The sequence below is a fragment of the Nocardioides sp. YIM 152315 genome (assembly GCF_029210375.1).
In the GTDB taxonomy this organism is placed as follows: Bacteria; Actinomycetota; Actinomycetes; order Propionibacteriales; family Nocardioidaceae; genus Nocardioides.
Genome location: NZ_JARGER010000040.1, coordinates 55,738 through 112,357 on the forward strand (window position 1 = coordinate 55,738; position 56,620 = coordinate 112,357).

The window sequence follows — 56,620 nt, forward strand, 5'->3', positions numbered from 1 at the left end:
CCTCGCGGTAGGCCGCGAGAGCGAAGTCCACCGCCTCGATCTGGTCGGCCATGGCGCTCCTCCGTCCCGTCCGCCGTCCGTGCACGCCATCGGTGCTTCCAGAGTGGCAGACGGCGCGGGAGCGGCCAACCCCCTTTCGGCGGGCGTGCCCGAGACGACCCATGCCAAGGGCCCGCACGCTGCGCGACGCCCAGCATCCACGCCGGCTGCGTTGCGGTCGCTCGCAGGACGGGCAAGTACGACGCCGCTCCCGCGCCTGGCCAGCGCGGCGCCGAGCGCCGCTCGCCGGCACGACCCCTTGGAACAACTCGTCTAGGGTTCGGGGCATGCGCACGCACGTCGTCGACCACCCGCTCGTCGCCCACAAGCTCACCCACCTGCGCGACGAGGGCACCGACTCGCCGACCTTCCGTCGGCTCGCGGACGAGCTGGTGACGCTGCTCGCCTACGAGGCGACCCGCGACGTCCGGGTCTCCCCCTACGACATCGTGACCCCGGTGGCGCCGACGACCGGCGTCTCGCTGGCGACCCCGAAGCCGCTGGTGGTGCCGATCCTGCGCGCGGGTCTCGGGATGCTCGACGGGATGATGCGGCTGCTGCCGACGGCCGAGGTCGGCTTCCTCGGCATGATCCGCAACGAGGAGACGCTGCAGGCCTCGACGTACGCCGAGCGGCTGCCGGAGGACCTCTCGGGGCGCCAGTGCTACGTGCTCGACCCGATGCTGGCGACCGGCGGCACGCTCGCCGCGGCGATCCGGTTCCTGACCGACCGGGGCGCCAACGACATCACCGCGATCTGCCTGCTCGCGGCGCCGGAGGGCTGCGCCCGGCTCGAGCACGAGCTCGACGGCCTCGACGTGCCCGTCACCGTCGTGACCGCGGCCCTCGACGAGCGGCTCAACGAGAAGGGCTACATCGTCCCCGGGCTCGGCGACGCGGGGGACCGCCTGTACGGCGTCGCCGGCTGACCGTGCACCGGCCGCGCGTTTAGCGCGGCCACCGGGTGCTCATGATCACGCCATGAGCACTCTCGGGGGCCACGCTCGCCCGTCTCGCCACGTCGTACTCACCGCCGCAGCCACGCTGGTCGTGCCGCTGGCGATCGCCTGGAGCGTCGCCCCGGCCGGAGCCGCGCCCGGGGACGTGCTCTGCCAGGGCAAGAAGTCCGACAAGATCGCCACGGCCGCCGGCCAGACCATCACCGGCACCGACCAGCGCGACGTGCTGTCCGCCAACGGGTTCACGGGCGTCCAGATCGTCGGCCTCGACGGCGACGACGTCCTCTGCGGGAGCCCGTCCGGCTCCGCCGCGGCGCCGGCCGTGGTGCGCGGTGGCCCGGGGGCCGACGCGATCGAGGCGGGCCCGGGTGTCCGCATCCACGGCGGCGCCGGCAATGACGCAATCACCGGGGCGTCGGCGGTGATCCACGGCGACGCGGGCAACGACCAGGTGCACGCCGCCGGCGGTGGCGGCACCTTCGCCTACGGCGACGAGGGCAACGACAGCCTCGACTCCACGGGCGGCGACGACCAGCACCTCTTCGGCAACGAGGGCGACGACCAGCTCTCTGCTCCCGGCGGCAGCGGGCACGTGCTGACCCCGGGCGCCGGCAACGACGTGGTCTCCGGCCCCCCGACCGCCACCCTCGACTACAACGGCCACGAGCCGGTCACGTTCGACGTCGCCGCGGGGACGGCGATCGGCCAGGGCTCCGACACCTTCTCCGGGCTGCGCCGCTTCGACGGCGGCACCGGTGCCGACGTCTTCCTCGGCACCGGCGACGTCGAGTACTACAGCAGCGTCGACGCGATCGGTGCCGGCACACCCGGTGTCGACGCGGTGTGGACCGCCGGCGGCGACGACCACGTCACCGTGTCGTTCGGGGACGTCCACGCGGGCGCGGGCGCCGACTACGTGCGCATCCTCGGCGGCGCCGCGGCCGGCAACTCCGGCAAGGACACGCTGATCGCGTCCTACCAGGGCACGCTCGAAGGCGGCTCCGGCAAGGACCTGCTGCGTGGGGAGGTCGACCTCACCGCCAACCTGATCCCGGTCGGCGGGTTCGTGTTCCGCGGTGGGGAGGGCAGGGACCGGATCCGGCTCCCCTACCCGACCCTCGCGGCGGGCGCCGTCACCGCCTGCGGCGCGCTGCCGACCTGCACCAGCACCGCCAAGGGCGGCCCCGGGGTCGACCTGCTCGACCTGCGCTCGGTGCACGGCCGGACGAAGGTGAACCTCGCCGGGCGCGGGAAGGTCTCCTACCGGTTCGGCCGGTCCACGGCGAGGGACTTCGAGCGCGTGCAGGGCTCGCGCGGCACGGACCGGATCCGGGGCAACGCCGCGGCGAACCGGATCGACGGGAACGGCGGCGCCGACCGGATCTGGGGCCGCGCCGGACGCGACGTGCTGATCGGCGGTGCGGGCCGGGACCGGCTCGTCGGCGGCCCGGGTCACGACATCACCAACGGCGGGCCCGGTCGTGACGAGTGTCGGGGTGGCGCGCGGCGCCGCTGCTGAGCGCTCAGCCGCCCGGGAAGATCTGCACCGTGCCGGTGGCGATCAGGACCAGCAGCACGAGCACCAGGACGCCGAGGACGGCGTAGACCCACTCCTTGTTGACGCGGGTCTCGTCGGATTCGGGCGCCTCGTAGCGGTGCCCGTCGTCGCGGGCGAGGCGCTCCTCGTCTTCGTCGGTCATGCCACTCCAACGACCGACCTGCCCGGACGTCCCGCCGGGTCGCGTCACAGGGACTTGACTGCGCTGAGCAGCTTGCCCAGGGAGTCCTTCGCGTCGCCGAAGAGCAGCGTGGTCTTGGGGTCGAAGAGCAGCTCGTTCTCGATGCCGGCGAAGCCCGGGCGCATGGACCGCTTCATGAAGACGATCTGCCGGGCCTCGTCGGCGTTGAGGATCGGCATGCCGTAGATCGGGGCGCCCGGCGTGGTCTTCGCGGCCGGGTTGACGACGTCGTTGGCGCCGACCACGAGGACGACGTCGGTGGTCTTGAAGTCCCCGTTGATGTGGTCCATCTCGACGAGCTGCTCGTAGGGCACCTGCGCCTCGGCGAGCAGCACGTTCATGTGGCCGGGCATCCGACCCGCCACCGGGTGGATCGCGTAGTCGACCTTGGTGCCCCGGTCGCCGAGCACGTCGACCAGCTCGCGCAGCGTGTGCTGCGCCTGGGCGACCGCGAGACCGTAGCCGGGGACGATGATGACCCGGTCGGCGTACCCCAGCAGGATCGCGACGTCCTCGGGGCCGGCGGACTTCACCGGCCGGTCGGACGCCTCGCCGGCACCGAGCGTCGAACCGCCCTTGAGCGCACCGAAGAGGATGTTGGAGACCGATCGGCCCATCGCCTTGGCCATCAGCAGCGTCAGGTACGTGCCGGACGCGCCGACGAGCGTGCCCGCGACGAGCAGCACGACGTTGGAGAGCACGTAGCCGCCGGCCGCGACGGTCAGGCCGGTGAAGGCGTTGAGCAGCGAGATCACGATCGGCACGTCGGCGCCACCGACCGGCAGCACCAGCAGTACGCCGACCAGGAGCCCCAGGAGCGCGAGCACCACGCCGATCGTCACGGCCGGGCCGGTGACGGTGAGGACGCCGAGCACGATCGAGGCGACGCCGGCTCCGCCGAACACGATCGGCAGCCCGGGGAAGACCACCGGGCGCGACGTCATCAGCTCCTGCAGCTTGGCGAAGGTGATGATCGAGCCCGAGAAGGACACCGAGCCGACCAGGATCGTGAACGCCGTGGCGGCGAAGGTGAACCAGCCGACCGACTCCTCGTGCGGCACCATCTCCTGGAGCTCGAGCAGCGCGACCAGCGCGGCCGCGCCCCCTCCCACTCCGTTGAAGAGCGCCACCATCTGCGGCATCTGCGTCATCTGGACCTTGCGGGCACCGACGACGCCTCCGAGCGTGCCGACCGCGATCGCCGCGACGATCAGCGGCACGTGGTCGAGGTCGAGGTAGATGAAGGGCACCACGACCGCCACCACGGCCGCACCGGCACCGATGAGGTTGCCGGCGCGCGCCGTCCTCGGGCCGGAGAGCCCCTTGAGCGCGAGGATGAAGCAGACCGCGCAGGCGAGGTAGACCAGCTGCACCCAGGTCGGCATCAGGCGGCCTCTCCGTTCGACCGGGCATCGGGCGCTGGCCTCTTCTTGCGCACGAACATCTGCAGCATCCGGTCGGTCACCACGAAGCCGCCGACCATGTTGACCGCGGCCAGCACGATCGCGACCAGCCCGACGACGAGCGCTGCGTCGTTGTCGGTCGTGCCGGTCACCAGCACGGCGCCGAGCAGGATGATGCCGTGGATGGCGTTGGCGCCGGACATCAGCGGCGTGTGCAGCGTCGAGGAGACCTTCGAGATCACCTCGATGCCGACGAACACGCTGAGCACGAAGATCGTCAGCCAGACGACGGCCTCGTCCATGTCACTCTCCTTCGATCGCGAGACGGGTGGGCTCGTGCCGGATGACGCCGTCGTGCGTGACGCAGGACCCGACGACGATCTCGTCGTCGAAGTCCGGCGCGAAGCCGCCCACTCCGTCATCCGAGGCGGTCATCAGCTGCACGAGGTTGACGACGTTCTGGGCGTAGAGCTTCGAGGCCGGGCCCGGCATCTGCGACGGCACGTTGCTGCCGCCCCACACCTGCGCGTTGCCGATGCGCACGACCTCGCCGGGCACCGCACCCTCGACGTTGCCGCCGGTCTCGGCGGCCAGGTCGACCACGACCGACCCGGGCGACATCTGCTCGACCATCGCGGCGGTCACCAGCAGCGGCGCCTGACGTCCCGGAACTGCAGCGGTCGTGATCAGCGCGTCCGCGGCCGCGACGTACGGCGCGAGTCGTTCCATCTGCAGCGCCGCACGCTCCTCGGTCATCTCCCGGGCGTAGCCACCCGCCCCTTCGAGCGTGTCGAGCTCGAGGTCGATCGCCTGGGCGCCCATCGACCGGATCTCCTCGGCCGCGGCCGCGCGCACGTCGTAGGCCTTGACGACCGCACCGAGGCGCTTGGCCGTCGCGATCGCCTGGAGGCCCGCGACGCCCGCGCCGAGCACCACCACCTCCGCGGGCGGGACCGTGCCGGCGGCCGTCATGTTCAGGGGGAAGAAGCGGCGCAGCATCCCCGCCGCGACGATCGCGCAGCGGTACCCCGAGACCAACGCCTGCGACGACAGCGCGTCCATCGACTGCGCCCGCGAGATGCGCGGCACCAGCTCCATCGCGAACGACGTGGCGCCGGCGTCGCGCAGCGCCCTGACGACCTCGGGCTCCTGGCCCGTCGGGAGGAACGAGATCGTGGCGGCGCCGTCGCCGAGCCGCCGGATCTGGTCGACGCGCAGCGGCTGCACCGACACGACCACGTCGGCCCGGTCGACGGCGGCGCCCTCGACCGCGGCACCGGCCGCGACGTACTCGTCGTCGGGGATCAGCGCGCGCAGACCCACGTCGGGCTCGACGAGCACCTCGTAGCCCAGGCCGGTCAGCTTGCCGACGAGCTCGGGGACCATCGCCACCCGTGCCTCGCCCTCGCGGGTCTCTCTCGCCACAGCGATCTTCACGCGTCGCAACCTAGGGCAGATCGCCGACGCCGAACAGGGCCGTGTGAGGCGTCACACCCCGGTCGCGAGCTCGAACTCGCCGATCTCCTCGTAGCGCGGACGCCCGCGCGGGCCCTCCCCGAGGTACGACGCGACCAGGGTCACCCGGTCCGCGACCCAGCGCGGTCCGGCGTACCCGTCGAGCAGTCGGACCCAGTTGCTGACCTCGGTCGGGTGGCCGATGCGGGCGACGGTCAGGTGCGGACGGAAGCGCTGGCCGCCGACCTCGACACCGGCCCGGTTGGCGGCCGCCCTGCAGCCGGTGGCCAGCCGGTCGAGCTGGGTGCGGCCGGTCTCGTCGAGGTCGAGGCCGGCCCACAGCACCCGCGCGCGCCCCGCGTTCGGGAAGGCGCCGCCACCGCCGATCGCGGTCTCGAACGACGTGCGCCGCGCCGCCGCGCGCGCCAGTCGCTCGGCGAGGTCGTCGAGCCGTCGCTCCTCGACCGACGCCAGGAACGCGAGCGTGACGTGGAGCTGCTCGCTGCTCGCCCACCGGAACGCCGCGGCCGCCCGCCGCGGCTCGAGGAACTCCTCGAGGTCGTCGACCGCCTCGGTCGGCGGCACGACGGCCGCGAACATCCGCATCGGTCGGAGGTTACGCCGAGGTCGGAGTGGCCGCCTCCGCAAGCCGCGGCCGCGCCCGCTCAGATCTGGGTGCCGAGCGCGGACCCGATGCAGTAGGTGACGGTCATGGCGAAGAGCCCGCCCGCGACGGTGCGGGCGACCGCGCGGCCGGGCCGCGCGAAGCCGAGGCGCGCGCTGACGAATCCGGTGAGGGCGAGCGCCACGACCACGGCAGCGACCGTCAGCCAGAGCCGGATGTCGGGCGCGGCCAGCGTCATGGTCAGCAGCGGCAGGAGGGCGCCCACCGTGAAGGCCAGCATCGAGGCCCAGGCGGCGTGCCAGGGGCTGGAGATGTCGTCGGGGTCGATCCCGAGCTCGGCCTCGGCGTGCGCTCCGAGCGCGTCCTTCTTCGTCAGGGCCCGAGCCACCTCGAGGGCGAGCGCCTCGTCGAGGCCCTTCTCGACGTAGATCCCGGTGAGCTCGGCCAGCTCCTCGTCCGGCATGTCGCGCAGCTCCTGCCGCTCCTTCGCGAGCAGGGCCAGCTCGGAGTCGCGTTGGGTGCTGACCGACACGTACTCGCCCGCGGCCATGCTCATCGCGCCGGCGGCGAGGCCCGCGACTCCGGCGATCACGATCGCCGAGCGGTCGCTGGTCGCGCCGACCGCACCGATGACGATGCCGGCAGTGGAGACGATGCCGTCGTTGGCGCCGAGCACCGCGGCACGCAGCCAGTTGAGCCGGTTGTTGAGTCCCTCCCGAGGATGCGGCTCGCCCTCGTGCGGACCCGCCGGCACGTCGGTCTCGCTCGCGGTCATGGCCGAATCCTTCGCCTGGCCGCCACGGCTCGCAACCAAGGCAAGCCTCGCCGACGCGCCCGACCCTGCCTCACACCGCGGCCGACACGGCCACCGGTCGCCGGATCCGCAACCCGAGCCCGCCGGCGGCCAGGCACGCGAGGGCGACGCCCAGGGAGAACCACGGGAAGATCGCGGACAGCCCCCAGGTCGTGGCCGCCCAGCCGGCCAGGATGGTCGGCACGATCATCGCGGTGTACCCGAGCACGTAGTACGCCGACATCACCTGGCCGCGCTGGCCGGCCGGCACGACACTGCCGAGGTGGCGCAGCGAGCCACCGAACGCCAGCCCGAAGGACAGCCCCATGAGCACGGCCGCGCCGCCGACCAGCCCGGCGTGACCGCTGTCGAGCGCGATCACGCCGACCCCGAGCGCCACCGCCGTGCCGAAGTCACCGATGATCGCCGCCCGGCGCGGCGGGATGCGACCGCCGAACGCCTGGCTGACGGCCCCCGCCCCCGCCATCGCCGCGACGACCGCGCCGCCGAAGACCAGGCTGTGCACGCCGGTCCGCAGTCCGGCGTACGCCGGGAAGAGCGAGAGATAGACCCCGAGCACCGACCACGCGGCCATGATGCCGAGGACGGCGAAGCGGAAGTCCGCCGCGACCGACGCCGGCACGCGCGGCCGGCTCAGTCGCAGGCGTCCCGACGCGGTGCCGGTGCGGCCCGAGTGCGGCTCGACCATCGCGACGAGCGCGAGCAGCATGGCGCCGACGACCGCGGCCACCACGGCGTACGGCACGACGTAGGGGTGCGGCGCGAACTGGGCGAGCACCGACGCGGACAGGATCGTCGCGGCGATGCCGACGTTGAGCATGATCCCGGTCAGGTGACCGGTCCGGGCTCCCCGAGCCGGCCGCAGGTCCAGAAGCGCGGCGCTGCCGACCACGACCGCGGTGCCGACGGAGGCGCCGTGCAGGGCCCGGGCGACGAAGAGGGCGGCGACGCCGTGCGCCGTCATGAAGACGACGAGACCGGCGAGCATGCCGGTGGCCGCACCGAGCAGCAGCGGCTTGCGGCCGTACTTGTCGGACGCCTGTCCCGCCACCAGCACCGCGGCCAGCGCGGCGACGGCGTACGCCGCGAAGACCAGCGTGGTCGTGATCGGCGCGAGGTCCCAGCGCTGTTCGTAGAGGCCGTAGAGGGGCGCCGGCGCGCCCGAGACGCCCATGGAGGCCGCGAGCAGCGAGATCAGCAGCGGGTAGGCCCACCGTTGTCCGGTCGTGTGGTCGCCCGGGGCGCTCGTGGGGGCCGTCGTCGCCGTGCTCATCTGTCCTCCCGCGTGGTAAGTTCGATGTGTGTCGAACGGGCTCCACGCTAGGGCTCGGTTCGATGATTATCAAACTGATGTGGGGAGGCGCACGTGTCGGACACCGAGGCACCCGTCGCCGTCGGCACCCTCCAGGAGGTGCTCGCCGCGCTCTCCGACCCCGTGCGGCTCGAGATGGTCCGCCGCATGCACGCCGCGGCCGGTCCCGCGCCGTGCGCCCGGCTCTACGACGGCGTCAGCAAGTCGACCGCCAGCCACCACTTCAAGATCCTGCGCGAGGCGGGCGTCACCGAGCGCAGCGTGATCGGCGGCCAGACCCACCAGGAGCTCCGGCTCGACGACGTCGAGGAGCGCTACCCGGGCGTGCTCCGGTCGATCCTGTCCGTCTCCTGAGCGGCGTCAGGCCGCCTCCTCGACCCGTCGGGGCATGAGCAGGCCGACCCCGAGCAGCGCGACGGCGGCGATCGCGGACGCGACGAACACCTGATGGATCGCCGGGTCGAGGACGTCCGCGGTCCGGTGGGAGACATCCGGTACGCCGCCGCCGAGGCGGCTCGCGACCTCGTGGTTGACGATCGCGCCGAACACTGCGACGCCGACCGCGCTGCCGACCGAGCGCGCGAACATCGTCGAGCCGGTGGCCACGCCGCGGTGCTCCCAGGACACGGACGTCTGCGCGGCGATGACCGAGGGGCTCGCGAACAGGCCGAAGCCCAGTCCCATCACGAAGCACGGCAGCGCGAGCATCACGATCGGACTGTCCGGATCGATCAGCAGCAGCAGCGCGGCGCCCACGGCCCCGATCGCGCCGCCGATCAGCATGGTCCAGCGGAACCCGACGCTCAGGTAGAGCCGACCGGAGTTCGACGCAGCGATCGGCCAGCCCAGCGTCATCGCCGCGACGGCGAACCCGGCCGTGACCGCGCCGTACCCCAGCACGCTCTGCGCGTAGAGAGGGATGTACGACGTGAGCCCCATCATCAGCACGCCGACGACGAAGGACGCCGCCATCGCCGCGACCACGACGCGGTGGTGCAGCAGCCACAACGGCAGCACCGGCTCCGCGGCTCGCCGCTCGACGAGCACGAACGCCGTCAGCAGCACGACGGCGCCGGCGAACAGCGCCGCGCTGACCGGTGACGTCCAGCCCCACCGCACGGCGCCCTCCAGCAGGGCGAGGAGGAGCAGCACACCGCCCGCGGTCAGCAGCAGCGACCCACCGAAGTCGATCCGGTGGGAGCGGCGCTCGACCTGCTCGTGGAAGTTGCGCCAGATCATCGCCATGGCCAGCAGACCGAGCGGGAGGTTGACGAAGAAGATCCAGCGCCACGACACGTAGTCGGCGAAGACCCCGCCGAGCGTGGGACCGACCACCGACGACAGGGCCCACACGCTCGCGACGTACCCCTGCACCTTGGCGCGCTCGGCGAGCGTGTAGATGTCCCCGACGATCGTCATGCTCATCGGCTGCACCGCGCCGGCGCCGAGGCCCTGGACGGCGCGGAACGCGATCAGCGCGCCCATGCCCCATGCCAAGCCGCACAGCAGCGAGCCGAGCACGAACAGGCCGATCCCGATCAGCATCACCGGCTTGCGGCCGTACTGGTCCGCGAGCTTCGCGTAGACCGGCACCGTCACCGCCTGCGCGAGCAGGTAGACCGAGAACAGCCACGGGAACTGGGTGAAGCCACCGAGGTCGCCCACCACGGCCGGCACCGCCGTCGCCAGGATCGTCGAGTCGATCGCCACCAGACCGATGCTGAGCATCACCGCGAGCAGGATCGGCCCGCGCTCGCTGCGCAGGCCGACGCTGGCCCGGGTCACCTCGCGGGGCGCTGGGTTCGCGGTCACGTACGTCGGCAACCCGCGTCCGGGACCACCCATTCCCGCCGGGCGCGGTTGAGCGGACCAGCGGCGGGTACGAGGGTGCGGTGGAGATCTGGCCGGGGCAGGCATACCCGTTGGGCGCGACCTTCGACGGCAGCGGCACGAACTTCGCGCTGTTCAGCGAGGTCGCCGATCGCGTCGAGCTCTGCCTCGTCGACCCCGACGGCACGGAGACCAGGCTCGAGCTGACCGAGGTCGACGCGTTCGTCTGGCACTGCTACCTGCCGGCCGTCCAGCCCGGCCAGCGCTACGGCTACCGCGTGCACGGACCCTGGGACCCCGCCGCGGGCCTGCGCTGCAACCCCCACAAGCTGTTGCTCGACCCCTACGCCAAGGCGACGGCCCGCGAGATCGACTGGGACCAGGCGCTCTTCTCCTACGACTTCGGCGACCCAGAGGACAGCGACTCCCGCAACGACGACGACTCCGCACCGCACATGACGTACGGCGTGGTCATCAACCCGTTCTTCGATTGGGAGGGCGACCGCCGACTCGACTACCCGTACAACGAGACCGTCATCTACGAGGCGCACGTCAAGGGCCTGACCCAGCTGCACCCCGACGTGCCCGAGGAGCTGCGGGGCACGTACGCCGGCGTCGCGCACCCGGTGATCACCGAGCACCTCGCCAAGCTCGGGGTGACGGCGATCGAGCTCATGCCCGTGCACCAGTTCATCCAGGACAGCACGCTTCTCGACAAGGGCCTGCGCAACTACTGGGGCTACAACACGCTCGGGTTCTTCGCGCCGCACGCCGACTACTCGTCGATGGCCGGCGACGAGGACCGGCTGGGCCAGCAGGTCCAGGAGTTCAAGGCGATGGTCAAGGAGCTGCACGTCGCCGGCATCGAGGTCATCCTCGACGTCGTCTACAACCACACCGCGGAGGGCAACCACCTCGGGCCGACGCTGAGCTTCCGGGGCATCGACAACGCGGCGTACTACCGGCTCGTCGACGACGACAAGCGCTACTACATGGACTACACGGGCACCGGCAACAGCCTCAACGTCCGCCACCCGCACTCGCTGCAGCTGCTCATGGACTCGTTGCGCTACTGGGTCACCGAGATGCACGTCGACGGCTTCCGCTTCGACCTCGCCTCGACCCTGGCCCGCGAGTTCTACGACGTCGACCGGCTCTCGACGTTCTTCGAGCTCGTGCAGCAGGACCCGGTCGTGAGCCAGGTCAAGCTGATCGCGGAGCCATGGGACATCGGCCCCGGCGGCTACCAGGTCGGCGGCTTCCCACCGCAGTGGACGGAGTGGAACGGCAAGTACCGCGACACGGTCCGCGACTTCTGGCGCGGCGAGCCGTCACTCGGCGAGCTGGCCTCCCGCATCGCCGGCTCCTCGGACCTCTACGAGCACTCCGGTCGGCGGCCGGTCGCCTCGATCAACTTCGTCACCGCGCACGACGGCTTCACGATGCGCGACCTGGCGTCCTACGACGAGAAGCACAACGACGCCAACGGCGAGGACAACAACGACGGCGAGAGTCACAACCGATCCTGGAACCACGGCGTCGAGGGCCCCACCGACGACCCGGAGATCCTGGCCGCGCGGGCGCGCACCCAGCGCAACCTCATCGCCACCCTGTTGCTCAGCCAGGGCGTCCCGATGATCCTCCACGGCGACGAGCTCGGCCGCACCCAGCAGGGCAACAACAACACCTACGCCCAGGACAACGAGCTCTCGTGGGTGCACTGGGACGACGCCGACCTGCCCCTCGTCGAGTTCACCGCGGCCGTGTCGCGGCTGCGGCGCGAGCACCCGACGTTCCGCCGCAAGCGGTTCTTCGCCGGCACCGCGGTGCGGGTGCCCGCCGGCGGCGACGGGGACCGGCTCAACGACATCGTGTGGCTGCACCTCGACGGCCGGCCGATGGAGGACGACGACTGGACGGCGTCGGACTCCGGTGCGGGGGCGCAGGCGCTCGGGATGTACCTCAACGGCCACGGCATCGCCGGCGTCGGCGACCGCGGCCAGCAGGTCGTCGACGACCACTTCCTGCTCTACCTGAACGCCGACGGCGAGACGACGGTGACCCTCCCCTCCGACGAGTACGCCGACGCGTGGGACGTCGTCATCGACACCGGAGGCTCTGCCGACGAGGACGGCACGTTCGCGGCCGGCGAGACGTTCACGATCCCCACGCGCAGCATGGTCGTGCTCCGCGAGCACCAGGAGCCCGAGGCCGAGCCCGACCTGTCGGTGGCCGCGTCGGTCGCGCAGGCGCAGGGTCGATGAGTCCGCAGCGAACGCCGTCCTCGACGTACCGTCTGCAGGTCACGCCCGACTTCGACCTCTTCGAGGCCGCGCGCCGGCTGCCGTACCTCCACGACCTCGGCGTCGACTGGGTCTACCTCTCGCCGCTGCTGGCCTCCGAGCCCGGCAGCCAGCACGGGTACGACGTGGTCGCGTTCGACCACGTCGACCCCGAGCGCGGCGGCGCCGAGGGGCTCGCCGCGCTGTCGGCCGAGGCGCGGCGGCTGGGCATGGGGGTGCTCGTCGACATCGTGCCCAACCACGTCGGCGTGGCGACGCCGGCCGAGGACCCCTGGTGGTGGGACGTGCTGCGGCTGGGTCGGGAGTCCGAGCACGCCACGGCGTTCGACGTCGACTGGGCCGCCGGCGACGGCCAGATCCTGATCCCGGTCGTCGGTGACGACGACGAGGACTCGATCGTCGTCCGCGGCGGCGAGATCCGCTACCACGACCAGCGCTTTCCACTCGCCCCCGGCACGTCCACCCACGACGAGCAGCACTACCGCCTCGTCAACTGGCGCGAGGCCGACGACAGCCTCAACTACCGGCGGTTCTTCGCGGTCAACACGCTCGCCGCCGTGCGGGTCGAGGATCCCGAGGTGTTCGCCGAGACCCACGTGGAGATCCGGCGCTGGTTCGAGGAGGGGCTCGTCGACGGGCTGCGGGTCGACCATCCCGACGGCCTGCGCGACCCGCGGCGCTACCTCGAGGACCTGGCCGCGCTGACCGACCACGCCTACGTGCTCGTCGAGAAGATCCTGGAGAGCGGCGAGAAGCTCCCGTCCGACTGGGCGACCCGGGGCACGACCGGGTACGACGCGCTCGCGCTCGTCGACCGGGTGCTGACCGATCCCGCCGGCCAGGAGCCGCTCGACGCCCTCGAATCCCGGCTCCGGGGCGGGCCCGTCGACTGGCCCCGCATGGTCCACGACAACAAGCGGGCGGTGGCCGACGGCATCCTGCACTCCGAGGTCCGGCGGATCACCCGCGAGGTGCTGCACCTGACCGACGACGTGGCCGAGGAGTCCGTCGAGGACGCCGTGGCGGAGCTGCTGGCCTGCTTCCCGGTCTACCGCTCCTACCTGCCCGAGGGCCGCGAGCACCTCGACGAGGCCTTCGCACGGGCCCGCGGGACGCGGCCGGACCTCGCCGCGACGTACGACGTGCTCGAGCCGTTGCTGGCCGACCCGTGGACGCGGCCGGCCCGCCGCTTCCAGCAGACCAGCGGCATGGTGATGGCCAAGGGCGTCGAGGACTGCTCGTTCTACCGCTGGTCGCGGCTCACCTCGCTCAACGAGGTCGGCGGCGACCCGTCGGTGTTCGCGGTCGACGTCGACGACTTCCACCACGCGATGACCGTGCGGCAGCGCGACTGGCCGCAGGCGATGACGACGCTGTCGACCCACGACACGAAGCGCGGCGAGGACGTGCGCGCCCGCATCACCGTGCTCGCCGAGCTGCCGGACGTCTGGGCGGCCGCGCTCGACGAGCTGCTGCGCCTCGCGCCGGTGCCCGACCCGGGCTTCGGGTCGCTGCTCTGGCAGGCGGTGCTGGGTGCGTGGACCCCCGAGCACCTGCCGGACCTCCCCGACCGCCTGCACGGGTACGCCGAGAAGGCGATGCGCGAGGCCGGCGACCGCACCACCTGGACCGAGCCCGACGAGGCCTACGAGGCGGCCGTGCACGCCGCCGTCGACGCGGCCTTCGCGTCGCCGGACGTCCAGCGGGTGCTGACCGACCTCTGCACCCACGTCGACGAGCCCGGCCGGTCCAACTCGCTGGCCGCCAAGCTGGTCGCGCTGACGATGCCCGGCGTGCCCGACGTCTACCAGGGCAGCGAGCTCTGGGAGACCTCGCTCGTCGACCCCGACAACCGCCGGCCCGTCGACTTCGACCACCGGGCGGCCGTGCTCGCCGGCGCCGAGTCCGACGACGCCGTCACCAAGCTGCACGTCACCTGCTCGGCCCTCACCCTGCGTCGCGAGCGACCCGAGCTGTTCACGTCGTACGCCCCGGTGCTGGCGCGCGGGTCAGCGGCCGACCACGTGCTCGCGTTCGACCGCGGCGGCGCGGTCGCCATCGCGACCCGGCTGCCCGTCGGACTCGGTCTGCGAGGCGGCTGGGGCGACACGGCGCTCGACCTGCCCGCCGGTCGGTGGCACGACGTGCTGACCGGGACGCCCACCACCGGACGGGTGGCCGACCTGCTGGCCGTGCACCCGGTGGCCCTGCTGGTCCGGGAGGACGCATGACGCAGCGCCGACCCTTCGACGTCTGGGCGCCCTGTGCACAACGGCTCCGGTTGTCGGTGGGCGATGCCACGGTGGAGATGACCCGGGGAGCCGACGACTGGTGGACGCCGGCACAGCCCCTTCCCGACCGGGCCGGAGAGGAGACCGACTACGGCTACCTGATCGACGACTCGGACACGCCGCGGCCCGACCCGCGCTCGCGGCGTCAGCCGGCGGGCGTCCACCAGCGCTCGCGAATCCACGACCCGAGCGCCTTCGCGTGGACCGACCAAGCCTGGACCGGCCGCCAGCTCGCCGGCTCGGTGGTCTACGAACTGCACGTCGGGACCTTCACCCCCGAGGGCACCTTCGACGCCGCACTCGGCAGGCTCGACCACCTGCGCGAGATCGGCGTCGACCTCGTGGAGGTGATGCCGGTCAACGCGTTCAACGGCACCCACAACTGGGGGTACGACGGGGTCGGCTGGTTCGCCGTGCACGAGGGGTACGGCGGGCCGGACGGCTACCAGCGGTTCGTCGACGGCTGTCACGCGGCCGGGCTCGGCGTCGTCCAGGACGTCGTCTACAACCACCTCGGACCGTCGGGCAACTACCTGCCGCTGTTCGCGCCGTACCTCAAGGCGGGCGCCAACACCTGGGGCGACCTGGTCAACCTCGACGACGACGGCTCCGCCGAGGTGCGCCGCTACATCCTCGACAACGTGCGGATGTGGTTCGAGGACTACCACGTCGACGGGCTGCGGCTCGACGCCGTGCACGCGCTCAGCGACTCCTCGCCGGTGCACCTGCTCGAGGAGATGGCGATCGAGGTAGCGGCGCTGTCGGCGCACCAGCGCCGGCCGCTCACGCTGATCGCGGAGTCCGACCTCAACGATCCCCGGCTGATCCGGCCGCGCGAAGCCGGCGGGTACGGGCTCGACGCCCAGTGGAGCGACGACTTCCACCACGCCGTGCATGTCGCCCTGACCCGGGAGACCGACGGCTACTACGCGGACTTCGAGCCGCTGTCGGCGCTGGCGAAGGTCTGTGAGCGCGGGTTCTTCCACGACGGCACGTTCTCGTCGTTCCGCGGCCGCGCCCACGGTCACGCCGTCGACACCACGACGACACCGACCTGGCGGCTGGTCGTGTGCAGCCAGAACCACGACCAGGTCGGCAACCGCGCCCGGGGCGACCGGGTCACCGAGGCGCTCGACGACGACCAGCTCGGCTGCGCGGCGATGCTCACGCTGCTGGGACCGTTCACGCCGATGCTCTTCATGGGCGAGGAGTGGGCGGCGTCGACGCCGTTCCAGTTCTTCACCTCGCACCCCGAGCCGGAGTTGGGCCGAGCGACCGCGGAGGGCCGGATCACCGAGTTCGAGCGGATGGGCTGGGACCCGGCGACGGTCCCCGATCCGCAGGACCCGGCGACCTTCGAGGGGTCGAAGCTGGACTGGGGCGAGGCGCGCTCCGGTCGGCACGCCCGGCTGCTCGAGCTCTACCGCGGCCTGGGGCGACTGCGTCGGGAGCGTCCGGAGCTCACTGACCCGTCGTTCGGCTCCGTCAGCTGCACCGCCGAGGCCGGGGCCCGGCTCTTCACGATGCGGCGCGGCGACCTGCTGGTCGCGCTCAACCTCGGCGACCGCGCCGCCGAGGTCGAGGCGCACGGCCAGCTCCTGATCGAGACCGGCGGTGGCGCAACGGCGGCGGGCGGGAGGCTGCGCCTCCCGCCCCACGTCGGCGCGGTCGTCGGGCCGGCGCTCAGCCGAGGTCGTTGAGGTCGATGACCTCGTCCCCGGCGGGCGCCTCGACGCTGAACTCCTCGTCGAACTCGCTGAACGCGACCGACCCGGGCTCGTCCCCCTCGGTCTTCTCGACCTTGACCAGGTAGTGCGGCTCGTCGACGACGACGTAGCCGGTCGACGAGCCGTCCTCGTCCTTGCTCTCGACGGCGAGCACCCGCTCGCCGTCGATCTCGTCGTCGCCCGCCTTGGTGTAGTCGGTGTCGTCGTCGCTGATCAGCTCGTCGAGCAGGTCGTCGAGGTCGCACAGCTCGGCGAAGCCGTCCTCACCGGCCGGCACGACGACCCACTTGTCGCCGACGACGGTGATGACCTGGTCGGCGCTGTCGCCGGCGAAGGCCTTCCAGAAGGTCTCGTCGGGCTTCATCCAGACCGAGCCGCCGGTGCCGAGGAGCTCGGTCGTGCCGCCCCCGAAGCCGATCGTGCCGGTGCAGTCGGCGTCGGTGTTGAGCTGCATGTCGAGCTCGATCTCCTGGCCGTCGGTGGTGACCGACCCGGCCACCCGGACCGCCTTCAGGCCGTCCATGTCCTTCTTGGCCTGCTCGACGATCTTGTCCGCCGACTGGCCCTCGAAGTCGCCGCCACCACCGTCGCCGTCGTCGCCGCCACCACAACCTGTCAGGACGGCCGCCCCGAGTCCGAGCGCCGCCAGCCCCATGCCCACCTTCGTCGTCATGCCCGACAGCCTTCCACCGGGCGCGCGGCGCTGGCTACCGCCGCGTCAGCGCTCCCGGCGAGGTTCACGTCACACCGGTCACCTCGGCGGCGTCGTCCACCGGCGTCTCGGTCTCGCGGAAGCCGTGTCGCTCCCACCAGCGCGCCAGGGGTGCGGGCGCGTACCAGTTCCACCGACCGAGGAGCCTCATCGTCGCGGGTACCAGCACGGCGCGGACGACGGTCGCGTCGATGAGCAGCGCGACCAGCATGCCGATGCCGAGCATCTTCATGAAGACGATGCCAGAGAGGCCGAAGGCCCCGATCACGACCGCCAGCAGCAGCGCGGCGCTGGTGATGATCCGTCCGGTCTTCTGGACGCCGGTGACCACCGACAGGTCGTTGTCGTGCGTGGCGTCCCACTGCTCGCGGATCCGCGAGAGCAGGAAGACCTCGTAGTCCATCGACAGGCCGAAGAGGATCGCGAGCATTAGGATCGGCATCGTCGCGTCGAGGTAGCCCTGCGCGACGAAGCCGAGCCGGTCGGCCAGGTGGCCGTCGGAGAAGATCCAGGTCACGACGCCGAAGGACGCGGTGATCGACACCAGGTTCATCACGACGGCCTTCACGGGCAGCACCACCGACCCGAACGCCAGGAACAGCAGTCCCAGCATCACGACGAGGACGATCAGCCCCATCCAGGGGAGGTGTGCGCCCACCGACGAGATCAGGTCGACGGTGTCGGCGGTGAGCCCGCCGACGAGCGCCGTCCCGGACCGGGGCTCGATCTCGCGCAGCGCCGTGACGATGTCCTGCGACCGCTCGGTCTGGCTGTTGCCCTCCCAGGTCGCCCGCAGCAGCGTGGTGCCACCGGCCCGGTCGACCGGCGTCACGGAGCCGATGCCGTCGACCCGCTCGACCTCGCGCTCGTACGCCGCGACGTCCCGCTCGCTGGTGCCCTCGAGCAGCAGGCTGGCCGTCGAGGTCTCGGCCCCGAACTCGTCGTCGAGCAGCACCTGGGCCTGGTGGGCGGGAGCGTCCTCGGGCAGCACCCGGTGGTCGACGCTGCCCCAGCGGGCCCCGAGGAAGGGCGACGCGACGACCAGCAGCGCCGCGACGGTCACGACGATCACGACGACGGGACGCCGCATGACGGCGCGCGCCAGCCGCGCCCACCGACCGTGCTCGTCGGCGCCGGCGACGGCCCGGTGCCGCCGCCACGGCAGCCGGCCGGCGTCGATGCGGCGACCGAGCAGCCGCAGCGTCGCGGGCAGGATCGTCAGCGCGGCCAGCATCGCGACGAGGACCGCGGCGATCCCGCCGTACCCCATGCTCTTGAGGAAGGCCTGCGGGAAGATGAGCAGGCTCGCGAGGGCCGCCGCCACGGTCAGGCCGGAGAACATCACGGTGCGGCCCGCGGTCGCCATGGTGCGGCGGATCGCGATCGCGGGGGCGTCGGGGTGGTCGTCGGGCAGCAGCGCGAGCTCCTCCCGGAAGCGGCTGACCACGAACAGCGCGTAGTCGATCGCGAGCCCGATACCCAGCAGCGAGATCACGTTGACCGCGAAGACCGAGACCTCGGTGACCGTCGTCAGCAGTCGTACGACGGCGAGCGCCCCGACCATCGCGACCACGCCGACCATCGCGGGCATGGTGGCCGCGACCAGGCTGCCGAAGATCAGGAGCGCGAGCAGGATCACCAGCGGCATCGAGATCAGCTCGGCGCGCTCCAGGTCCTCGGACGTGATCTCGTTGACGTCGTCGTAGACGGCGAACGGACCGGCGAGGTCGAGATCGAGGCCCTCGGCCTCGAGCGACGGCTCGATCTCGTCGTAGTGGTCCAGGTAGTCGTCCTGACTGTCACCGGCGAGCGAGATCAGCACCTGCGCCGCGTGCCCGTCCTCGGCGACCAGGCCGGCGTCGGGCGCGGACCAGTAGGGCACCACCTGCGCGGTCGTCCCTCGGGAAAGACCCGCGACGACGTCCTCGACCGCGCCCCGGAACTCCGCGTCGTCGGCGGTCAGGTCGTCGCTGGAGTAGATCGCGACGACGTCGACCGACCTGTTGCCGAACGTCGCGCGCGCGGCGTCGAGCTCACGTGCCGACTCAGAGCCGCTGTCGTCGAAGCCGCCCTGGCTCAGCGAGTCGAAGACCCCGCTGCCGTAGGCGCCGGCACCCAGCACGAGCAGCGCCCCGGTCAGCAGGACCAGCACCGCACGGCGGGCCACGAACCCGCCCCATCGATCGATCATCGCCGCTACCTCGCCTCCGTCACGACTCGCGCAGTGAACACCAGTCAGGAAAGTGAACGGTGTAAACCGTAAACGGTGTAAACTCCTCGCGTCAACGGTCCGATGCGAGGATCTGCGCGTCGGGGTCCGGCCGGACCGGAAGGGAGAGCACATGGGGACGCTGCGGGAGCCGACGCGCCGCGAACGCCAGCGCGAGGCGACGTACGACGAGATCGTCCGCGCCTCCCGAGAGCTCCTGGCCGAGGGTGCCGAGCTGTCCCTGCGGGCCGTCGCAGCGCGGATGGGCGTCACCGCGCCCGCGCTCTACCGCTACGTCGCGAGCTACCAGGAGCTCGTCGACCTCGTCGCGTACGAGATCGACAAGGCGGCGACCATCGGCTTCCGCGCGGCGGCCGACGAGCTGCCCGAGGACGACTACGCCGGCCGGCTCCTGGTGTCCACCACGGCGTTCCGCCAGTGGGCGCTGGCCAGTCCGCGCGAGTTCGGGCTGGTCTTCGCCAACCCGGTCGCCGACGCCGCGTGCGTGCGCCGCGAGCAGCTCACCCTCGCCTCGTCCGGCCACCTGCTGACCGGCCAGATGCGAGCGCTGTGGGAGCACACGCACCACCCGATCCCGTCCCTCGAGGAGCTGCCCGCCGCCGTGCGGGAGTCCGTGCTCGACCCGGTCATCCCCGCCGAGGTCGAGGGACTCGCGCCGGCCGAGCGCGGCCTCGTCTGGCTGTACATGCAGGGCTGGACGCAGCTCTACGGCGTGGTCGCCCTCGAGGTGTTCGGGCACATGGACCCGCGGGTCATCGAGTCCGGCGAGATGTTCGTCGACACGCTCCGCCACTTCGTCCCCCGCCTCGGCCTCGCCGACGACTGGCCGCGTCTGGAGAGGCTCGTCCGCGAGCGGCTGGCCTCAGCGCAGTAGGTCCTCGACCCACTCGGGCACGAGCACCGAGGCCGGTCCGTGCCTCGCCTCGTCGAAGAGGTGGGTGCCGGCGCTGGGCTCGAGGTTGAGCTCGAGGGTCCGCACACCCCGCGCCGCCGCGTGCTGCACGAACCCGGCCGCCGGGTAGACCGCGCCCGAGGTGCCGATCGAGACGAACACGTCGGCCTCGTCGAGCGCGGCGACGATCCGGTCCATCTCGTAGGGCACCTCGCCGAACCACACGACGTCGGGACGCAGCTCGGTGACCCCGCACCGCGGGCACGGCGGCAGGTCGACGAGGTCGTCGTACCAGTCTGTGCGGCCGTCGCAGGCACGGCACCACGCGGCCCGCAGCCGGCCGTGCATGTGCACGACCCTCGTGGAGCCGCCGCGCTCGTGGAGGTCGTCGATGTTCTGGGTGACGACGAGCAGGTCGTCGCCGATCGCCTCCTCCAGCCGCGCGAGTGCCCGGTGCGCCGGGTTGGGCTCGACGCCGGCGAGCGCCGCGCGCCGGGCGTCGTAGAAGCGGTGCACGACGGTCGGCCGGTGCTCGAACGCCTCCGGCGTCGCGACGTCCTCCACCCGGTGGCCCTCCCACAGGCCGTCCGCGGCACGGAAGGTCGGCACGCCGCTCTCGGCCGAGACGCCGGCCCCGGTGAGCACGACGATCCTGGTCATCGGCGGGGCTCCGCGTAGAGGACGACGACGTAGCCGTCGGCGGGGTCGAACGCGTCGCCGTCCCAGGTGCTGTAGCGCATCACCGCGTCGAGGCCGAGCACGCCGAACGCCGCGTCGACGTCGGCGAGGTCGGTCGGCGGGCAGCCCTGCGGCAGGTGCGCGGCGTCGAGGCCGAAGCCGCACACGACGACCCCGCCGGGCGTCAGGTGTGCGCCCAGCCGCTCGCACGCGTCGAGGAGCGTGCCCGGATCGAGAAGCGGGACGGTGTTGCCGGCGACGAGCACCAGGTCGAAGGTCTCGCCGAGGTCGAACGTCGCGAGGTCGCCCGATCGCCAGTCCAGGCCCGGCGCCTCGGCGCGCGCGACGTCGAGCATCGACTCGTCGAGGTCGACCCCGACGACGTCGTACCCGAGCTCGGCGAGCCGGATCGCGATCCGGCCGGTCCCGCAGCCCGCGTCGAGGATCCGGGCAGGAGCAGGAAACAGGTCGGCCACGAACGCCGCCTCGCCGTGCACGTCGTCCCCGCGCTCGCGCAGGGCGCGGAAGCGCTCGGCGTACCGCTGCGCGTAGTGGTCACCCGCGGTCTCCTTGGCGATGCGCTCCCAGCGAGTGCTCACGACGGCGGTCCGCGACGGGAGGCCAGCGACTTGAACTCCTCCATGAACACCCGGTGGATCCGGTCGCTGTCGAGCGCACCGCCGACGGTCCGCAGCTCGCCGTGCGCGAGCCGCTCGCAGACCCGCACCCACGCGTGCCCCATCGCGTAGGTGAAGGTCCCGGCCACGGTGGCGTTGATCGTGCCCGCGACGGCGGTGCCGGCGCCGGGCACGAACTTGATCAGGTTGCCCACCAGGGAGCGGCCGGCCGTCGTCGCCGCGGCCGTGGCGGCGATCGAGGCGGCCGTCGACCGCTCGATGGAGATCCCGTAGGTGACGGCGATCGAGGCCATCATCGTCAGCTGGAGGGGGACGAGGATGGCGGCGTCGGAGAAGGGGATGGGGGAGGCCCCGGCGGTGGTCGCCGCCCCCGTCGCCAGCTTGATCGCAGCCTCCGCGCGCTCGCGCTTGCGGTCGAAGTCAATGCGCTGAGCCGCCGTGATCGCGTGGGCGACGCCCGAGGGCGCACCGCGAAAGGTGGCATCGAGGAGCTCCTGGAGGCCGTACGCCGCCTGCCCGGTGAACTCGTCGTCCCGGGCCATCGTGTAGTGGATCAGCCCGTCCTGGACCGGCAGGTCCAGCGCGGCGATGCTCGCGGCGAGCGCCTCGGCGTCGGGATGGACGCGGGTGCCGGAGCGGGGCACCTGGGTGAGCACCAGGATCACCGGCAGCCCGAGCTCGTGCAGCGCGCGGACGAACTCGCCCTCGGTCGGCTCGAAGCGCCGGTCGCCCGCCCGGACGCAGTACCACGCCACGTGGATCTGCTCCGCCAGGGGCTTGCGCCGCATCCCGTGGAGGTAGTCCCGGAGCTCGGAGATCAGCAGGTCGTTGTCGCGCCCGACCTCGAGCCCGCGGGTGTCGAGCACCCCGAGCGTGCCGCTCTGGTGCAGGTAGAGATGCTCCGCGCGGGTGACCGGCTCGCCGATCCCGGTCTCCGCGATCTCGCTGCCGAAGATCGCGTTGACGAGCGTGCTCTTGCCGACCCCGGTCTTGCCGAAGATCGCCAGGTTGAAGCGGCCGACCTCCTCCGCCTGGTCCTTCCACGCCTTCCCGAAGGCCTGGCCGAACCACTCGTCCCTCGGCTTCGCCATGGCTCAAGCGTCTCAGAGCGGCGCAACCGGTGGGCGAGGTGCGAGGGCTGCCACGCCCGAGCCTCGAAGCCGCACGCCCGACAGCCAGCGCTCAGTAGTACCAGGGGTACGGCGACCAGTCGGGGTCGCGCTTCTCGAGGAACTGGTCGCGGCCCTCCTGGGCCTCGTCGGTCATGTACGCGAGCCGGGTGGTCTCGCCGGCGAAGAGCTGCTGGCCGACCAGGCCGTCGTCGATGAGGTTGAAGGAGTACTTGAGCATCCGTTGCGCGGTGGGCGACTTGCCGTTGACGAGCCGGCCCCATTCCAGCGCGGTCCTCTCGAGCTCGGCGTGCGGGACCGCGCGGTTGACCGTGCCCATCCGGACTCCGTCCTCGGCGGAGTACTCCTGGCCGAGGAAGAAGATCTCTCGGGCGTACTTCTGGCCCACCTGGCGGGCGAGGTACGCCGAGCCGAAGCCGCCGTCGAACGAGCCGACGTCGGCGTCGGTCTGCTTGAAGCGGGCCTCCTCGGACGAGGCGAGCGTCAGGTCGCAGACCACGTGCAGGCTGTGGCCTCCGCCGGCTGTCCACCCGGGGACGACGCAGATGACGACCTTCGGCATGAACCGGATGAGCCGCTGCACCTCGAGGATGTGCAACCGGGCGAGCCGCGCCTTGTCGACGGTCTCGGCGGACTCGCCCTCGGCGCCGTGCTGATTTTCATACATGTAGCCGGCGCGGCCGCGGATGCGCTGGTCGCCGCCGGTGCAGAACGCCCACTTGCCGTTCTTCGCGCTCGGACCGTTGCCGGTCAGGAGCACGCAGCCCACGTCGGAGGTGGTGCGCGCGTGCTCGAGCACCCGGAGGAGCTCGTCGACGGTGTGCGGCCGGAAGGCGTTCAGGACGTCGGGTCGGTCGAACGCGACCCGCACGGTGCCGTGCGCCCTCGCCCGGTGGTAGGTCAGGTCGGTCAGGTCGTCGAAGCCGGGCACGGCGTCCCAGTCGGCGGCGTCGAAGATCTCGGACACCCCGTCGATTGCGCTCATGACCGAGGAGGCTATCCCCGGGGAATGCGCACGCAGCCGGTGGGCATTGAGCAGGTATGGCACTTCAAGGCGAGTACGAGCCGAGCCCCGCTCAGTGGGTACGTGACCAGGTCGAGAAGTTCGAGGCGACCGACGGCCAGGAGGCCAACATCCTCCAGGGCAGACCGGAGTGGCCGATCGTCGTGATCACCTCGCGTGGCGCGAAGTCGGGCAAGCTCCGCAAGAACCCGGTCATGCGGGTGGAGAAGGACGGCGTGTACGCCGCGGTCGCCTCGAAGGGCGGCGCCCCGGAGCACCCGACCTGGTACCACAACTTCCTCGAGCACCCCGAGGTCGACCTGCAGGACAAGGGCGAGAAGCACACCTACCGCGTCCGGGTCGCCGACGGCGCCGAGCGGGCCGAGTGGTGGGAGCGTGCCGTCGCACAGTACTCGCCGTACGCCGACTACCAGGAGAAGACCGACCGGGAGATCCCGGTCTTCCTGCTCGAGCGGGCCTGAAAGCCAGCACAATGCGCCTGTGACCACCGACGCGGGCGCCTCTGAACCAGGACTGCGCCGCTCCGCACTGGCCGAGCCGCTCGACACACCGCCGGTGCGATGGGTGGCCTTCCTGACGCTGGCCAGCATCGGGCTGTGGGCCGGCTTCTTCGGCCCGATCCAGGTGCTGCTCGCGCAGCAGGCCGAGGCGATCGACGAGGAGAGCAAGAAGCAGATCCTCGCGGTGGTCCTCGGGCTGGGCGCGGCGACGTCGGTCGTGTGCAACCCGGTCTTCGGGGCGTTCTCCGACCGGACCCGGCTGCGACTGGGTCGCCGCCTCCCGTGGGTGATCGGCGGCGCGGCCGGCGGTGCGCTGTCGCTGCTGCTCCTGAGCGTCGCCGACAGCGTCGTCGTGATGGCGATCGGCTGGTGCGGTGTCCAGGCGACCCTGAACGCGATGCTCGCCGCCGTCACCGCGACCGTGCCCGACCAGGTGCCGGTCGGCCGGCGGGGGACCGTGGGGGGCGTCCTCGCGATCGCCCAGACCCTCGGCGTCATCGGCGGCACCGGCATCGCCGCGGCCACCGGCAGCATCGCGGCCGGCTACACGGTGACCGCCGTCGTGCTGATCGTGCTGACCATCCCCTGGTGCCTCGACGCGCGGGACGTGCCGCTCGCGCCCGACGAGCGCCCGGCGCCCTTCGAGTGGGGCTCCTTCCTGCGCGGCTTCTGGATCTCTCCACGCACCCACCCCGACTTCGCGTGGGCGTGGACCACTCGCTTCCTGGTCAACCTCTGCAACGCGCTCGGCCTGCTCTACCTCCTCTACTACATGCAGGACGTGCTCGGCTTCGCCGAGGACGACGCCGACGAGCGGGTCTTCCTGCTCACCGCGATCTACGGCATCACCGTGATGGCGACCGCGGTCGCCTTCGGCGCGTGGAGCGACCGCATCGGGAAGCGGAAGGTCTTCGTCATCTGGTCGGGCATCGTCGCGGGCAGCGCGACCCTGATGCTCGCCATCGTCCAGTCGTGGCCCGCCGCCGTCGCGGCCGCCGTCCTCATGGGGGTCGGCTACGGCATCTACGTCTCCGTCGACTTCGCCCTGATCACCCAGGTGCTCCCGGGCGCCGAGGACCGCGCCAAGGACCTCGGCGTCATCAACATCGCCAACGCGCTGCCGCAGGTCTTCGCCCCCGGCATCGCCGCCCTGATCCTGATCCTCGTCGAGTCGCTCGGCGGGGTCACCGAGACCGACGGTGACGGCTTCTCAGTGGGCTACTGCGTGCTCTACCTCAGCGCGTTCACCGTCGCCGTCCTGGGCTCGATCTTCGTCACCCGGATCAGGTCGGTGCCGTAACGGCCGGAGCGTCAGTGCGCGTCGGCCTTGGCGGCGGCCCGGGCGATCGACATCGCCAGCCCGACGAGGTGGCCGAGGCGGGCGATCTCGGAGGCGAGGAACTCCGGCCCGCCGCGGCGGCCGATCACGACGATCTCGGACTTGTTGAGGCGGGCCGCGCAGGCGATGGCGTTCTCGTCGTCGGTCTCGACCGACGCCGCGCGGTCGAGGGGCAGCCACGCGAGGTCGCGGGGCGCCGCCGCGGTGGTGTAGACGATGCCGTCGACCTTGCTCACGCGCGCCGCCCAGTCTGCGCGGAACGTCACCGGCAGCAGGTCGATGAGCCGGTCGAGCGCGACGTCGGGGTCGGCGGTCAGCTCCTCCACGGCCTCGAGGTCGAGGAAGATGTTGCCGCCCGCGGCGTACCTGCTGATCCAGACGACGCGTACGCCGTCGAGGGCGTTGCACGCGGACACGATCGAGTCGGGCATCGCGCCGGGCGCCGTCTCGAGCAGCACGTCGTCGACGGCCACGCCGTCGTGGCGCTTCTCCACGATCTCGATGGCCCCGATGTCGCCGCCCGCCTGGCCGATCGTCGCCGCCAGTCGCCCGAGCGAGCCCGGGACGTCGGGCAGCTCCACGCGCAGCAGGAAGGGCATCGCACTCTCCAATCTGCCTCGACTCTGCCTCGACCCTAGCCCCGATCGGTTGCGCCGGTGTTTCGTCCACTCAGCCGGAGCCGGAGTCCGGTGGCCCGCTGCGCACGCGTGGCGACGGCGGCGCGTACGGCGGCCTCGGAGCCGACCACGCGCACGTGGTGTCGCGCGCGGGTGACCGCGGTGTAGAACAGCTCGAGCGTGAGCAGCCGTGAGCCCTCGTCGGGCAGCAGCACGGTGACCCGGTCGGCCTGGCTGCCCTGGCTCTTGTGGATCGTCATCGCGTGCATGGTCTCGACGGCGTCGAGACGCCCCGGCGCGAACTCCTTGAGCCGCCCCGAGCCGGCCACGAAGATCCGCCGCCGCGCACCCTGCCGCACCACCACGCCGGTCTCGCCGTTGTAGACGTCGAGCGCGTAGTCGTTGCTGGTCACGAGCAGCGGGCGGCCGACGTACCACTGACCGCCACCCGGTCCGTGCAGGTCGACGTCGGGGTCCTCGCCGAGCCAGCGCTCGATGCGCTGGTTCCACCGGCGGACGCCGTAGGGGCCGTCGCGGTGGGCACACAGCAGCCGGTGGCGGTCGAGCTCCTCGAGCGCGCGCCCCGGCGCCTCGGCCGTCGCCGCCGCCCACACCGCCCGCGCCGCGGCGAGCGACTCGGGCCGCAGCGCCGCCTCGACCTCGGTCTCGTCGGAGGTGTCGACCCACGAGACCTGGTCGGACGGCGTGCACAGCACGTCGAGCACCGTGTCGGCGTCGCCGGTGCGCAGCGCCTCGGCGAGCGACTTGATGTCCTGCTCGGAGCGGAAGTTGGTGGACAGCGCCGAGACCGGCGAGTCCGGCCGGGCGTCGAACCCGGCGACCAGGTCGCTGAGCGCCGCGCCCGCCCCGACCGAGGTGAGCTGGCGCGGGTCGCCGACCAGCACCAGCCGGCAGTCGGGCCGCAGCGCCTCGAGCAGGCGGCCCATCATCGTGAGCTCGACCATCGACGACTCGTCGACGACGACCACGTCGTACTTGAGCCGGTTGCCGCGGTCATGGCGGAAGCGGGTCGCGTTGTCGGGACGCCAGCCCAGCAGCCGGTGGAGCGTCAGGCCGTCGAGCCGACCGACGAGTCCCGGCGCCTCGGGCCACGATCTCGACACCTCCGCGAGCTCGGAGGCCACGGCCTCCTGGAGCCGGGTGGCGGCCTTGCCCGTGGGCGCCGCGAGCGCGATCGCCAGGCGGCCGCCGGCCTGGTCGGCGAGCAGCGTCAGCAGGCGCGCGACCGTCGTCGTCTTCCCGGTGCCGGGGCCGCCGGTGAGGATCGTCGTACGACGACGCAGGGCGGCCACCACGGCGGCCCGCTGCTCGTCGCTGAAGTGCCCTGCCTCGACGCGCGCGAGCGCCGCCTCGAGCCGCGCCTGGTCGACGTCGGGCGGGGCCTGGGCGAGCCGGGCCTCGAGGTCGTCGTGGACCTGGGTCTCGAGCCGGTGGTAGCGATCGAGGTAGAGCAGGCCGAGCTCCCACCGGAGCGCGCCCGCGGCCACCAGCGGAGATGCCTCGATGGCGGGCACCCACTCGTCGCGGTCGGGCCGGTCGAGCTCCGGTGCGGTCGCGGCGACGGTGTCGAGGTCGAGGCAGACCGAGCCGCGGCGCACGGCGCGGACGGCGAGGGCGACGGCGAGGAGCACCCGCTCGTCGTCCTCGCCCCCGAGCACCCCGAGCCGCTGGGCGACGTGGACGTCCGAGGCGGTGAGCACGCCGGCGGCGTTGTAGGTCGCGAGCAGGCCACTCGCCCCGGTCGCGATCCGCCAGTCGTGGTCGCCGACGGGCTCGAAGAGCTCAGTCACGACGACCGTCCAGGAGGTCGGAGAGGTCCTCGACGAGGGCGACCGGAGGCCGCCACGCGAACACCCCGCAGGGCGCCCCGTCGACGAGCGGCGTCTCTGGCCCGCACATTCCGCGCAGGTAGAGGTAGAGCACGCCGCCGAGGTGCCGCTCGGGGTCGTAGCCGGGCTGCCGCCAGCGGAGGAAGCGGTGCAGCACCGCGGCGTAGAGCAGCGCCTGCAGCGGGTAGTCGGAGTGGCCCATCGCCTCCGCGAGCGCCGCGGGCCGGTAGCTGTGCGCGGTCAGCGGCTCGTCGGGCGGCCCGAGCCAGTTGGTCTTGTAGTCGACGACCAGGTAGCGGGGACCCGGGAGTCGCAGCACGACGTCGACCGAGCCGGTCAGGTAGCCGCGCAGCGTCTGCGCCCCGAGCGGGCCGGCGAGCTGCGCGGCGTACGCCCGCACCGGGTCGCCCTCCGGCAGGTGTCGTTCGAGCAGTGGCGCGAGGTCGCCCAGCAGGCCGTCGCCCAGCGGCAGCTCGAACTCCATCTCGCGCAGTCGGTCGGCCAGCGATACCTGCCGCAGCGTCGTGTCGGCGAGTGGCCCGAGCGGGGAGTCACAGACCGCGGCCAACGCGTCCGCGAGCATGTCGCGGTCGAGGGCGACGGGCCACCAGCCGAGCTGCTCGTCGATGTGGCCGAGCAGCTCCGCGCGCAGGTCGGGCGCGTCGGGATCGGTGTGCTCGAGCACCGCGTGGACCAGTGAGCCGAAGGTCGCGCCCACGGGCAGGTCGGCCATCGGCGACGCCACGTCGCCGGCGATCGGGCCGGGCGCCACGACGATCTCGGGCGAGAGGGCTGGTTCCTGAGGAGGTCGCGCAGCGACCGTCTCGAAGGGCTCGTCGTCCTTGCCGGTCATCTCGGGCTCACTCACGACGGTGCCGGCCGGGCCGGCGGCCACCTCGATCCTGCTCAGCGACGAGTACGACGCGCGCCGCCACTCGGTGTCGACCTCGCGCGTGAACGACCGCGCCGCGAACGCGGCCGGCGCCGGGAGCGGCGGGTCCTCCCCCGGGTCCTGGTGCACCGCCGGCTCGGGCGACGGGCCGCCCCGGTCGCGCCACTGGGCGAAGAGCGAGACCACGGCGTCGTCGTCGGGCACCGGCGGCGACTCGGGCACCTCGGCGGTGTCGGCGGCGCGGATCAGCATGCGGTGGAGGGGCGAGGCGACGGCGTTCTTCGTCGGCGCCCACCAGGCCACGACCTGCGACTTGGCGCGGGTGATCGCGACGTACAGCAGCCGCAACCACTCCCCGGCCTCCTCGTCGGCCCACCGACGGCAGTGGTCGCCCCACTGGGCCCCGGCGCCGCCGACGTCGAGGCAGCGCCGGCCCTCGTCGTCGTGGAAGAGCGGTCGCGTCGGCTTGGGGACGAACCGGTCGGCGAGGGCTGGCAGGTAGACGACGGGGTACTCGAGGCCCTTGCTGGCGTGGATCGTCACCAGCTGCACCGCGGCGGCGTCGGAGTCGAGGCGGCGGGTGCGCTCGATGCCGCGACCCGCGCGGCCCTCGGCGACCTGGTCGCGCAGCCAGGTGAGCAGTGAGACCAGGCCATGCCGCTCGGTGAGCGTGACCTCGTGGAGCGCCTCGCCGATGTGCCGCAGGTCGGTGAGCCGCCGGTCGCCGCCGACCTCGGCGAGCACCCGCTGGGGCAGACCGGCGCGCCCTCCGGTGCCGATGGTGGCGGCCTCGAGCACGGCCGCGACGCCGCGGGTGGTGAACAGCTCGACCCACGTGCGCAGCGTGTCGGCCACCTCGTCGGTGAGGTCGTCGCCGCGCCGGTCGAGCTCGGCCGCGGTGTGTCCGAAGAAGCACGTGAGCGCGGCCGAGCGCACGCGGGTGCTGCGGTGCGGCTGCTCCAGCGCCTCCAGCAGCGTCAGCCACTCGACCGCCGCCGGGGTGGCGAAGACGCTGCCGCCACCGGCGATCACGGCCGGGACCCCGACCGCCAGCAGCGCCTCGCGCACCGCCGCGAGGTCGGCGTGGCGGTAGCTGATCACGGCGACGTCGCGGGGCCGGATCGACTCGCCGCACCAGGTCGCGCCGCTGGCGAGCAGGCGGCGTACGTCGAGGGCGAGGTCGCGCGCGACGTGCGGGCGCACGTCCTTGACCGACAGCATCGCGTTGCCCCGGCGGTCGAACGCGTCCCTGCGCACCACGCGGACCCGGAACGGCTCGGGCGCGGGTGCGCCCACGAGCCGGCTCTCGCGGTGGTGCGCGGTCACGTCGCGCACCACGATGCGCTCGTCGCCGAGCGCGGCGCCCGCGAGCAGGCGCTGGAACGAGTCGAGCAGCGGCTCGTCGCTGCGCCAGTTGACCGCCAGGGTCTGCCGGGTCTGCGCGGTCTCGGCAGCCTGGAGGTACGTCGTGACATCGCCGCCCCGGAAGGCGTAGATCGCCTGCTTCGGGTCGCCGATCAGCACCATCGTGGCGTGGCCGGTGAAGGCCCTGTCAAGCACCTGCCACTGCACCGGGTCGGTGTCCTGGAACTCGTCGACGAGCACGATGCTCCAACGCTGCCGCATCCGCTGGGCGGCGGCGCCGTCCTCGTCGGCGAGCGCGTCGGCGAGCTGGGAGAGCAGGTCGTCGTAGGAGAGGATGCCGAGTCGGCGCTTGCGCCGATCGAGCTCGGTGCGCACCGCGTTGGCGAAGCTGACCTTGCGGCCCGCGGGGGTGCTGCGGTCCTCGCCGGTCGGCTCGAGGCGGGCCTGGGGGTCGCCGACCGCGGCACGCGCGATCGCCATCGCCTCGGCGTGGGTGAACATCGGACCGCCCTCGTCGAAGGCGAACGCACGGAGGTAGAGGTCGTCGACCGTCTCCTTCACGAGGTCGTCGAGGTCCTCGACCAGCCGGGCGCGCGAGTCGGTGTCGCCGGCGGTGCCGAGCGAGTCGAGCACCATCGAGCAGAACTGGTGGGTGGTCGCGATCGTCGCCGCGTCGAAGCCGGCGAGCGCCTCGGTAACCCGGCGGTGGCCGAGCCGGCGCTGCGCGGGCTCCCACTCGCGCAGCATCGCGACCAGGTCGGACTCCTCGACCGCACCGGTCGCGGGGTCGTCGCCGAGCACGCGCTCGGCCTCGACGAGCTGGGCGCGCACCCGCTCACGGAGCTCCTGGCTCGCGGCGCGGCCGAACGTCACCACGAGCATCTGCTCGAGCCGGGCGACGCCCTCGGCGACGTAGCGGGTCACGAGGGCACCGATCGTCCAGGTCTTGCCGGTGCCGGCGCTGGCCTCGAGGAGCACGGTGCCGGTGGGCAGCGGGTAGCGGATGTCGAACGGCCTCGGCCGGGCGCTCACAGTGGGCCCACCTTCTCGGCGCCGGTGAGCAGCGGCTCCCAGATCCGCCAGGCGTAGTCACCCAGCCCGCCGTCGAGCAGCACCTGCAGCGGCGCACGGGTGCCGTAGACGCGCTGGTGGTAGGCGTCGTCGTCCTCGCCGGTGATGCCGAGCTGGTGGTGGGGGTCGGTCTCCCACTCCCGACGAGCGGCCTCGGCGGGCGAGAGGTCCTGGCCCATCTGCTCGCGCAGGCGGGCCTCCGCCCACGCCGCGCCGGTCGCGACCGGCACCGGCAGCGGCTCGCGCAGGCCGCGCTCGCGCAGGTCGACGAGGTCCCGCAGCCAGGTGACCGCGCGGTGGTCGAGGGGGCCGGAGAGCGCGCGCTTCGGGCCGGCGCGCTCACGGCCGACCGCGTGGGCCGTCCAGTGCTCGTCGGGGTACGACGCGCTCAGTGCCAGCAGGTCGACCCACGTCCGGAGCCGTTGCCGGGCCCGGAGCCGCGAGTAGCCGAGCGAGACGACGCGGCTGCCGTGGACGCCGGTGACGGTGCCGGTGAGCCGACGGCCGTCACCGAGGTCGACGTCGACGTCGACCGATCGGCGCTCCCCCTCGCGCAGGTCGGCGGTGCGCGACCACAGCCGCTGACACTCCGCGACGACCTCGTCGAGGGCGGCCCGGCCGAGCCCGCCCGGCGGGAGCGTGCCGGCGAGCTGCTCGGCGGTCATCACCGCGACCGGGTCCTGCCCGGCGAGCAGTTCGCGCAGGAGCCGGTCGCCGACCTGCCACTTCTCGAGGTTGTCGAGCGTCACCGGGATCGCGTCGGCGAGGTCGTCGGGCTCGAACGGCGTCGCCACGTCGAGCCGCTCGCGCAGGAACGTCCGGACCGGGTGGACCAGGAACGCCTCGAGGTCTTGCAGCGAGACGTCCGCCCGGGCACGCTCGGGCAGCGGACCCTGGATCAGCGGCGGCGGCTCGCTGCGGACGCTCCACGCCGAGCGCGCCCCGGCGAGCGCGGCGGTGTCGAAGCTGAACGGCCGCTCCGGGGCGAAGTTCCGCGCGTCGTACGGCTGCAGCGGGTGCCGGACCTCGATGCCGTCGCGCACGGGAGCGGCGGTGGTGCGGTCGGCGGCGTCGAGGATCTCGCCGAGGGGTACGGCGGGCGGGCGGCGCGCGCCGGACTGCTCGTCGGCACCGGTGTAGGTGATGACGAGGCGCTCGGTCGCGGCGAGCACGGCGTCGAGCAGGAGCTGGCGGTCCTCGCTGCGGGCGTCGCGCTCCCCGGTGAGCGGCCGGCGCCCGAGGACGTCGTCACCGTCGACCGCGCGGGCGCGCGGGAAGACGCCGTCGTCGAGGCCGACCAGGCAGACGACCCGGTGCGGCACCGAGCGCATCGGGACCATCGTGCAGACGGTGAGCGTGCCGGTGCGGAAGTTGGCGCGGGTGGGCCGGCCCGCCAGCCGGGACTGGAGCAGCGCCCGCAGGTCGGAGAGGCGCAGCTCGATGTCGCCGTCGTGGGACGACGCGGCGGCGCGGGCCAGCTCGCGCTCGAACTGCGGCAGCTGCCAGGCGTCGTCGGTCGCGACGTCGGTCAGCGCACGGACGCCGTCGCGCAGCCGCGTCGTCCACTCGGCCACGGTCCGCGCGTCGGCCAGCCCGGCCAGGGTCGTGGCGAGACGCTCGACGAGCTCTGCCAGCCGGCCGGCGAGGTCGATCTCGTTGCTCCCGACGTCGTCGAGCGGCAGGCCGCGGCCGAGGTGGCGGTGGTCGTCGCCGCTCATGACGACACCGAGCAGGATCCGGTCGAGGCCGGCGCGCCAGGTGTTGTGCTCGAAGCGCTCCATCCCGAACGTCCGGCGCGCGTCGCCGTCCAGCCCCCACCGGACGCCGGCCCGGGACACCCACCGGTTGACCCGGTCGAGCTCGTCGTCGGTGAACCCGAACCGTCTCCGGCACGGCTCGCTGCCCGCCAGGTCGAGCACGTCGGCAGCGGTCACCCGGCCGCCGGACAGCTCCAGCAGTCGGCCGGCGACCGCCAGGAGCGGGTTGGTGCTGGTGAGCGCCCGGTCGGCGAGCTTCACGCGGAGCAGGTGGGCGGGGTGCCCCTGAGGAGTCGGGGTCTGGCTCGTCGCGAGCCCGAAGCCCGCCGAGATCAGCGGTGCGTAGGTCTCGATGTCGGGGCACATGACGAGGATGTCGCGCGGCTCGAGCGTCGGGTCGTCCTGGAGCAGCCCGACCAGCACCTCGCGCAGCACGTCGACCTGGCGCGCCGGACCGTGGCAGGCGTGCACCTGCAGGGAGGCGTCGCCGTCGGCGAGGTGGCGACCCGCGCGTTCGGCGTACGACGGGGCGTGGTTGGCGCGCAGGTCGTGCTGGAGCCAGCCGAGGAGGGTGCCGGCCCCGTCGTCGGGAGTCGGCACCAGCTCTGCGTCGATGCCGTCGAGCGTGCGCCTGAGCTCACGGGCGTCGCGGCCGAGCGAGGCGAGCAGGGGGTGGCCGACCCGCTCGGCCGAGTCGTCCTCGTCGCGAGGCACGACGCCGCCGACCCCGGCCAGGTCGTCCCACAGCGTCGGCGACGGCTGCGGGAGGAAGAGGTGGACGTCGCGGTGGTCGCCGAGCGCGCGCAGCAGCTCGACCTCGGTGACCGGGACGCGGGTGTGGCCGAAGAGGGAGAGGCGCCCGGGCAGCGGCAACGCCTCCCCGCCGACCCGCAGCGCGGCGCAGGTCTCGGCGTGCCGGACGTCGGGCGGTGGCGCGTCCACCGTCGCGATCAGCCGGCGCCACAGCTCGGCCTGCCAGCGCAGGTCCTCCGCGAGGTCGCCGTCGTCCCCCTCGCGCCACCCGGCCACCAGCGACGGTCGCTGCACGGCGTACGACGCGAACAGGGTCGCCAGTCGGATCGCGACGGAGTAGCGGCGGTTGCGTCGGAGCTCGCCGTCGGCGCCGTCGAGACCGTGGCCCAGGTGTCGAGCCAGGGTGGCGAACCCCGGGTCGTCGAGGCTCTCGTCGATGGTCGCCAGCAGCGGCCAGACCAGGCGCTCGGGGTCCCACGGGTCGTCGCGCTCGCGACCGAGCAGCAGGCTCACCAGGCTGCGCGGGTTGAGGAACCGCACGCCCGCGCACACCCCGTCGCCACCCCGCGGACCGACACCGAGCCGATGGCTGAGCCGCTGGGTGAGCCAGCGCTCCACGCCCCTGGCCGGCACCACCACGACCTCCTCGGCGAACGGGTCGTCGAGCGGCGTGGCCAGCAGGTCACCGAGCCGGTCGGCGAGGACGTCGGTCCGCGCGGCTCGGTGGATCTGCAGGGTCACGGGCCGACCTTATGGGGCGGCGGGGACAGGGGTCGGCGGAGGTTGTTCGTTTCACCGGTCGGCCGGGAAGCGAGCGCCCTACGCGTCCCGCCGCCGCACGACGACGTACGCCGCGGCGAGCAGCACGGCGATCTCGAGGACGAACACGCCGAATCCGGCCCAGGCGTCGAGCAGGTTCGGGTTGAACGCGACCGGCGTGGAGATCGACGAGCCGGCGTTGCCGGGCATCAGCTTGGTGAGCCACTCGCCGACCGCGCCGGGCACCAGGTTCACCATGTTGCCGAGGATCAGCATCAGCGCGAGGACGACCGAGATCGTGCCGGCGGTGTGGCGCAGCAGGAAGCCCACGGCGACGGTGAAGAGCCCGATGCCGGCGAGGTAGAGGCCGGAGCCGTACATCGACCGGAGGACGTCGCCCTCCAGGGGCATCCCGATGCCTTCGCGGTCGAGGAAGAAGTTGCCGCCGAGGTACCCGACCAGCGCGGTCACCGTGCCGACGATGCCGAAGACGAGGACGACGAGCAGCGACTTGGCCGCGAGCACCTTGCCCCGCGCGGGCACGGCCGCGAAGCTCGTCCGGATCATGCCGGTGCCGTACTCGGTGGTGACGACGAGGGCGCCGAGCACCACCGCGGTGATCTGGGCGACCATCATCCCCCAGGTGATGAACGACCCCGGCGACTCGTCGGCCTCGGGAGACGCGAGCCAGTCGGCGTTGCCCCAGCACATCAGGATCGTCAGGCCGGCACCGAGCACGAACGTCGCGAGCAGCGTCCACCACGTCGAGCGGACCGTGTGCAGCTTGACCCACTCGGCGTGCAGCACCGCCGTGAACGACGGGCACGCGACGTCGGTGCGCTCGACGACGGCGCCGGACTCCATGAGCGTGGCACTCATCGAGCCACCTCCTTCGCGGTGGTCGCGTGGTACTCGACGCTGTCGGCGGTCAGGGTCATGAAGGCGTCCTCGAGCGAGGACCGCACCAGCGTGAGCTCGTGGACCATCAGGCCGTGCCGGAAGAGCAGCTCGCCGACCGACGGCGCGTCGAGCCCGATCACCCGGATCTCGTCGTCGACGCGCGAGACCTCGAGACCTCGGCCGTCGAGCAGCGCGGCGGCGTCGGACAGCGCGGGCGCCTTCACGCGGACGTACGACGCGGCGTGGCTGCCCATGAACTCGGTCATCGAGCAGTCGGCGAGGATCTGCCCGCGCCCGATCACCAGCAGGTGGTCGGCCATCAGGGCCATCTCCGACATCAGGTGGCTCGAGATGAAGACGGTGCGACCCTCGTCGGCCAGCTGGCGCGCAAACGTGCGCACCCAGCGGATGCCCTCCGGGTCGAGGCCGTTGACCGGCTCGTCGAGCACGACCACTGGCGGGTCGCCGAGCATGGCCGCGGCGATGCCGAGCCGCTGGCCCATGCCGAGCGAGAACCGCCCGGCCCGCTGGCCCGCGACGGACTCCAGCCCGACCAGCTCGAGCACCTCGCCGACCCGGGTCGTCGGGATGCCGTTGGACGCCGCCATCCAGCGCAGGTGGTCGCGGGCGGACCGGCCGGGGTGGACGGCGTTCGCCTCGAGGAGGGCGCCGATCTCCCGCAGCGGCGCGGGCGACGCGGCGTACCGGTGCCCGTTGACGCTGACCGTCCCCGACGTCGGGGCGTCCAGGCCGAGGATCATCCGCATCGTCGTCGACTTGCCGGCGCCGTTCGGGCCGAGGAAGCCGGTGACACGACCCGGCTCGACGACGAAGTCGATGCCGTCGACGGCGGTCTTGCTCTGCCCCTTGCCGGAGGAGAAGCGCTTGGTGAGCTGGTGGGCACGGATCATGGGTCCACCCTCCGCCGCGGCCGGCCCGCGCACATCGGGGAGCACCCCCGGAACGACCCCGAGACCTCCCCTGATCCCTGCGGGGTACGGCGCGGCTACGCGACCCTGCGGCGCAGCGACGCGTCCTGCACCGACGGCGGCGTGTCGACCTTCTCCTCGGGCGCGAGGTCGACGCCCGGCGGCACGATCTCGTCGATGGCGTCCAGCACGTCCGGCGTCAGGACGACGTCCGCCGCGGCGAGCTGCGACTCGAGGTGGGCGAGCGTGCGGGGGCCGATGATCGCGCTGGTCACGGCCGGGTGGGCGGTGACGAAGCCGAGCGCCAGCTGGATGAGCGTCAGCCCGGCTTCGTCGGCGACCTTCGCGAGCCGCTCGACCGCGTCCAGCTTGGCGCGGTTGACCGGTAGCGACACGTCGAACCGGTCGCTCATGAAGCCCGAGCGGTTGGTGGTGATCTCGCGGCCCTCGCGGATCGCGCCGGAGAGCCAGCCGCCGGCGAGTGGGCTCCACGCGAGCACGCCCAGGCCGTACTCCTCCGTCACCGGCAGCACGTGCGCCTCGATCGCACGCTGCAGCACCGAGTAGCCCGCCTGCTCGGTGACGTAGCGTCCGAGCCGGTGCTCGCGGGCCGACCACTGCGCCTGCACGATCCGGTACGCCGGGTAGGTCGACGTCCCGAAGTACCTGATCTTCCCGGCTCGCTGGAGGTCGGTCAGTGCGCCCAGCGTCTCCTCGTCGCTCACGGTCGGGTCCCAGCGGTGGACCTGGTAGAGGTCGACGTGGTCGACGCCGAGGCGAGCCAGGCTGCGGTCGAGCTCGGTGACGATCCAGCGCCGGGAGGCGCCCTGGTGGTTGGGCTCGTCGCTCATCGGCCCCCACACCTTGGTCGCCAGCACGAGGTCGTCGCGCCGTCCGGCGATGGCCTTGCCGACCATCTCCTCGGACTCGCCGCGTCCGTACCAGTCGGCCGTGTCGATCACGTTGATCCCGGCCTCGAGCGCCGTGTCAACGATAGCGGTCGCCTCGTCCTGGGTCGTGCGCCCGAGGGCGCCGAAGTTCATCGCGCCGAGCGCGAGGGTGCTGACGCGGACGCCGGTGCGCCCGAGGATGCGGTGGTCCATGGGTTCCTCCTGTGGCAGGATCGAAGCGGAACAACGTTCCAGAACACGATACGGAACATTGTTCCGTTTATCAACGGACGGAGGACCGGTGACCACGGTGCGCAAGCGCGCGGACGCGCGGCGCAACGAGCAGGCCCTGCTCGACGCGGCCGCCGCCGCCTTCGTCGAGACCGGCGTCGACGTCCCCGTGCGCGCCATCGCCGCCCGGGCCGGCGTCGGCGTCGCCACCATCTACCGCCACTTCCCCACCCGCGCCGACCTGATCGTCGCCGTCTACCGCCACCAGGTCGAGGCGTGCGCCGAGGCCGGCCCCGAGCTGAGGGCGAGCGCGCCCTCGCCGTACGACGCCCTCGTCCGCTGGATCGACCTCTTCGTCGACTTCCTCGGCACCAAGCACGGGCTGGCGGAGGTGCTGCAGTCCGGCGACCCGACGTACGCGACCCTGCACACCTGGTTCGTCGACCGCCTCGTCCCCGTCTGCGCCGAGCTGCTCGCCGCCGCGGCCGACGCCGGCCAGGTGCGCGGAGACGTGCGGGCCCTCGAGCTCATGCGCGGGGTCGGCAACCTGTGCATCGGCGCGGGCACCGACGAGCGGTACGACGCGCGCCGCATGGTCCGCATCCTGATGGCCGGGCTGCGTCACGACTGACCACATCGGGTACGGGGCGTCCATGACGGAGCAGACACCCGGCCCCGAACCGGACGTCGCCGAGCCGGCCGCACCGCCGAAGGACCCGCTGCGGCGGTCCCGCACCAGCGGTGCCTGGACCGCCACGATCATCGCCGGCGTGCTGCTCGTGCTGCTCGTCGTCTTCATCGCCCAGAACACCGACGACGTGCACGTCTCCTTCCTCGGCTGGGACGGGACCGCCCCACTCGCGGTGGCGCTGCTGATCGCCACGGCGAGCGGAGTGGTGATCACGGCGCTGGTCGGCACACTGCGCATCTGGCAGCTGCGCCGGCGGGTGCGCCGCGACCGGAGCTGACCGCGTCCCCGGCGCGGCTCGACGCCGCAGCCGAGCTCGCGCAGCTCCTCGCCGAGATGTTCGCCGAGGTGTCGTCGAGGTAGCGCATTCGGGCCATGGACCTGCCTCTCGGGGCGTGCGACTCTCCGGTGATGGGGCAGAGCCTCGACGTGGACTACCTCGTGATCGGGGCCGGCGCGACCGGCATGGCCTTCACCGACGCGCTCGTCGACCACGCCGACGTCCGGGTCGCCCTGGTCGACCGGCGGCACGCGCCGGGCGGTCACTGGCTCAAGGCCTACCCGTTCGTGCGGCTGCACCAGTCGTCGACGTTCTACGGCGTCGCGTCGACCCTGCTCGGCGGCGGGCGGGTCCAGACCCGCGGCCCGGAGGCCGGGCTGCACGAACGAGCCGACAAGGCCGGGATCTGCTCCTACTTCGCCGACGTGCTGGCCGACCGGCTGGAGGCGTCGGGGCGCGTCGAGCTGCTGGCGGGGTGCGAGTACGTCGGGGACCGGACCGTGGTCTCGCGGATCTCGGGACGGCGACACACCGTGCCGGAGCGGTGCCGGATCGTCGACGCGCGCTACCTCTCCCCGGACATCCCGGCCGAGTCGCCGCCGCGGTTCACCGTCGGCGACGGGGCACGGGTCGTCCCCGTCAACTTCTTGCCGCACGTGGAGGAGGCGCCCGGTTGCCACGTCGTCGTCGGCTCGGGCAAGACCGCCACCGACGCCTGCGTCTGGCTGCTGGCCAACGGGGTCGACCCGGACGCGATCTGCTGGATCCGACCGCGCGAGCCGTGGATGCTGAACCGGGCGAAGATCCAGCCCGAGCCCGAGATCTTCCTCGGCATGGTCGCCGACCTGCTGCAGGCGGTTGCCGGGGCGCCGTCGTTGCCCGATCTCTTCGTGCGGCTCGAGGACCTCGGCATCATGCTGCGCATCGACCGGTCGGTCACCCCGACGATGGCCAAGACCCCGACGCTCGCCACCTGGGAGCTCGACGAGCTGCGGAGCATCGAGGACGTCGTACGCCTCGGGCACGTCACCACGGCCTGCCGCGGCCGGATCGACCTCGAGCAGGGCTCGATCGCCGTCCCCGGCGACGCCCTGGTCGTCGACTGCGCCGCCGACGGCCTGAAGCGGCCGCCGCTGATCCCGATCTGGCGGCCGGAGGTGATCACGCCGCAGCCGGTCCGGGCGGGCTTCCCGTGCTTCGGCGCCGCGCTGGCCGGCTACGTCGAGGCGACCCGCTCGGACGACGCCGAGAAGAACCGCCTCTGCCCGCCCTCGCCCTACGGCAACACGCTGGCCGACTGGGCGCAGATGAACCTCCTCGGACTCCGCAACGCCGCCGCCTTCGGCGCCGAGCCGGACATCCGGGAGTGGTCTGCCGCGACCGCCCTGAACCCGGCGCGGATCCCGCCCGGCCACGACGGCTCCGCGGCGCTCGACGACGCGATCACCAGGATCGGAGCGCACTCCGGGCCCGCGGTCGCCCGGCTCGCCGAGCTGGCCGCGGTCGGCTGAGTGCCGGAGTTGGGGGCCCTGCGCAACAATGGACCCATGATCGGATTCCTCGTCGCCGGCTTGATCATCGGAGCGCTCGCCCGCCTCTTCAAGTCGGGCAAGCAGGACCTGGGCATCCTCGCGACCCTCGGACTCGGCGTGGTCGGCTCCCTCATCGGCGGCACGATCGCGTGGATCCTCGGCACCGGCAGCATCTGGGAGCTGAACGTCCTCGGCTTCGTGCTCTCCGTGGTCGCGGCCGTGCTCCTGGTCGGAAGCGCCGAGGCGCTGGTCGGCAAGAACCGCACCAGCCTGCGCTAACCCCTTGCGACCGCCGGGACATCGGCGGATCGTGGAGGGATGAAGACGCACGGGATCCCGGATGGCCTGCCGGTCCTCTCCCGGGGCAAGCACCGCAACCCCCGCAAGGGTGCCTGCTTCATGGAGATGGCGTCGGTCCTCGCGAACGAGCCCTGGAGCGACCGACCGTCGTGCACCCATCCGCTGCTCGCGCAGCTCGCCCGGCTGGTCAACGACCACACCAACGACGACCGGCGCGGCGAGCTCGTCGTGCTGATCCCCGACGTCGTCGGCGTGCAGGGCCACGGCCTCGACTGGGAGGCGGCCGTCACGGCGGCCGTGGCGTGCCGGGCGCTGCCCGACATCGCCGAGGAGTCCCAGCGCGCGCTGGCCGCCGGCCTGATCCGCTGCGACGAGGTCGCGGCCCACGGCGGGCCGACCGCCGTCGACCGCGAGGCGATCCGCGAGGCGCTCGACCAGGTGCCGCTCGCCGCGACGTGGGCGCGCGGCTTCATCGACGGCGCCTCGCCCCTGAAGCCGAAGAGCTTCCAGAAGCACTCGGCCCCCGCCGTGATGCTCTGCGCCGTCCGCGGTACGGCGCGGGCCGCGGTCAGCGACCCGGACGCGCACCTGCGCGACCTGCTGGTCACGGGCATCGAGGCCGCGAGGCGGGTGCCGGCTCAGCCCCTGCGCAACGGCACGTCGAGCCTCGCGGAGAGCTCGTCGTACGTCGTGCCGAAGACGTCGACCACGACGACCTCGTCGCCGCCGACCTCGAACACCGCCAGGTCGGTGTAGACGCGGGACACGCAGGCCACACCGGTCAGCGGGTAGGTGCAGTCCGGCACCAGCTTCGGGGTGCCGTCCTTGGCGAAGAGCGTCATCATCACGAAGACCTGCTTCGCGCCGATCGCGAGGTCCATGGCCCCGCCGACGGCCGGGATCGCGTCGGGCGCGCCCGTGTGCCAGTTGGCGATGTCGCCGCCGGCACTGACCTGGAAGGCGCCGAGCACGCAGACGTCGAGGTGGCTGCCACGCATCATCGCGAACGAGTCGGCGGAGTGGAAGTACGCCGCACCAGGCGGCTCGACCACCGGGATCTTCCCGGCGTTGACCAGGTCGGCGTCGACCTCGTCGCCGACCGCGGCCCGGCCCATGTTGAGCATGCCGTTCTCGGTGTGCAGCACGACGCCGGCGTCGGCGTCGAGGTGGTCGGCGACCAGCGTGGGCTGACCGATGCCGAGGTTGACGTAGGCGCCGTGGGGGATGTCCCGCGCCACCCGGGCGGCCATCTCGCCCTTGTCGAGACCCGCGCTCACACCGCCACCACCCTGTCCACGTAGATGCCGGGCGTCACGACCGTCTCCGGGTCCAGTTCGCCGATCTCGACGACCTCGCGCACCTGGACGATCGTCGTGGTCGCGGCGGTCGCCATCACCGGCCCGAAGTTGCGCGCGGTCTTGCGGTAGACGAGGTTGCCCATCCGGTCGGCGCGGTGGGCGCCGACGAGGGCGACGTCGCCCTTGATCGGGTGCTCGAGCACGTAGGTGCGGCCGTCGATCTCTCGGGTCTCCTTGCCCTCGGCGAGCGGCGTGCCGACGCCGGTCGGGCAGAAGAACGCGCCGATGCCCGCCCCGGCGGCACGCATCCGCTCGGCGAGGTTGCCCTGCGGCACCAGCTCGAGCTCGATCCGGCCGTCGCGGTAGAGGCCGTCGAAGACGTAGGAGTCCGACTGCCGCGGGAACGAGCAGATGACCTTGCGGACCCTGCCCTTCGCGAGGAGCGCGGCCAGGCCGGTGTCGCCGTTGCCGGCGTTGTTGGACACCACGGTGAGGTCGGTGGCGCCCTGGTCGATCAGAGCGTCGACGAGCCGGACCGGCATCCCCGCCAGTCCGAAGCCTCCGACGAGGACGGTCGACCCGTCCGAGATGCCCGCGACCGCCTCGGCGGCGCTCTCGCAGATGGTGACGCTCACGAGACGTTCTCGAGCACGACGGCGAGCGCCTGGCCGACGCCGATGCAGATCGCGGCCACGCCGTACCTCTCCCCCGACTCCGGCAGCCGCGCCGCGAGCGTGCCGAGGATGCGGCCGCCCGAGGCGCCGAGCGGGTGGCCGATCGCGATCGCGCCGCCCTTGGCGTTGACGATCGCCGGATCGACGTCCCACGCGTCGACACACGCCAGCGACTGCACGGCGAACGCCTCGTTGAGCTCGACCGCGCCGACGTCGGCCCACGTGATGCCCGCCCGGGCGAGCGCCCGGTCGGCGGCCTCGACGGGCGCGTAGCCGAAGAGCGGCGGCTCGACGGCGCTCACCCCTCGGCCCGCGATGCGGGCGAGCGGCGCGCCGCCGACCAGGTCGGCGGCGGTCTCCGAACCCAGCAGCACCGCGGATGCCCCGTCGTTGAGCGGGGAGGCGTTGCCGGCGGTGATGGTGCCGTCCTTGCGGAACGACGGTCTGAGGCCGGCCAGCTTGTCGGCGGTCGAGCCGGGGCGGATGCCCTCGTCGCGGGCGAGGTCGGCTCCCTCGACGGGGACGACGAGGTCGTCGTAGAAGCCCGCCTCCCACGCGGCGTCGGCGAGGTTGTGCGACTGCGCCGCGAACTCGTCCTGGCGCTCGCGGGAGATCGAGAACTTCTCGCCCAGCAGCTCGTTGGCCTCGCCGAGCGAGACGGTCCACTCCTCGGGCATCCGGTCGTTCACCAGGCGCCAGCCGAGGGTCGTGGACACCGCGGTGACGTTGCCGGCGGGGAAGGCACGCGACGGCTTCGGCAGCACCCACGGCGCCCGGGTCATCGACTCGACGCCGCCGGTGAGCACGACGTCGGCGTCGCCCGACTCGATCGCGCGCGACCCGATGATCGCGGCGTCGAGCGACGAGCCGCACAGCCGGTTGACCGTGGTCGCCGGCACGCTGACCGGGAGCCCGGCGAGCAGCACCGCCATCCGGCCGACGTTGCGGTTGTCCTCGCCGGCCTGGTTGGCGCAGCCCCAGACGACGTCGCCGATCCGCTCGTGGTCGAGCGCGGCCGCCTTCGCCAGCACCCCCCGGATCGCGGTGGCGGCGAGGTCGTCGGGGCGCACCTCGGCCAGGGCACCGCCGAAGCGGCCGAAGGGCGTGCGCGCGGCGGCGTACAGGAAGGCTCCGCTCATGCCTTCACCGTAGGCCGGGCCGGTCCATCGACTCCAATACTGAATGTGACTGGATTGATAAGTTGAGTGCATGGAACTGCGACACCTGCGCGCGTTCGAGGTGCTCGCCGAGGAGCGGCACTTCGGCCGGGCCGCCGCGCGCCTGCACCTCGCGCAGCCGGCGCTCTCCCAGCAGGTCAGGCAGCTGGAGCGCGAGCTCGGCGTCGCGCTGTTCGCGCGCACGACCCGACGGGTCGATCTCACCGAGGCGGGTCGCCGCTTCGCGGCCCACGCCCGCACGGTGCTGGGCGACGTCGACCGCGCGTCGTCCGAGATGGCGCTGCTCGCCTCGGGAGCCGCGGGGCGGGCCGCGATCGGCTTCATCGGCACCGCGACGTACGACGTGCTGCCGCGTGTCGCGCGCGAGGTGCGCGCCTCGCTGCCGGACCTCGAGCTCGACCTGCGCGGCGAGCTGCTGTCTCCTCAGCTCCTGACCGGCCTTCGGGACCGCGCCTTCGACGTGGCACTGGTGCGTCCGGACCCGCTCAACAGTGCGGACCTGAACGTTCGGACCCTGCGCTCGGAGCGCCTCGTCGCCGTGCTGCCGACCGGCCACCCGCTCGCCCGTCGCCGCCGGATCCCGCTGGCGGCGCTGGCGGGCGAGGCGTTCGTGATGCACCCGTCGGGCACCCGGTCCTCGGTGCACGAGCGGGTGCGCGCGGCGTGCGAGGCGGCCGGATTCTCCCCCGACCCGGTCATCGAGGTGAGCGAGACGGCGACGCTCGTCGTCTTCGTCGCCGCCGGCCTCGGTGTCGCGCTCGTGCCGGAGCCGGTGCGCTCGCTCGGCCTCGCCGGCGTCTCCTACGTCGCGGTCGACGACGCGCCCACGATCGACCTCGCCCTCGCCACCCGGCTCGGCGACGACTCGCCCGCCGTCGCACGCGTCGGCGAGATCGTCGCGGCGTGCGTCTGAGAGCGGTACTTCTCAGGCGGTGCCCGCACCTCTCGGGTGTTGCAACGCCCCAGAACCGCCGGAATACCCGGTGCACCGGGTATTCCGCGACCGGTCAGAGCAGCCCCTCCTCCCGGAGCACCCCGGACGCGACCCGGAAGGCGGTGTTGGCGTCGGGCACGCCGCAGTAGATCGCCGACTGCAGGAGCACCTCCTTGATCTCGCCGACGCTCAGCCCGTTGCGCAGCGCGGCCCGCACGTGCATGGCGAGCTCCTCGTGGTGGCCGCGGGCGACGAGGGCGGTCAAGGTGATCATCGAGCGCGAGCGCCGGTCGAGTCCGGGGCGGGTCCAGATCTCGCCCCAGGCGTACGCCGTGATCAGCTCCTGGAAGTCGCGCGTGAAGTCGGTGGTGCCCGCGACGGCGCGGTCGACGTGGGCGTCGCCCAGCACCTCGCGCCGCACCCGCATCCCCTCCGACGGCGCGTGACCCGACGGCGCGGGACCCGACGGCGCGGGGGCCGGCGGCGCCTCGCCCAGGAAGTGCGCCCGCAGCAGCCGCGCCACCTCCGCCGGCTGCTCCGCGGGAGCGAGGTGGGCCGTGCCGGCCAGCTCGACGTAGGAGCCGTCGGCCACACCGGCGGCGATCTCGCGCAGCGTGTCGGGCGGGGTGGTGACGTCCTCGGCGCCCGCGATCGCCAGGACCGGGGCGGTGATCCGGTCGAGGCGCGCGCGTACGTCGAAGTCCGCGATCGCCGCGCAGACCTGGACGTAGCCCTCGGCGTCCGCGTCGGAGAGCGCTCGCAGCAGCGCGCCGCCGCGCTCGGGCTCGCGCTCGAGGAAGCCGGGGCCGAACCAGCGCTCGGCCGAGCCGCTCACCATGACCGGCGTCCCGGAGGCGCGCACGGTGGCGATCCGCTCCGTCCACGTCTCCGGGGTGCCGATCTGCGCCCCCGTGCACAGCAGCGCCGCGGCGACGACCCGGTCGGACGCGTCGAGCATCAGCTGCAGCCCGACCGAGCCGCCCACCGAGTCGCCGGCGTAGAAGAACGGCCCGCGCGGCTGGCCGCGCTCGGTCATCACGTCGTCGACCACGCGCAGCACGCCGGCCGCGAGCTCGGCGATGGTGAACGGCTCCTCCGGCACCGAGCGGTTGTGGCCGTGCCCGGGCAGGTCCCAGGCGACCACGTCGAAGTCGTCGGTCAGCCCGGTCGTGCACGCGCTCCACAGGGTCGCCGCCGACGTGCCGAGCGAGGGCCCGAGGACGAGCAGGGGCAGGGCGGCGCGGTCGCGCCCGCCGGTGAGTCGGACGACGGTGATGCCGGGAATCAATGCTTCTCCTCCAGAGTCCGGTGGGCGCGGGCGACGACCTCGCCGACGTGCGCCACGGCGTCGCCGAGGTACGACGAGGCGGGCGGGCGCCCCGCGGCCGACGCCATCGACCGCTGCTCGGCGAGCACGCCGTCGCCGGCGGAGTCCAGGGTCGCTGCCATCCGGTCGGCGTGCACGACGAGTCCGGCCAGCAGGTCGTCGGTCTGGGAGACCGCCACCAGGGTCCGGCGCACCAGGTCGCGCAGCGTCGCCCACTCGGCGTGCCAGCCGCCGTCGGCGCGGTCGTCGAGCTGCTGCGCGGCGGCGAGGTGCAGCGTCGTCGCGAGCTGCGGCGTGGTGAGCGCCGCCCGCCGCACCAGCACCGACAGCGTCGGGTTGGCCTTCTGGGGCATCGTCGACGAGCCGCCACCGCTGCCCTCGGCGAGCTCGCCGATCTCGGGCCGCGACATGGTCAACACGTCGTTGGCGATGCGGACGCACGCGTCCGTGCACCCCGCGAGCGCGTCGCCGAGCCGGGTCATCGGGGCGCGGGTCGTGTGCCAGCGCGGCACTCCCTCGGGCACCGACCGACCGAGCTCGACGATCGCCGCGCGGGTGCCGGCCGCGCCCCCGACCTGGTCGGGGAGGGCGAGTCGGTCGAGGTCGTCGTACGCGTCGAGCACGGCCGTGAGCCAGGCCGCCGCCCGGAAGCCGAACGTGGTCGGCACCGCGTGCTGGGTGAGCGTCCGGGCGACCATCGGCGTCTCCCGGTGCCGGTCGGCCAGCCGGGCGAGCCGGTCCACGACCGACCGCAGGTCGCGCCGCAGCGTCTCGACGGCCGACGAGGCCATCCGCATCAGCGCGGAGTCGACGACGTCCTGGCTCGTGAGGCCGCGGTGCACGTCGGGCTCGTGCTCCCGCAGGAGCCGCACCAACGCGATGACGGGGTTCCCGCCCGACTCGGCGTCGTGGGCGAGGCGCTCGGCGTCGACCCGGACGTGCAGATCCCGGCCGAGCCACTCCTCCTCGACGGCGAGCATCGCGCCCACGAAGTCCTCCGCCGTGAAGTGCGACCCGGCGCGCTCGTCCCCCGGCCAGAAGAGGTCCGTCATGCCCTCAGTCTTGCGTGTACGAGAAGAAGACGGTCTCGTCCTCGCCCTGGAGACGGATGTCGAAGACGAATCCGCGGTCGTCGGCCTCGGCCACGATCGTGTGCCGCCGCTCTGCCGGGACGTCGGGCAGGCGGTCGTCGAGGGTGCCGGGCAGGTAGGCGCGGGTGAACAGCCGGTCCAGCAGGCCGCGGGCGAGGACGGTGATCGCGAAGTACGGCGGCGTCCCCCCGGGTCGCAGCGTCGAGAACCGGTAGCGGCCGGTGCGGTCGGTCGCGGCGCGACCCCAGCCGGTGAACGTGTAGCTGTCACGCGCGAACGAGCCCTGGCGCTGCACGACCCGGCCGTCGGGACCGGGCTGCCACAGCTCCAGCAGCGCGTCCGGCACGGGGTCGCCGTGGCCGTCGAGCACCCGGCCGTGCAGCCGGACCGCGTCCGGACGGGTCGGCGGCACGAGCTCGCTCCCCGCGTCGTACGGCAGGGCGAAGCCGAAGAACGGTCCGACGGTCTGGCCGGGGGTGGGAGCAAGGGTCGTCATGCGGCGTGGTCCTCCTCGAGCGGGGTGCGGTGGCTGCCGGTCAGGACGACGTCCCACCGGAAGCCCAGGCTCCACTCGTGCTGGGTGAGGTCGTGGTCGTACGTCGCGACGAGCCGGTCGCGCGCGGCCCGGTCGGTGATCGCCTGGTAGATGGGGTCGAGCGCGAAGAGCGGGTCGCCGGGGAAGTACATCTGGGTCACCAGCCGCTGCGTGAACTCCGACCCGAACAGCGAGAAGTGGATGTGGGCCGGTCGCCAGGCGTTGTGGTGGTTGCGCCAGGGGTAGGGACCCGGCTTGATCGTGGTGAACCGGTAGAAGCCGTCGGAGTCGGTGAGGCAGCGGCCCATGCCGGTGAAGTTCGGGTCCAGCGCCGCCGGGTGCTGGTCGCGCTGGTGGATGTAGCGGCCGCCGGCGTTCGCCTGCCAGATCTCCACGAGCTGGTGGCGCACCGGGCGACCGTCGCCGTCGGTGACCCGCCCGGTGACCCTCATCCGCTCGCCGAGAGGCTCGCCGCGGTGCTGGATCGTCAGGTCCGCCTCGAACGGGTCGACGTCCTGGTGCCCGAAGACCGGGGCCCACAGCTCGATGCCCTCCGGGTCGACCTGGTGCGGCGCCTTGGTCGGGTGGCGCAGGATGCTCGAGCGGTACGGCGGGTAGTCGAGCCGCACGTCGGTCTCGACGGCGCCGGACGACTGGTACGCCTCGGCGATCGCCTCGATCTCGCCGGAGATGGCGGCCTGGTCCACCTCGGCGGCGTCGGACGACGGCGGTGGCGAGGGAGGCGGCGGGGAGGCAACGGACTCGGTCACGCCGCGACCGTAGAGGCGGCGACCACCCGCTGACGACGCGAAGCTTCCGGTGAGTGGAAGAGTGGACCCATGGCCGGCAACACCTCGGCGCCGGGGGCGAGCGTCACCTCGCGCGCACTGGCGCTGCTCGGCGCGTTCGACGAGCGCCACCGCCGACTCACCCTCACCCAGCTCGCGGAGCGGGCCGGCCTGCCTCTGCCGACAGCGCACCGGCTCGTCGGCGAGCTCGTCGCCTGGGGAGCGCTGTCGCGCACCGACGAGGGCTGCTACGTCGTCGGTCGGCGGCTGTGGGACCTGGGCCTGCTCGCCCCGGTGCAGACCGGCCTGCGCGAGCTCGCCTCGCCGTACCTGCACGACCTCTACGGCGCCACCCTCGCGACCGTCCACCTCGCGGTGCGCGACGGCACCGAGGTGCTCTACCTCGACCGGCTGGCCGGCCACACCTCGGTGCCGGTCGTGAGCAGCGTCGGGTCGCGGCTGCCGCTGCACGCCACCGGGGTCGGCAAGGTGCTGCTGGCGCACGCACCGGCCGAGGTCCAGCGGTCCGTGCTCGCCGAGCTGCCGCGCCTCACGGCGTACACCATCACCCAGCCGGGCCTGCTGCGCCGCCAGCTCGCCCGGGTGCTCCGCGAGGACCATGCGACGACCTCGGAGGAGATGAGTCTCGGCGCCTGCTCGATCGCGGTCCCGATCCGGCGGGGGCCCGAGGTGGTCGCCGCACTCGGCATCGTCGTGCCCTCGCTCAAGGACCGCGCCCGGCTCGCCGGCGCCCTGCAGGTCGCGGCCCGCGGCATCGGCAGGTCGCTCGGCACGGGCTGACCGGCCATCTTCCGGTCAGCGGAAGGATCGACGGGCCGGGCTCGCCCGACACGGACGAGACTGCGGCCATGCGCACCCAGGTCGCCATCGTCGGCGCGGGCCCGTCCGGGCTGCTCCTCTCCCACCTGCTCGCCGCCGACGGCATCGAGTCGGTGGTCCTGGAGACCCGGTCGGAGGAGTACGTCGCGAGCCGGATCCGGGCGGGCATCCTCGAGCAGTCGACGGTGGACCTGCTGCGCGCGGCCGGGCTCGCCGACCGGCTCGACCGCGAGGCCGACCCGCACCGCGGCATCCACCTCCAGTGGCCACACGAGCGGCACCACCTCGACTTCGTCGAGCTGGCCGGGCGGCAGGTCTTCGTCTACGGCCAGACCGAGCTGCAGAAGGACCTCGTCGCCGCCGCGCACGCGCGCGGCCAGGACGTCGTCTACGAGATCGACGACACCGCGCTGCACGACCTGGAGACCGACCGGCCCTCGGTCACGTTCACCGACAGCGGCGGCACGGCCCGGCGGCTCGAGGCCGAGGTGGTCGTCGGCTGCGACGGGTCGTTCGGTCCGTCGCGGACCGCCGTGCCCGCGGACGTACGGCGTACCTGGGAGCGCACCTACGACTACTCCTGGCTCGGGATCCTGGCCGACGTCGCCCCGTCGACCGACGAGCTCATCTACGCCTGGCACCCGGACGGGTTCGCGCTGCACTCGATGCGGTCGGCGACCGTGTCGCGGTTCTACCTCCAGGTGCCCAACGACACCCCCGTCGAGGAGTGGTCGGAGGACCGGATCTGGGAGGGCCTCGCGACCCGGCTCGGCCACGGCCAGGACGGGTGGGAGCTCACGACCGGGCCGATCACCGACAGGAGCGTGCTGCCGATGCGCTCCCACGTCTCGCAGCCGATGCGGCACGGTCGCCTCTTCCTGGCCGGGGACGCCGCGCACATCGTGCCGCCGACCGGCGCCAAGGGTCTCAACCTCGCGGTCGCCGACGTCGCCCTGCTCGCCCCCGCACTGACCGCCCTGCTCCGCGGCGACCACGCCCGCGCCGACGCCTACTCCGACACCGCCCTGCGCCGGGTCTGGCGGTGCACCCACTTCTCCTGGTGGATGACGACGATGCTGCACACCTCGCCCGACCCGTTCGACCGGCAGCTCCAGCTCTCCCAGCTGCGGTGGGTCACCTCGAGCGAGGCCGGCGCCACCGGGCTGGCCGAGAACTACGCGGGACTCCCGATCGGGTTCTGACTTCACAGCAAGTCCACAGCCGCACCAAGGGGAACCCGCAGGATCGTCGCCTCAACTGGGAGCATGACCTCCTCGGACCACGGATCGACCCCGCCGCCCCCGCACAACCCGTACTTCACGACGCCGACGACGCCACCGCCGTCCGGGCCTCCCACCCAGCCGATGGCGGCGGCGCCTCCCGAGCCCGCCGCCCGCGCCGGGTGGAGCTGGCGGGCCACCGTCGCCGGCGCCGTCGCCGGTGGCGTGATCGCCGCCTCCGTCGCCGTGCCGGTGACGTGGGCACTCGACCGCAGCGAGCCGGTCCCCGCCGCCGACGCACCGGCGGCCACCGTGCCGCAGCAGCCCGACACCGGCACCGTCCCCCAGCAGCCGGGCACCGATGGCGGACTGCCCGACGACTCGTTCGGGGGCGGGAACGACGGCCTCCCCTTCGGCGGCAGCACCAGCGACCGCACCGGTGACTGGTCCGACGCGACCGCCGAGCAGTCGCAGGGTGTCGTGCTCATCGACACCCGGACGACGTCCGGCGAGGCCGCAGGGACCGGCCTGATCCTCGACTCCTCCGGCCTGGTGCTCACCAACTACCACGTCGTGGAGGGATCGAACGAGGTCCAGGTCACCGTCGCCGCCACCGGCGACACCTACGAGGCGACCGTGCTCGGGCACGACCAGGAGGCCGACATCGCCCTGCTCCAGCTCGACGGCGCCTCCGACCTCGCGACGGTCTCGCTCGACGACGACGGCGACCCGGCCGTCGCCGACGTGGTCACCGCGGTCGGCAACGCGCAGGGTCAGGGCTTCCTCTCCGCCTCGACCGGCAGCGTCGTCGCACTCGACCAGTCGATCGACACCCAGGACCAGGGCACGGTCCAGGGCGAGCACCTCAGCGACCTGATCCAGACCGACGCGTACGTCGTCGGCGGCTACTCGGGCGGCGCCCTCCTCGACGACGAGGGCGAGGTCGTCGGCGTCACCACCGCCGCCTCCAGCGGCGGGGCCGCCGAGAGCTACGCCGTCCCGATCGACGACGCCCTCGACGTCGCCGAGCAGATCGAGGACGGCCAGGAGACCGACGGTGTCCAGGTGGGGCCGTCGGCCTACCTCGGCATCGCGATCACCGACACCGCCCAGGGCGTGCAGGTCGGCCAGGTCGAGAGCGGCGGGCCCGCCGCCGCGGCCGGCATCGAGGCCGGCGCGGTGATCACCGGCATCGACGACACCGCGATCACGTCGTACGACGTGCTGCGGAGTGCGCTCGCGTCGTACGAGCCCGGCGACGAGGTCACCCTGCGCTGGAGCGACGGGACCGGCGCCGAGCAGTCCGCGACGGTGGCCCTCGGCGAGTCCCCCGTGAACTGACGTCCGGCGCTGGCCGTCGGATGTGATCTAGACCACATGACGTCGGTCACAACCTTCTGGTTCCGCGCTCGTTGCTGAGGGGTACGAGATGCGCGCCCCGCCTCCGCGGGCCCGCAGCACCAGAGGGAGACCCCATGATCAAGCACGTGTGGAAGGCGCTGCTCGCGCTGGCCGTTGTGTGTGCCCTGTCCCTGGTCGGCACCACCACGACGTCGGCGTCCGCGAGCACCGGTGGGAGCGAGCGCACCAGCGCCGCGGCCGCGGCCGGGCCGTGCGCCAAGCAGAAGCAGAAGGTGGTCAAGGCCAAGCACAAGGCCAAGAAGGCCGCGAAGGCGGTCAAGAAGGCCAAGAAGGCCAAGCACCGCGCGAGCGGCGCCGCCCAGAAGCACATGGCGAACAAGAAGCTCAAGAAGGCCAAGAAGGCCAAGGCCAAGGCGCACAAGAAGCTGAAGAAGGCCAAGAAGGCGCGCAAGCGGTGCCGCGCGATCAACGGTGCCGGCGGCAGTGGCACCAGCGGTGGTGGCACCGGCGGCGGCAGCGCCGCCACCAGCCCACTGCAGCCGCTCTGCGACGCGGACCCGACCGGCTCCCTGCAGCCGCTGTGTGACGCGACGGCCACCGCTCCGGGCACCTCGCCGCTGCAGGCACTGTGCGACGCGGACCCGACCGGCTCCCTGCAGGCGCTGTGCGACGCCACGGCCGGCGGCACCCTCCCGGCTCCGCCGGACCCGACGGGCCTCCTCGGACAGGTCTGCACCCTGCTGCCGCTCCCGGGTCTCTGCCCGGCCTCGGCGTCTCCGCTCGGGAGAGCCGCGGCCTGACCCCCGCACTCCGGACGGGGCGTGCTGTCACACCGACGGCGCGCCCCGTCCGACATTTCCGGCGGTTCGCGCGACGGATCAGTCGGTGGCGTCGTCCGCGCGCCGCGACTCGGGCGGCCTGACGCCCTGCACGCGGTACTTCCAGAAGCTGTAGGCGAGCAGCCCGAGCGCGATCAGGCCCGAGAGCACCAGGCTGATGCCGGCGGCGGGCGCACCGGGCAGCCACCACGAGTCCGGCGCCGGCCACCAACCCGGCACGGCCGGCTCCACGAGCCAGAGCACGCCGAAGCCGACGATCGCCAGGCCACCGGCCGCCGAGAGCGCGATGCGCAGCCAGGTCTCGACGCCCTCGGCCGCGGCCCGCTTGGCGGCGCGCTCGACCGGGTCCAGCCGGCGCTCGGCCCATTCGTACTGCTGGGAGAGGACCACGAGCCCCGCGAAGAGCATCAGCAGACCCGGCCCCGGCAGCACCAGCGCGGCCAGGCCGGCCACGACCAGGATCCAGCCGGCGGCCTCCAGCACCAGGCGCTTCGCAGCCGCGCCGCCGGGGAATCCCATGCCGGAAGCCTGCCAGACGTCGGCAAGCGGGTCAGGCGACCAGGCTCAGGTCGTCGCGGGTCACGTCGGGGTCGATGCCGCCGGGCAGCCGCACCAGGCGGGCGTGCACGTGCGGAGGTACGGCGAGCCGGGTGAGGATCAGCACGGAGCCGCTGGCCGCGACCAATGCGTAGATGAGGTTGGCGTCGATGTCGGCGAGCAGCCCGTAGCCGCCGGTCAGGGCCGCGTCGACGATCAGCATCGCCCAGGCGGAGGCGGCGATCGCGGAGACGTCGGGCGAGCGCCAGGCGGTCGCGGCCGCGGGGACGACCATCAGCGTGATGGAGCAGCCCAGCGCGACGACGATCGGACGCGAGCCGAGCAGCGGCACGAGCGCCGTCAGCGCCGTCAGCGCCGACGCCCACGCGACCGGCAGCCACATCCGGTCGCGGTCACCGCCGCGTCGCCACGCGATGGCCATCGCGCCCGCGGTGCCGGGGAGCGTGAGCAACGCCGGCAGGATCACCCAGACCTCGTGCTCGACGACGCCGTACGCCGTCCACGCGGTGCCGCTGACCGTCGAGTTCGCGAGCGCCGCGACGCTGACGCCCGCCGCCGTGCCGGACCGCACGAGCTTGCGCACCTGGGGAAGGGTGTAGGCGACCGCGAGCAGGGTGGCGGCGAGGCCGAGCAGGGTCGCGAGCGAGAGGTTCACGGCGGTCTTTCTGTGCACGCAGACGACGGCCGCCGCGTGCGTGCACGCGACGACCGTCGTCGGATCCGACTGGGAGACCGGGGGGTGGGCACCCGGTACCCCGATCCTATCGGCCGTTCCGGACCGAACACGACCAAAAGAGTGGACCCCGAAGGGTGATCTCACCCACAGATCTTGCCGTCTCTCCCGGATCGAACCGGAAATCGTCCGGTCAGATGTCCGTGACCCGGATGCCCGCGTGGGCCTTGTAGCGGCGGTTGACGCTGATCAGGTTGGCGGTCAGCGCCTCGACCTGGTGGGCGTTGCGGAGACGGCCGCCGTACACGCCGCGGACGCCGGGGATCGTCGAGGCGAGCGCCTGCACCAGCTCGGTGGCCTCGCGGACGTCGCCCAGCACGAGCACGTCGGTGTCGACCGAGGCGACCTCGGGGTCCTCGAGCTTGACGGCGCTGACGTTGTGGAAGGCGCCGACGACGGTCGACTCGGCCAGGATCCGCTGCGCCTGCTGGGCGGCGGAGCCGTCCTCGACCGGCAGCGCGTAGGCGCCCTGCTTGTCGAAGCCGAGCGGGTTGACGCAGTCCACGACGACCTTCCCGGCCAGCGCCGGCGCCAGACCCTCGAGCAGCTCACCGTGGCCGTCCCACGGCACCGCCACCACGACGATGTCGCCGGCCTCGGCCGCAGCCGCGTTGTCGGCCCCGGTGACCCGGCCGCCGACCGCCTCGACGAGCGCCGCGGCGGCGTCCGCCGCGCGCTCCGCGCTGCGGCTGCCGATCACGACCGGCAGCCCGGCTGCCGCGAACCGGCGGGCCAGCCCGCGGCCCTGGGGGCCGGTGCCGCCCAGCACCGCGATCGTCTTGCCGGCGAGGGACTCGGGCACCGAGGGGGGGAGGTTGCTCATGGCGGTCACTCTCTCAGCCGGAACCCGTCTGTCGGCTCGAGGGTCGAGTCATGGACGCCCGACGGTTCCCAAGAGCCGCGACGGCAACCAGACTGCCGGTGACCGAATCTCGAGGAGTCCCGATGACCGCGACCGCAACCGCGCCCGGCCCGGCCTCAGCACCACCGGCCCGCGTCCTCACCGGGCGCGCCCGGACGATCGCGTTCGTCACGGTCGCGCTCGGCATGCTGCTCGCGGCACTCGACGGCACCATCGTCGCCACGGCGCTGCCGACCATCGTCGGCGACCTCGGTGGCGGGGCACACGTGTCCTGGGTGGTGACGTCGTACCTGCTCGCCCAGACCGCCGTCACCGCGGTGGTCGGCAAGCTCGGCGACCAGTTCGGCCGCAAGGGCGTCTTCCAGCTGAGCGTCACGGTCTTCATCGTGGGCTCGGCGCTGTGCGGTCTCGCCCAGGGCATGACCTGGCTGATCGTCTCGCGTGCGATCCAGGGCCTCGGCGCCGGTGGGCTGACGGTGACCGCCACGGCCCTGATCGCCGACATCGTGCCGCTGCGCGAGCGCGGCAAGTTCCAGGGCGCGCTCGGCGCCGTGTTCGGCCTGGCCACGGTGATCGGTCCGTTCCTCGGCGGCCTCTTCACCGACCAGCTCAGCTGGCGGTGGTGCTTCTACGTCAACGTCCCACTCGCGATCGTCGTCATCCTGGCCGCGAGCCGCACGATCCCCCAGGTGCCCGGCGGGGCCCGTCCGCGCATCGACTATCTCGGCATGGCCGCCGTCTCCGCCGGCGCCGCCGCGCTCGTGCTCGCGACCAGCTGGGGCGGCACGACGTACGCCTGGGCCTCCTGGCAGATCATCGGCCTCCTGGTCGCCGGGCTGGCGATCCTCGCCGGCTTCGTCGCCATCGAGCTCCGCGCGGTCGAGCCGATCCTGCCGATGCGGCTCTTCCGGTCCGGGGTCTTCGCGGACTGCTGCGCCCTGAGCTTCGTGGTCGGCTTCACGATGATGGGCTCGATGACGTTCCTGCCGACGTTCTTCCAGTACGTCGAGGGCGACTCGGCCACCGAGTCCGGGCTGCGCATGCTGCCCCTCGTCGTCGGGCTGATGCTGACCGCGGTCAGCGCGGGCAACGTCGTCAGCAAGACCGGGCGCTACAAGGTGTTCCCGGTCGTCGGGTCCCTCGTGATGACGCTCGGCCTCGTGCTGCTGTCCCGGATGGACCCCGACACCCACGGCTGGGCCTCGGCCGCCTTCCTCTTCGTGCTCGGCCTCGGCATCGGCCTGAGCATGCAGGTGCTCACGATCATCGTCCAGGGCTCGGTGCCCTACACCGAGCTCGGCGTCGCGACGTCCGGCGTGACGTTCTTCCGCACCATGGGCAGTGCGTTCGGCGCCGCGATCTTCGGCAGCATCTACGCCAACCTGCTCGGCGACCGGCTGCCGGCCGCACTGGCGCAGAGCCCCGGGGTCACCCCGGCCGACCTCGCGACGCCGGCGGCGCTGCACGCGCTCGACGCGCAGACGATCCGCCCGATCGTCGACGCGTACGCCGAAGCGCTCTCCCGCGTCTTCCTGTGGGCCGCGCCGGTGGCGCTGGTGGCGTTCGTGCTCGCCCTGCTCCTGCCCCGGGTCCGCCTCGCCGACAGCCTCGCGCCGGTGGCCAGCGACCTCGGCACCGGATTCGGCGCACCTGAGTCGCTGCCGAACCAGGAGATCCTCTCGCGCAGGATCGCGAACCTGCTCTACGGGCGACGTCGCGACCGAGTCCTCGACGTGCTCGAGGCGGAGGAGACAGAGCTGGACGCCGCGCGGATCTGGGCGCTCGTCCAGGTCTACGGTCTCACCGCGGCGGACCGGCGGGCCGACGTGGCGCAGGTGGCCTGGTCCCGGCACCTGCCGCCCGCCGTGCTCGAGCCGCTCTTCCGGCAGGTGGTCGCGGACGGCTTCGCCGCCGGCAACCTCGACGA

Annotated in this window: 52 protein-coding genes (2 of these 52 running past the window's edge); 20 read left to right on the forward strand and 32 right to left on the reverse strand. The window is 72.9% G+C overall.

The window, feature by feature from the left end:
• Positions 1–52, reverse strand: the start of a protein-coding gene (locus tag PZ894_RS17095; RefSeq protein WP_275746638.1) for a tRNA adenosine deaminase-associated protein. It extends 434 nt beyond the left edge of the window; only the first 52 of its 486 coding nucleotides appear in the window; it begins with the start codon at positions 50–52; the stop codon falls past the left edge of the window.
• A 274-nt stretch (positions 53–326) separates the two neighbouring features.
• On the opposite strand from PZ894_RS17095, the gene upp reads away from it, so the two are divergent.
• Together upp and PZ894_RS17105 are read left to right on the forward strand one after the other, a co-directional pair.
• Positions 327–968: a uracil phosphoribosyltransferase gene (upp, locus tag PZ894_RS17100; protein WP_275746639.1), complete on the forward strand. Its 642-nt coding sequence runs from the start codon at positions 327–329 to the stop codon at positions 966–968.
• A 52-nt stretch (positions 969–1,020) separates the two neighbouring features.
• Positions 1,021–2,517 (forward strand): calcium-binding protein, encoded by a 1,497-nt coding sequence (locus tag PZ894_RS17105; protein ID WP_275746641.1) that lies wholly within the window; start codon positions 1,021–1,023, stop codon positions 2,515–2,517.
• Between the two features lie 4 nt (positions 2,518–2,521).
• Here PZ894_RS17105 and PZ894_RS17110 read toward each other — a convergent pair whose 3' ends face one another.
• The 7 genes from PZ894_RS17110 to PZ894_RS17140 form a co-directional block, all read right to left on the reverse strand.
• A complete protein-coding gene (locus PZ894_RS17110; protein ID WP_275746642.1) occupies positions 2,522–2,698 on the reverse strand; it encodes a hypothetical protein in 177 nt (58 codons plus the stop codon).
• Positions 2,699–2,742: 44 nt separating this feature from the next.
• Positions 2,743–4,122: an NAD(P)(+) transhydrogenase (Re/Si-specific) subunit beta gene (locus PZ894_RS17115; RefSeq protein ID WP_275746643.1), complete on the reverse strand. Its 1,380-nt coding sequence runs from the start codon at positions 4,120–4,122 to the stop codon at positions 2,743–2,745.
• The gene (locus tag PZ894_RS17120) at positions 4,122–4,442 is read right to left on the reverse strand and encodes an NAD(P) transhydrogenase subunit alpha (protein ID WP_275746645.1); all 321 of its coding nucleotides are present in this window, start codon (positions 4,440–4,442) and stop codon (positions 4,122–4,124) included. The genes PZ894_RS17115 and PZ894_RS17120 overlap by 1 nt, the downstream gene beginning before the upstream one ends.
• Position 4,443: 1 nt before the next feature.
• The gene (locus PZ894_RS17125) at positions 4,444–5,577 is read right to left on the reverse strand and encodes an NAD(P) transhydrogenase subunit alpha (protein ID WP_275746648.1); all 1,134 of its coding nucleotides are present in this window, start codon (positions 5,575–5,577) and stop codon (positions 4,444–4,446) included.
• 51 nt (positions 5,578–5,628) lie between these two features.
• The gene (thpR, locus tag PZ894_RS17130) at positions 5,629–6,201 is read right to left on the reverse strand and encodes an RNA 2',3'-cyclic phosphodiesterase (RefSeq protein WP_275746649.1); all 573 of its coding nucleotides are present in this window, start codon (positions 6,199–6,201) and stop codon (positions 5,629–5,631) included.
• A 59-nt stretch (positions 6,202–6,260) separates the two neighbouring features.
• Entirely contained in the window at positions 6,261–6,995 is a 735-nt protein-coding gene (locus PZ894_RS17135) for a VIT family protein (RefSeq protein WP_275746651.1), read from the reverse strand.
• Between the two features lie 70 nt (positions 6,996–7,065).
• A complete protein-coding gene (locus tag PZ894_RS17140) occupies positions 7,066–8,307 on the reverse strand; it encodes an MFS transporter (protein ID WP_275746653.1) in 1,242 nt (413 codons plus the stop codon).
• 93 nt (positions 8,308–8,400) lie between these two features.
• Between PZ894_RS17140 and PZ894_RS17145 the strand changes: the two genes are divergently transcribed.
• Positions 8,401–8,700, forward strand: coding sequence for a helix-turn-helix domain-containing protein (locus tag PZ894_RS17145; RefSeq protein ID WP_275746654.1), 300 nt, complete (start codon positions 8,401–8,403; stop codon positions 8,698–8,700).
• Positions 8,701–8,706: 6 nt separating this feature from the next.
• Here PZ894_RS17145 and PZ894_RS17150 read toward each other — a convergent pair whose 3' ends face one another.
• Complete coding sequence (locus tag PZ894_RS17150; protein WP_275746656.1) at positions 8,707–10,158, reverse strand: MDR family MFS transporter; 1,452 nt, start codon at positions 10,156–10,158, stop codon at positions 8,707–8,709.
• Between the two features lie 80 nt (positions 10,159–10,238).
• Between PZ894_RS17150 and glgX the strand changes: the two genes are divergently transcribed.
• The 3 genes from glgX to treZ are packed head-to-tail and all read left to right on the forward strand — an operon-like array spanning position 10,239 to position 16,470.
• The gene (gene glgX / locus PZ894_RS17155) at positions 10,239–12,440 is read left to right on the forward strand and encodes a glycogen debranching protein GlgX (RefSeq protein ID WP_275746657.1); all 2,202 of its coding nucleotides are present in this window, start codon (positions 10,239–10,241) and stop codon (positions 12,438–12,440) included.
• Positions 12,437–14,710 carry a malto-oligosyltrehalose synthase gene (gene treY, locus PZ894_RS17160; RefSeq protein WP_275746658.1) on the forward strand — a complete coding sequence of 758 codons (2,274 nt, stop codon included), beginning with the start codon at positions 12,437–12,439 and terminating at the stop codon, positions 14,708–14,710. Before glgX ends, treY begins: the two co-directional genes overlap by 4 nt.
• Positions 14,707–16,470 carry a malto-oligosyltrehalose trehalohydrolase gene (gene treZ / locus PZ894_RS17165; RefSeq protein ID WP_275746660.1) on the forward strand — a complete coding sequence of 588 codons (1,764 nt, stop codon included), beginning with the start codon at positions 14,707–14,709 and terminating at the stop codon, positions 16,468–16,470. Before treY ends, treZ begins: the two co-directional genes overlap by 4 nt.
• On the opposite strand, the gene PZ894_RS17170 is transcribed toward treZ, so the two are convergent.
• Together PZ894_RS17170 and PZ894_RS17175 are read right to left on the reverse strand one after the other, a co-directional pair.
• On the reverse strand, positions 16,454–17,170 hold the full coding sequence (locus PZ894_RS17170; protein ID WP_275746661.1) for a hypothetical protein: 717 nt from the start codon (positions 17,168–17,170) through the stop codon (positions 16,454–16,456). The genes treZ and PZ894_RS17170 overlap by 17 nt on opposite strands.
• Before the next feature lie 64 nt (positions 17,171–17,234).
• A complete protein-coding gene (locus PZ894_RS17175) occupies positions 17,235–19,400 on the reverse strand; it encodes an MMPL family transporter (RefSeq protein ID WP_275746663.1) in 2,166 nt (721 codons plus the stop codon).
• 151 nt (positions 19,401–19,551) lie between these two features.
• Between PZ894_RS17175 and PZ894_RS17180 the strand changes: the two genes are divergently transcribed.
• On the forward strand, positions 19,552–20,313 hold the full coding sequence (locus PZ894_RS17180; RefSeq protein ID WP_275746665.1) for a TetR/AcrR family transcriptional regulator: 762 nt from the start codon (positions 19,552–19,554) through the stop codon (positions 20,311–20,313).
• Here PZ894_RS17180 and PZ894_RS17185 read toward each other — a convergent pair.
• From PZ894_RS17185 to PZ894_RS17200, 4 genes are all read right to left on the reverse strand, one after another.
• Positions 20,302–20,991: an NAD-dependent deacylase gene (locus PZ894_RS17185; RefSeq protein ID WP_275746667.1), complete on the reverse strand. Its 690-nt coding sequence runs from the start codon at positions 20,989–20,991 to the stop codon at positions 20,302–20,304. The genes PZ894_RS17180 and PZ894_RS17185 overlap by 12 nt on opposite strands.
• Positions 20,988–21,608: a class I SAM-dependent methyltransferase gene (locus PZ894_RS17190; protein WP_275746669.1), complete on the reverse strand. Its 621-nt coding sequence runs from the start codon at positions 21,606–21,608 to the stop codon at positions 20,988–20,990. The genes PZ894_RS17185 and PZ894_RS17190 overlap by 4 nt, the downstream gene beginning before the upstream one ends.
• The gene (locus PZ894_RS17195) at positions 21,605–22,738 is read right to left on the reverse strand and encodes a GTPase (protein WP_275746670.1); all 1,134 of its coding nucleotides are present in this window, start codon (positions 22,736–22,738) and stop codon (positions 21,605–21,607) included. Before PZ894_RS17195 ends, PZ894_RS17190 begins: the two co-directional genes overlap by 4 nt.
• 91 nt (positions 22,739–22,829) lie before the next feature.
• The gene (locus PZ894_RS17200) at positions 22,830–23,762 is read right to left on the reverse strand and encodes a 1,4-dihydroxy-2-naphthoyl-CoA synthase (RefSeq protein ID WP_275746672.1); all 933 of its coding nucleotides are present in this window, start codon (positions 23,760–23,762) and stop codon (positions 22,830–22,832) included.
• 56 nt (positions 23,763–23,818) lie between these two features.
• On the opposite strand from PZ894_RS17200, the gene PZ894_RS17205 reads away from it, so the two are divergent.
• Together PZ894_RS17205 and PZ894_RS17210 are read left to right on the forward strand one after the other, a co-directional pair.
• Positions 23,819–24,262, forward strand: a complete 444-nt coding sequence (locus PZ894_RS17205; RefSeq protein ID WP_275746673.1) for a nitroreductase family deazaflavin-dependent oxidoreductase — start codon at positions 23,819–23,821, stop codon at positions 24,260–24,262.
• A 19-nt stretch (positions 24,263–24,281) separates the two neighbouring features.
• Positions 24,282–25,601, forward strand: a complete 1,320-nt coding sequence (locus tag PZ894_RS17210; protein WP_275746675.1) for an MFS transporter — start codon at positions 24,282–24,284, stop codon at positions 25,599–25,601.
• Positions 25,602–25,612: 11 nt separating this feature from the next.
• Here PZ894_RS17210 and PZ894_RS17215 read toward each other — a convergent pair whose 3' ends face one another.
• From PZ894_RS17215 to PZ894_RS17245, 7 genes are all read right to left on the reverse strand, one after another.
• Positions 25,613–26,239: an amino acid-binding protein gene (locus PZ894_RS17215; protein WP_275746677.1), complete on the reverse strand. Its 627-nt coding sequence runs from the start codon at positions 26,237–26,239 to the stop codon at positions 25,613–25,615.
• A gap of 35 nt (positions 26,240–26,274) precedes the next feature.
• Positions 26,275–28,068, reverse strand: a complete 1,794-nt coding sequence (gene recD, locus PZ894_RS17220; protein ID WP_275746679.1) for an exodeoxyribonuclease V subunit alpha — start codon at positions 28,066–28,068, stop codon at positions 26,275–26,277.
• Complete coding sequence (locus tag PZ894_RS17225) at positions 28,061–31,396, reverse strand: UvrD-helicase domain-containing protein (RefSeq protein WP_275746680.1); 3,336 nt, start codon at positions 31,394–31,396, stop codon at positions 28,061–28,063. The genes recD and PZ894_RS17225 overlap by 8 nt, the downstream gene beginning before the upstream one ends.
• Entirely contained in the window at positions 31,393–34,686 is a 3,294-nt protein-coding gene (gene recC / locus PZ894_RS17230) for an exodeoxyribonuclease V subunit gamma (protein WP_275746682.1), read from the reverse strand. Before recC ends, PZ894_RS17225 begins: the two co-directional genes overlap by 4 nt.
• A gap of 78 nt (positions 34,687–34,764) precedes the next feature.
• Positions 34,765–35,583 (reverse strand): ABC transporter permease subunit, encoded by an 819-nt coding sequence (locus PZ894_RS17235; RefSeq protein WP_275746683.1) that lies wholly within the window; start codon positions 35,581–35,583, stop codon positions 34,765–34,767.
• Positions 35,580–36,515: an ATP-binding cassette domain-containing protein gene (locus PZ894_RS17240; protein WP_275746685.1), complete on the reverse strand. Its 936-nt coding sequence runs from the start codon at positions 36,513–36,515 to the stop codon at positions 35,580–35,582. The genes PZ894_RS17235 and PZ894_RS17240 overlap by 4 nt, the downstream gene beginning before the upstream one ends.
• 95 nt (positions 36,516–36,610) lie before the next feature.
• Positions 36,611–37,636, reverse strand: coding sequence for an aldo/keto reductase (locus PZ894_RS17245; RefSeq protein WP_275746687.1), 1,026 nt, complete (start codon positions 37,634–37,636; stop codon positions 36,611–36,613).
• Positions 37,637–37,724: 88 nt separating this feature from the next.
• On the opposite strand from PZ894_RS17245, the gene PZ894_RS17250 reads away from it, so the two are divergent.
• From PZ894_RS17250 to PZ894_RS17270, 5 genes are all read left to right on the forward strand, one after another.
• Positions 37,725–38,285, forward strand: a complete 561-nt coding sequence (locus PZ894_RS17250) for a TetR/AcrR family transcriptional regulator (RefSeq protein ID WP_275746689.1) — start codon at positions 37,725–37,727, stop codon at positions 38,283–38,285.
• Between the two features lie 22 nt (positions 38,286–38,307).
• Positions 38,308–38,622, forward strand: a complete 315-nt coding sequence (locus PZ894_RS17255) for a LapA family protein (protein WP_275746690.1) — start codon at positions 38,308–38,310, stop codon at positions 38,620–38,622.
• A 131-nt stretch (positions 38,623–38,753) separates the two neighbouring features.
• Positions 38,754–40,133: an NAD(P)-binding protein gene (locus PZ894_RS17260; RefSeq protein WP_275746691.1), complete on the forward strand. Its 1,380-nt coding sequence runs from the start codon at positions 38,754–38,756 to the stop codon at positions 40,131–40,133.
• A 36-nt stretch (positions 40,134–40,169) separates the two neighbouring features.
• Positions 40,170–40,433 carry a hypothetical protein gene (locus PZ894_RS17265; protein WP_275746693.1) on the forward strand — a complete coding sequence of 88 codons (264 nt, stop codon included), beginning with the start codon at positions 40,170–40,172 and terminating at the stop codon, positions 40,431–40,433.
• Between the two features lie 39 nt (positions 40,434–40,472).
• Complete coding sequence (locus PZ894_RS17270) at positions 40,473–41,210, forward strand: hypothetical protein (RefSeq protein WP_275746695.1); 738 nt, start codon at positions 40,473–40,475, stop codon at positions 41,208–41,210.
• Here the strand turns inward: PZ894_RS17270 and PZ894_RS17275 are convergent.
• The 3 genes from PZ894_RS17275 to PZ894_RS17285 are packed head-to-tail and all read right to left on the reverse strand — an operon-like array spanning position 41,093 to position 43,565.
• Positions 41,093–41,704: a 3-oxoacid CoA-transferase subunit B gene (locus tag PZ894_RS17275; protein ID WP_345799160.1), complete on the reverse strand. Its 612-nt coding sequence runs from the start codon at positions 41,702–41,704 to the stop codon at positions 41,093–41,095. The two genes, PZ894_RS17270 and PZ894_RS17275, sit on opposite strands and share 118 nt — an antisense overlap.
• A 23-nt stretch (positions 41,705–41,727) precedes the next feature.
• Positions 41,728–42,387: a 3-oxoacid CoA-transferase subunit A gene (locus PZ894_RS17280; protein ID WP_275746699.1), complete on the reverse strand. Its 660-nt coding sequence runs from the start codon at positions 42,385–42,387 to the stop codon at positions 41,728–41,730.
• Positions 42,384–43,565: a thiolase family protein gene (locus tag PZ894_RS17285; protein WP_275746700.1), complete on the reverse strand. Its 1,182-nt coding sequence runs from the start codon at positions 43,563–43,565 to the stop codon at positions 42,384–42,386. The genes PZ894_RS17280 and PZ894_RS17285 overlap by 4 nt, the downstream gene beginning before the upstream one ends.
• A 70-nt stretch (positions 43,566–43,635) precedes the next feature.
• Between PZ894_RS17285 and PZ894_RS17290 the strand changes: the two genes are divergently transcribed.
• Positions 43,636–44,517, forward strand: a complete 882-nt coding sequence (locus PZ894_RS17290) for a LysR substrate-binding domain-containing protein (protein WP_275746702.1) — start codon at positions 43,636–43,638, stop codon at positions 44,515–44,517.
• A 94-nt stretch (positions 44,518–44,611) separates the two neighbouring features.
• Here PZ894_RS17290 and pcaC read toward each other — a convergent pair whose 3' ends face one another.
• From pcaC to pcaH, 4 genes are read right to left on the reverse strand one after another with little or no spacing between them, the layout of a single operon-like run.
• Positions 44,612–45,826 carry a 4-carboxymuconolactone decarboxylase gene (pcaC, locus tag PZ894_RS17295; RefSeq protein ID WP_275746704.1) on the reverse strand — a complete coding sequence of 405 codons (1,215 nt, stop codon included), beginning with the start codon at positions 45,824–45,826 and terminating at the stop codon, positions 44,612–44,614.
• A complete protein-coding gene (locus PZ894_RS17300) occupies positions 45,823–46,917 on the reverse strand; it encodes a lyase family protein (RefSeq protein WP_275746706.1) in 1,095 nt (364 codons plus the stop codon). Before PZ894_RS17300 ends, pcaC begins: the two co-directional genes overlap by 4 nt.
• A gap of 4 nt (positions 46,918–46,921) precedes the next feature.
• Positions 46,922–47,452 carry a protocatechuate 3,4-dioxygenase subunit alpha gene (gene pcaG, locus PZ894_RS17305; protein ID WP_275746707.1) on the reverse strand — a complete coding sequence of 177 codons (531 nt, stop codon included), beginning with the start codon at positions 47,450–47,452 and terminating at the stop codon, positions 46,922–46,924.
• Positions 47,449–48,261: a protocatechuate 3,4-dioxygenase subunit beta gene (gene pcaH / locus PZ894_RS17310; RefSeq protein WP_275746708.1), complete on the reverse strand. Its 813-nt coding sequence runs from the start codon at positions 48,259–48,261 to the stop codon at positions 47,449–47,451. Before pcaH ends, pcaG begins: the two co-directional genes overlap by 4 nt.
• A gap of 69 nt (positions 48,262–48,330) precedes the next feature.
• Between pcaH and PZ894_RS17315 the strand changes: the two genes are divergently transcribed.
• The 4 genes from PZ894_RS17315 (at position 48,331) to PZ894_RS17330 (ending at position 52,501) form a co-directional block, all read left to right on the forward strand.
• Complete coding sequence (locus tag PZ894_RS17315) at positions 48,331–49,080, forward strand: IclR family transcriptional regulator (protein WP_275746709.1); 750 nt, start codon at positions 48,331–48,333, stop codon at positions 49,078–49,080.
• Positions 49,081–49,148: 68 nt separating this feature from the next.
• On the forward strand, positions 49,149–50,321 hold the full coding sequence (locus PZ894_RS17320) for a 4-hydroxybenzoate 3-monooxygenase (RefSeq protein WP_275746711.1): 1,173 nt from the start codon (positions 49,149–49,151) through the stop codon (positions 50,319–50,321).
• 63 nt (positions 50,322–50,384) lie between these two features.
• On the forward strand, positions 50,385–51,680 hold the full coding sequence (locus PZ894_RS17325; protein ID WP_275746712.1) for a trypsin-like peptidase domain-containing protein: 1,296 nt from the start codon (positions 50,385–50,387) through the stop codon (positions 51,678–51,680).
• Positions 51,681–51,814: 134 nt separating this feature from the next.
• Positions 51,815–52,501, forward strand: a complete 687-nt coding sequence (locus PZ894_RS17330; RefSeq protein ID WP_275746713.1) for a hypothetical protein — start codon at positions 51,815–51,817, stop codon at positions 52,499–52,501.
• Between the two features lie 78 nt (positions 52,502–52,579).
• Here PZ894_RS17330 and PZ894_RS17335 read toward each other — a convergent pair whose 3' ends face one another.
• The 3 genes from PZ894_RS17335 to npdG all read right to left on the reverse strand — a co-directional run bounded on the left by PZ894_RS17335 (position 52,580) and on the right by npdG (position 54,654).
• Positions 52,580–53,059 carry a PGPGW domain-containing protein gene (locus PZ894_RS17335; protein ID WP_275746714.1) on the reverse strand — a complete coding sequence of 160 codons (480 nt, stop codon included), beginning with the start codon at positions 53,057–53,059 and terminating at the stop codon, positions 52,580–52,582.
• Between the two features lie 31 nt (positions 53,060–53,090).
• Entirely contained in the window at positions 53,091–53,753 is a 663-nt protein-coding gene (locus PZ894_RS17340) for a PQ-loop domain-containing transporter (protein ID WP_275746716.1), read from the reverse strand.
• 211 nt (positions 53,754–53,964) lie between these two features.
• On the reverse strand, positions 53,965–54,654 hold the full coding sequence (gene npdG, locus PZ894_RS17345) for an NADPH-dependent F420 reductase (protein WP_275746717.1): 690 nt from the start codon (positions 54,652–54,654) through the stop codon (positions 53,965–53,967).
• A 122-nt stretch (positions 54,655–54,776) separates the two neighbouring features.
• On the opposite strand from npdG, the gene PZ894_RS17350 reads away from it, so the two are divergent.
• Positions 54,777–56,620, forward strand: partial view of an MDR family MFS transporter gene (locus PZ894_RS17350; protein ID WP_275746719.1) — the 5' portion only. Its footprint extends 214 nt past the window's final position; only the first 1,844 of its 2,058 coding nucleotides appear in the window; it begins with the start codon at positions 54,777–54,779; the stop codon falls past the right edge of the window.

Coding starts and splice junctions, on each gene's coding strand:
- PZ894_RS17320 (WP_275746711.1), top strand. CDS start 49,149: ATGCGCACCCAGGTCGCCATCGTCGGCGCGGGCCCGTCCGGGCTGCTC.
- npdG (WP_275746717.1), bottom strand. CDS start 54,654: ATGAGCAACCTCCCCCCCTCGGTGCCCGAGTCCCTCGCCGGCAAGACG.
- PZ894_RS17195 (WP_275746670.1), bottom strand. CDS start 22,738: ATGGCGAAGCCGAGGGACGAGTGGTTCGGCCAGGCCTTCGGGAAGGCG.
- PZ894_RS17170 (WP_275746661.1), bottom strand. CDS start 17,170: ATGACGACGAAGGTGGGCATGGGGCTGGCGGCGCTCGGACTCGGGGCG.
- PZ894_RS17290 (WP_275746702.1), top strand. CDS start 43,636: ATGGAACTGCGACACCTGCGCGCGTTCGAGGTGCTCGCCGAGGAGCGG.
- PZ894_RS17175 (WP_275746663.1), bottom strand. CDS start 19,400: ATGATCGATCGATGGGGCGGGTTCGTGGCCCGCCGTGCGGTGCTGGTC.
- PZ894_RS17180 (WP_275746665.1), top strand. CDS start 19,552: ATGGGGACGCTGCGGGAGCCGACGCGCCGCGAACGCCAGCGCGAGGCG.
- PZ894_RS17325 (WP_275746712.1), top strand. CDS start 50,385: ATGACCTCCTCGGACCACGGATCGACCCCGCCGCCCCCGCACAACCCG.
- PZ894_RS17140 (WP_275746653.1), bottom strand. CDS start 8,307: ATGAGCACGGCGACGACGGCCCCCACGAGCGCCCCGGGCGACCACACG.
- PZ894_RS17205 (WP_275746673.1), top strand. CDS start 23,819: ATGGCACTTCAAGGCGAGTACGAGCCGAGCCCCGCTCAGTGGGTACGT.
- PZ894_RS17110 (WP_275746642.1), bottom strand. CDS start 2,698: ATGACCGACGAAGACGAGGAGCGCCTCGCCCGCGACGACGGGCACCGC.
- PZ894_RS17215 (WP_275746677.1), bottom strand. CDS start 26,239: ATGCCCTTCCTGCTGCGCGTGGAGCTGCCCGACGTCCCGGGCTCGCTC.
- PZ894_RS17135 (WP_275746651.1), bottom strand. CDS start 6,995: ATGACCGCGAGCGAGACCGACGTGCCGGCGGGTCCGCACGAGGGCGAG.
- PZ894_RS17105 (WP_275746641.1), top strand. CDS start 1,021: ATGAGCACTCTCGGGGGCCACGCTCGCCCGTCTCGCCACGTCGTACTC.
- PZ894_RS17185 (WP_275746667.1), bottom strand. CDS start 20,991: ATGACCAGGATCGTCGTGCTCACCGGGGCCGGCGTCTCGGCCGAGAGC.
- treZ (WP_275746660.1), top strand. CDS start 14,707: ATGACGCAGCGCCGACCCTTCGACGTCTGGGCGCCCTGTGCACAACGG.
- PZ894_RS17315 (WP_275746709.1), top strand. CDS start 48,331: ATGGCCGGCAACACCTCGGCGCCGGGGGCGAGCGTCACCTCGCGCGCA.
- PZ894_RS17200 (WP_275746672.1), bottom strand. CDS start 23,762: ATGAGCGCAATCGACGGGGTGTCCGAGATCTTCGACGCCGCCGACTGG.
- PZ894_RS17265 (WP_275746693.1), top strand. CDS start 40,170: ATGATCGGATTCCTCGTCGCCGGCTTGATCATCGGAGCGCTCGCCCGC.
- PZ894_RS17300 (WP_275746706.1), bottom strand. CDS start 46,917: ATGACGGACCTCTTCTGGCCGGGGGACGAGCGCGCCGGGTCGCACTTC.
- PZ894_RS17285 (WP_275746700.1), bottom strand. CDS start 43,565: ATGAGCGGAGCCTTCCTGTACGCCGCCGCGCGCACGCCCTTCGGCCGC.
- PZ894_RS17330 (WP_275746713.1), top strand. CDS start 51,815: ATGATCAAGCACGTGTGGAAGGCGCTGCTCGCGCTGGCCGTTGTGTGT.
- PZ894_RS17115 (WP_275746643.1), bottom strand. CDS start 4,122: ATGCCGACCTGGGTGCAGCTGGTCTACCTCGCCTGCGCGGTCTGCTTC.
- PZ894_RS17260 (WP_275746691.1), top strand. CDS start 38,754: ATGGGGCAGAGCCTCGACGTGGACTACCTCGTGATCGGGGCCGGCGCG.
- PZ894_RS17120 (WP_275746645.1), bottom strand. CDS start 4,442: ATGGACGAGGCCGTCGTCTGGCTGACGATCTTCGTGCTCAGCGTGTTC.
- PZ894_RS17255 (WP_275746690.1), top strand. CDS start 38,308: ATGACGGAGCAGACACCCGGCCCCGAACCGGACGTCGCCGAGCCGGCC.
- PZ894_RS17335 (WP_275746714.1), bottom strand. CDS start 53,059: ATGGGATTCCCCGGCGGCGCGGCTGCGAAGCGCCTGGTGCTGGAGGCC.
- thpR (WP_275746649.1), bottom strand. CDS start 6,201: ATGCGGATGTTCGCGGCCGTCGTGCCGCCGACCGAGGCGGTCGACGAC.
- treY (WP_275746658.1), top strand. CDS start 12,437: ATGAGTCCGCAGCGAACGCCGTCCTCGACGTACCGTCTGCAGGTCACG.
- PZ894_RS17270 (WP_275746695.1), top strand. CDS start 40,473: ATGAAGACGCACGGGATCCCGGATGGCCTGCCGGTCCTCTCCCGGGGC.
- PZ894_RS17275 (WP_345799160.1), bottom strand. CDS start 41,704: ATGGCCGCCCGGGTGGCGCGGGACATCCCCCACGGCGCCTACGTCAAC.
- PZ894_RS17240 (WP_275746685.1), bottom strand. CDS start 36,515: ATGATCCGTGCCCACCAGCTCACCAAGCGCTTCTCCTCCGGCAAGGGG.
- upp (WP_275746639.1), top strand. CDS start 327: ATGCGCACGCACGTCGTCGACCACCCGCTCGTCGCCCACAAGCTCACC.
- pcaG (WP_275746707.1), bottom strand. CDS start 47,452: ATGACGACCCTTGCTCCCACCCCCGGCCAGACCGTCGGACCGTTCTTC.
- PZ894_RS17245 (WP_275746687.1), bottom strand. CDS start 37,636: ATGGACCACCGCATCCTCGGGCGCACCGGCGTCCGCGTCAGCACCCTC.
- PZ894_RS17235 (WP_275746683.1), bottom strand. CDS start 35,583: ATGAGTGCCACGCTCATGGAGTCCGGCGCCGTCGTCGAGCGCACCGAC.